This window comes from Mesorhizobium sp. M0802 (assembly GCF_040320115.1).
Lineage (GTDB): Bacteria > Pseudomonadota > Alphaproteobacteria > Rhizobiales > Rhizobiaceae > Mesorhizobium.
Map to the genome: position 1 here is coordinate 56,863 of NZ_JAMYOY010000001.1, position 55,895 is coordinate 112,757.

The following is a 55,895-nucleotide window of genomic DNA, read 5'->3' on the forward strand; positions in this document are numbered from 1 at the left end:
GACTACGATGCCGCGCATCTCTCCTCGCATCCCGACCAGGTGACGCAGTCGATCCGTGTCTTTCGCGGGCCGGTGGAACTGGCCTCCTTTGCCTCAGGCGGCGATGTCGCCAACTGGCCCGACGGCGCCGACATCGGCGTTTCCGTGACCACCAGGGAGAACGGGGCCAAGGTCACGCAGACCTATTCCTGCCAGGGCGAGGCGGACCAGTGGCGTTGTGCGGCGAGTTCCAAGATGAGCAACTTTGCCTGCGACATCAGCCAGAAGGAAATCTACCTCAAGCGCGGCGCCAATGGCACCATGATGCTCGCCAACCCCAATAGCAGCCTGGCCATCGTTGATCTGTGCTCGAAGGAAGCTGGCGGCAAGACGGAGTCCGATGATAAGATCTACAGGCTGGAGCCAATGCCGCAATCGGCTTGTGCGCCTTAGTCACTCTTAGCAGCCATTTGGCAATGAATATGATGCGTCGCAGCTTTCTTGGTTTTCTGACTTCCTTGGCCTTCATCGGTTCCGCCAACGCTGAAGGCGAGGCTGAGGCTCGCAAGGCTGCCTCAATAGCACAGTTGAAGAAGGAGGGCGTGCCGTTCATCGACCATTTGCCGGCGATCGAAACCGCAGCCGAAAGTCGGCGACGAACGAAGGACGAGGTGGTTAAACGCGCCATCGCACTGGTAATCGTGGCCGTCACAGCGGAGACCAATGATCGAAATCTTTTAAGCAACTTGATCAGCCAGTTTGGAGCCGAAGGGTTTTTTACGCCCAAAGAGCAAGCGTTTGTCGGTAACCCCGTTGCAACCGAGCAAGATCGCGCAAATTTTAGCTGGCGCTATGAAGGGGCTTTCGTAATGTTGTGGGCGTTGCAAGTCTTCAAAAACCTTGGGCGTCCAGACAAGCCTTGCGATGTGTCGCGTATGGTTTCGGTGTTGCGTGACCTCGACACGGAAGGGCTGCTCAAGCGGGCCAATTTGCGCCCGCAAAGCGAGCTTCTCGATGCTGCCGATCTGATCTATCGGTACAATTGGGCTGTGATGGATGCGCGGGTGAATGGGAAAGCCGCGCCGGCAGGATTGGAACGAGACGTAGTTGTCGAACGTCATTACGCGCTCAATTGGCTGATTGGGTATATGGGGCAGGAATGGGATGACATCTCGACCGACACATGATGAGCCGATCGCAAGCGGGTGCTACTTGGATCGGACTTCGCTTGCCGAGTTTGGATTGACGAACTTAGACGGTTCGCCTGACTACGCTTTTGCCGAGGCCGAGCTGGCGCGCCCTTGAGCAGCAGGCGCTGCCCGATTTGGAGGCAATCAACGCCTGGATGTAGCCATTGGCGGGCTACCCCACATGGCGGTAATGGCGCAATCGATCCGGCGAGGTCGGCAGATCCTCGCCCGAGGATGATGCCCTGAGTTTTTCCTCAAGCAAACGGCACAGCAGTGGTGCCTTTCGGCAGCTTCGCCTCGTCGTCGGGCTCGACATGGATGGTGACGCGCACCGAGGGGATTTCGGCCTTCAGCGCGTCCTCGATGCGGTCGCAAATGACGTGGCTGGCGCCGACCGTCATGTCGGCGTCGACGACCAGGTGGAACTCGATGAAGGTGGCGCGGCCGGCGATGCGGGTCTTGAGGTCATGAACCTCCAGCGCGCCCTTGCAATTGGCCGAGATGATGTCGCGAATGTGCATGTGTTCGGTAGTGTCCACTGCGCGGTCCATCAGCCCGTTCATCGACGAGCCGATGACGTGCCAGCCCTGCCACAGGATGTTGAGCGCGACGATGACGGCAAGCGCCGGATCGAGGATCTGCCAACCGGTCAGGATAGCGCCGACGAGGCCGCCGAAGACGCCGACCGAGGTCACGACGTCGGTCATGATGTGCCGGCCGTCGGCGACCAGCGCCGGTGATTTTGCGCTGCGCCCGGCGCGGATCAGCGTCCAGGCCCAGAAGGCGTTGATGACGGTGGCGACGCCGTTGATCGCCAAGCCCTCCCAGGGTTGTTCGAGCGGGGTCGGCGTCTGCCAGGAGCGCCAGACCTCGTTGAGGATCAAAAGCGCGGCGAGCACGATCAGCACGCCTTCCAGCACCGCCGAAAAATACTCGGCCTTGTGGTGGCCGAACGGATGGTCCTGGTCGGCCGGCTTGTAGCTGACCAGGACCGCCCAATAGGCGGCGGCCGAGGCTATGACGTTGACGATCGACTCCAGCGCATCCGAATAGAGCGCAACGGAGCCGGTGACGTACCATGCGGCAAGCTTGAGCGCGAGCACCACGCAGGCGATGACAATCGACCAGAAGGCAAGGCTGGCGATCCTTTGCCTGGCCGCTGCCTTCGCTGCGATCGCCGCCGTGTTGTCCGTTGCCGCCATCGTTTCTAAGCGGCCTTTTCCTTGGCCTTGCGCGGCAGATGCGCAACGATGTTTTCGATGATGCGCATGCCGGCATTGTGGCCGAGCGTCATGATCGATTCCGGATGGAACTGGACGGCGGCGATCGGCTCCTTGCGGTGTTCGAAGGCCATGATGATGCCATCCTCGGTCTCGGCGGTGACGATGAAATCGTCGGGCAGCCGCACCGGATCGGCGAAGATCGAGTGGTAGCGGCCGACGGTCACTTCCTTGGGCAGGCCGGAGAAGATGATTCCAGGCTTGGAGACGCGGATGCGCGACGGCTTGCCGTGCATCGGCACGTGCAACTGCCTGAGTTCGCCGCCATAGGCCTCCGCCAGCGCCTGCAGGCCAAGGCAGACACCGAAGATCGGCAGGTCGCGGGCGCGGGCGTTCTTGATGGTCGCGGCGCAGTCGAAATCCTTCGGCGTGCCCGGTCCGGGCGACAGCACGACGAGATCGGGCTTCAGCCGTTCGAAGACTTCTTCCGGCACCGGCGAACGCACGGTCGAGACATTGGCACCGGTCTGGCGGAAATAGTTGGCCAGTGTGTGGACGAAGGAGTCTTCGTGGTCGACGAGCAGGATGTTGACGCCGTCGCCGACGCGCGCGGTGGTGCGTTCGGCGCCTGCGGCATTGCCCAATTTGGCGTCGCGGATGGCGGAGAGCATGGCGGATGCCTTCAGTTCGGTTTCGGCTTCTTCTTCCTCGGGGATGCTGTCGAAGAGCAACGTGGCGCCGGCGCGCACCTCGGCGATGCCGTCCTTGATGCGGATGGTGCGCAAGGTCAGGCCGGTGTTCATGTCGCCGTTGAAATTGACCATGCCGATGGCGCCGCCATACCAGGCACGCGGGCTCTTTTCGTTCTGCTCGATGAAGCGCATCGCCCACAGTTTCGGCGCACCGGTGACGGTGACCGCCCAGGCATGCGACAGGAAGGCGTCGAAGGCGTCCATGCCTTCGCGCAGGCGCCCTTCGATGTGATCGACGGTGTGGATCAGGCGCGAATACATCTCGATCTGGCGGCGGCCGATGACGCGCACCGAGCCCGGATCGCAGACCCTGGACTTGTCGTTGCGGTCGACGTCCGAGCACATTGTCAGCTCGGATTCATCCTTCTTGGAGTTGAGCAGCTTCAGAATCTGCTCGCTATCGGAAATGGCGTCGTCGCCGCGCTTGATGGTGCCGGATATCGGGCAGGTCTCGACGCGGCGGCCATTGACGCGCACGAACATTTCGGGCGAGGCGCCGATCAGATACTCGTTTTCGCCGAGATTGATGAAGAAGGAATAGGGCGACGGGTTGATCGACTTCAGCTTGCGCGAGATTTCGGAAGGCTGCGTCTCGCAGCGTTCGTAGAACATCTGCCCGGGCACGACCTCGAACAGGTCGCCGCGCTTGAAACTGTCCATCGCCTTGCGCACCAGATTGGCATATTCGCCCGGCTCATGGTCGCCGCGCGGCGGGATGCGGTCGGCGGTCTTGAACGGTTCGGCAATTTCGTCGCGCGGCAGCCCCTCGGTTGAAAAACCGTCGCCGGAATAATCGTAGCGGTCGGTCCAGGCCTTGGTCGAATAATGGTCGACGACCAGGATCTCGTCAGGTAGGAACAGCACGAGATCGCGCTGGCTCTGTTTGCGCTCAAGCTTGTAGTCGACTGGATCGAACTGGAAGGCGAGGTCGTAACCGAAGGCGCCGTAAAGGCCGAGATTGGCGTCTTCATCGGTCTTGAACAGAGCGGTGATGGCGCGCAGCACAGTAAACACAGAGGGGACGCGGCTGCGCTCTTCCTCGGTAAAGACGCGGCCGGGCTTGGCGACATCGAGGCGGATCAGCTTTTTCGAGGTTTCAGCAATCGTCACCTCGGTAATGCCCGCCAGCGTCTTGCCGATCACCGGCAGCAGCACTTCGCCACGGCCATTCAGCGCCTCGATGCGCATGGCGCGGCCACGCGCGGAAATCACCAGCGGCGGATCGATGATGGCCGTATCCCAGCGTGTGTAGCGGCCCGGATATTCGTAATTCGAGGAAAACACCGCACCACGGCGCGAGTTCAAGCCATCGACATAGGCATCGATCGCACCGGCGTAAGGCTTGTCGTGGCGTTCGCGGGTGATGGTGACACCACCTGCGGTCACGAAGCTTTCCGCGCCGTTTTCCAGAGCCTTCATCGTCATTGCCGTCTCCATATGGCTTGTTGGGGCAACGGACCCGGGAATGGCTTTGAAAAAACAAATGGCCGCCCGGACATTCCGTTGCGGCCACCCTCTATTTTCACGCGCACGCGTTCGAACAGGCCGCTGTCAGCGAGCCCACCACCAAATGGTCTTGATCGAGCGCATGTTCATGGGCGAAATCCATAGCGGCGAAAAGCCGGATGCGCAACAGGTTTGAAAGGCCTGTTTGTGGCCGCCGCTTCCGCAGCCCATGGCACATCGCCAAGGCTTGGGGTCCTGCCTAGACTGTTCGTCCAACATCGGAAAGACGGGAAGACAGCAATGACCGAGCAGATCGAGCGCGCACGCAGGTTCCATGCGCTCCACGTCAGGGGCAACCCGATCGTTCTCTACAATGCCTGGGATCCGGGCTCGGCCAAGATCGTCGAGAGGGCGGGCGCCAAGGCGATCGCCACCGGCAGCTGGCCGGTCGCGGCTGCTTTTGGTTATGCCGATGGCGAGAAAATCCCGCTGGAGCTGGCGCTGGACAACATCAGGCGCATCGTCGCGGCAGTCGACCTGCCGGTGACCATGGACCTCGAAGGCGGCTACGGCGTCGAGCCGGAGACTGTCGCCCAGACGGTGACACGTGCCCTGCAGGCCGGCGCCATCGGTTTCAATTTCGAGGACCAGATCGTCGGCGGCGCCGGCCTGCACGACATCGCCATACAGGTGAAGCGGATCGAGGCGGCAGCGGCGGCGGTGAAGGCTTCCGGCATTCCCGCCTACATCAACGCCCGTACCGACATTTTCCTCAAGGCCAAGCCGGATGTGCATGACAGCGTGCTGCTCGACCAGGCCATCGAGCGGGCGCACGCTTATGAAAAGGCAGGAGCGAGCGGCTTCTTTGCGCCGGGGCTCGGCGACGAGGCTCTGATCGAGGCGCTGTGCAAGGCCACCGTGCTGCCGGTCAACATCATCGCGCTGGCGCATGTGCCGCCGCGCCAGCGCCTGGCCGAGCTTGGTGTCGCCCGTGTCAGCCACGGCCCGGTGCCGTACCGGCAAATGGCCGAATGGCTGGAGGCCAAGGCGCGGCTGGCGATTTCGGGTTAGCTCAGTCCTCCAGCGTGCCTGACCTCGCGTCGGCGCTCTTCTTGTTGCCGACCAGCTTCAAGAGATCCTCGCCGGCGCGGATGATGCGGCGTGAGCGGCGGGTCAGGATGACGCCGTCCTGCGGCGCCAGCACTTCGGTGCGGCCACCGGCCTCGCCCGGTGTGTGGACGATGGTGGCGAGGCGCGCGCCCTCGGCGACGCGGTCGCCGGGCTTGACGTCGTAGAGGATGGCGCCGGCCCGGGGCGCCGGCATCATGTCGATGTTCTCCAGCGGCGCGACGAGGCCCTTGAACGCGCCGGGTGCGGGAAGGGCGGTATCGGCGATGACGCCGCGCGCCGCCAGCAGCCGGTAAAGGCCTTCGGCATCGGAACTTGCCAGCGCGCCGTCGACATCCAGCATGCCACGGTATTCTACCGTGGTGGCAACGCGGCGGTCGAGCTTTGCCACGTTGGCGGGGACGTTCTGGTAGGGCATGATCGTGGCGCCCTCGAAGGTGCCGTCGGTGTCCTCGCTCCACAACACCACGGCGTCGATACCCATGGCGGCGGCGCAATCGGCCATCGCCGGCCACAGGCTGGCGTGGACGTAGAGATAGGCAAGGCCCTCGTCGTCGCAATGCAGGTCGAGCACGATGTCGTGGCCGAGCGACAGCTGCACCAGGCGGGTCTTCAATCGCTGGTCGGGGGTGCCAAGCGTGGTGTCGGGCAAAAGCTTGGCGTCCGGTGCTGCGAGCAACGGAAAGCCGCGGTTGAAATTGTTGCGGGTGCCGAGATGGAAGCGGCCCTGGTGCTCGCCGAAATGATATTGCGCGCGGCCGATCGGATTGGCCCAGGGCACGACCGTGATGTTGCCCTTGATGCGGCCTTCGGCTTCGGCCTTGTTCAGCGCCGGCATCAAGGCGTCGATGGCGACGACACCAGGCAATTCACCGGCGTGGAGTGCTGCCTGCAGATAGGCCGAAGGTGCGGCCTTATCAGTGCCGGCGAAGCGGAACACCGGGAATTCGTAGGAAACGCCTTCGGTGTCGCCGGCGATGCGTTCGATCGATTTCTGCATGGGATGCCTCCAGGATAAGAGGCAGAACACATGCACGTTTGCCGAAGGGCTGTCGATTGGTCCAGTTCGAGCCGCCATGGGCGCAATGGAATTATTCGGCGGCGGCCGGAACCGTCGCTATCGGCGCCGATCCTTCGAGCGCCTGCGAGACGACGGCGACGCTGACCGCCAGCAGGGCCAGCGCCGCGCCGACCAGCGGCAAATGAGCATAGGAAACGCCGGCCGACAGAGCCACGCCGCCGATCCAGGCGCCGCTGGCATTGCCGACATTGAATGCGCCCTGGTTGAGCGTGGCGGCGAGGTTCGGCCCTTCCGAAGCCGCTTCGACGACGCGGATCTGCAGCGGCGGCACGACGACGAAGATCAGCAGTCCCCACAAGAAGACGATGCCGATGGCGACGCTGGCGATCGCGCCGTACTGCATGAAGCCGACAAACAGAACTGCCATCAAAAGCAGCGTGCCGATGACCGTCGGCATCAATTTCCAGTCGGCCAGCCGGCCGCCGATGATGTTGCCTATGGTCATGCCGGCGCCGAACAGCAGCAGGACCCAGGTGACCGCGGAGGTCGACAGGCCGGAGACATCGGTAAGGTAGGGCTTGATGTAGGTGAAGACGGCAAACAGGCTGGCCGAGGCCAGCGAGGCGATCAGCATGGCGAGCCAGACCTGCAGCTTGCCCAGCACGCGCAGTTCGCTGCGCAGGCCGCCGCCGCTCGGTTCGACGACATTGGATGGCACCAGCCAGGCGATGGCGGCAACAGAGATCAGGCCGATGCCGACGACGGCAAAGAAGGTGGAGCGCCAGCCGAAGGCTTCGCCAAGCGCGGTGCCGGCAGGAACGCCGAGAATGTTGGAGAGCGTCAATCCCGCGAACATCATCGCCATGGCGCTGGCGCGCTTGTTGCGCGGCACCAGGCTGGCGGCAACGACGGAACCAATGCCGAAAAAGGCGCCATGACCGAACGCGGTGAAGACGCGCGCGGCCATCAGAAGCCAGTAATTGGGCGCAATGGCGCAGAGCAGATTGCCGACGACGAACATCGCCGTCAGCGTGACCAGCACTGGCTTGCGCGGCAGATGCGCGGTGGCCATGGCCACGATGGGTGCGCCGAAGACGACGCCCAGCGCATAGCCGGTAACCAGCAGGCCGGCCGAGGGGATCGACACGCCGAGATCGGCCGCAACCTCCGGCAACAGGCCCATGATGACGAATTCGGTGGTGCCGATGCAAAAGGACGCAATGGCAAGCGCAAGGATCGGCAAAGGCATGGAAAATCCAGACTGAATCGGTTCAATTCAGACTGAACGAGAAGCCTTGCCGCGTGCAATGCACATTGCTGCAACGCACCAATGCAGAAAGCGCTGAGCTTGACGCGGCGCTATGTCAGGCGAGCGGCTTCAGCTCCTGGGCGATGGTTGGCAACAGCTCCGAGACGTTGGGGTGGATATGCACGGCGCGCGCCAGCGTATCGACCGACGCCTTGGCGTACATCAGGTCGAGCACGCAGTGCACTGCCTCGTCGCCGCCGGGGCCGAGCACGGAGCAGCCGAGGATTTGCCTGGTGTCGGCATCGACCAGGATCTTCATGAAACCTTGCGTCTCGCCCTTTTCGATGGCGCGGCCGACGCGGGTCATTGGCCGCTGGCCGACCAGCGCCTTGCGGCCGGATTTCTTCACCGCAGCCTCGGTCATGCCGCAGCGGCCGAGCGGCGGATCGATGTAGAGCGCATAGGCCTCGATGCGGTCGCTGACCTTGCGCGGATCGTCGTCGAGCAGATTGGCGGCGACGATCTCGTAATCGTTGTAGGAGGTGTGGGTGAAGGCGCCCTTGCCGTTGCAGTCGCCCATCGCCCAGACGCCGGGCACGCTGGTGCGCAACTGGTCGTCGACGGTGACGAAGCCGCGCAGGTCGACCGCGACACCGGCCTTGTCGAGACCGAGATCGTCGGTGTTGGGGGTGCGGCCGAGCGCCAGGAGCACGTGCGAGCCGACAGCCGGCGGCTTGCCGTACGAGAAGGTCACGGCGATGTCCTCGCCCTGTTGGGCAAAGCCGATGTTGTCGGCGCCGACATGGACCGCTACGCCTTCATTCTCGAGGACCGACAGGATGGCCGCTGAGACGTCCTCGTCCTCGCGGCCGGTCAGGCGCGGGCTCTTCTCGATGACGGTGACTTCCGAACCGAAGCGGCGGAACATCTGCGCGAATTCGAGCGAGATATAGCTGCCGCCGACGATGACGAGGTGGCGCGGCAGAATTTCGAGGTCCATCATTGAGGAGTTGGTGAGGTAGTCGACGTCGTTGACGCCGGGCAGGTCGGGCACCGAGGCGCGGCCGCCGGTGTTGAGGAAGATCTTTTCGGCAGTCAGAAGCTCGTCGCCGACGCGCACCGTGTTGGCGGATTCGAAGCGGGCATGGCCGCGATAGAGCGTGCAGCCCTTCATGCCGGCGATCCAGGTCTCCAGATTGGTGCGGGAGTCATTGGTGACCTTGTCCTTGCGCGCCTTGATCCTCTTGTAGTCCACGCCGACAGGGCCTGAGAACGTCACGCCGTAGTCCGCGGCACGCCGCGCCAGATGCGCGGCATAGGCGCTGGCGACCATGGTCTTGGTCGGCATGCAGCCGGTGTTGACGCAGGTGCCGCCGACCAGCTTGCGCTCGATCAGCGCCACGCTCATGCCGGCTGACGTCAGCCGGCCGGCGAGAGGAGGGCCGGCCTGTCCGGCGCCGATGATGATGGCGTCGTATGTCTTGGCGTCTGAGGCTTGGGCAGTCATACCACCGCCGCCACGATCAGCAGGCCGCCGATGATCGCCACCGCGTCCTCGATGAGGGCGGCAGGCAAATCCTTGCCGAAGGCGGCGGCCAACCGGCCGCGCGCTTCGGCGCCGCCATAGGTGCCGATGACGGCGCCGATGGCGCCGGCAATCAGGCCGGCAATGGTGGAACCGGCGGTGGCGCCGATCACCGCGCCGCTGAAGGCGCCAAGCAGGATGCGGGCGCCGAATTGCTGCGGCACCTTGCGGCTCGGCGTCGAGGGCAGCTGGTCGGTGACCAGTTCGACGATGGCGAGGATGGTGAAGATACCGACGGCGGCCCAATGGCCCATGAAACTTGCCCAGGTGCCGGCCACCGGCAGCCAGCCGAGATACGCGCCCCAGGCGATCGCGGCCGGCGCGGTCATGGCGCGAAGACCGGCAATGACGCCGATCAGAAGTGCAAGCAAATAGAGCATGTAGATCCCCTCGAAAGCAGGCCCGGGACTGGCCCACGAGGGCAAGCTAGCATAGGTCCTACGTTTGACCAGAGTCGGCACTGGTGCTTCTTCCATCAGTGAGCATTGTACTTTGGTAAACAGTCGAACACGACGAAGGGACGGAGTCGCTGTGATGGCCGATAGCGAACGCACAAGGATGATTGCAGGCGAATGGTACACCTGCATCGACGACGAACTAGAGGCGCTGCGGGTGATCGCGCGCGATGCGGTGTTCGAGCATAATACGCTACCGCCCCAGCAACGCGGCAATATCGGTCCGGCGCTGTCGGTGCTGCTCGGCAGCACGGGCGAGGGCGGCCGCATTGAGGCGCCGTTCCACTGCGCCTACCGTTTCAACATCCATCTCGGCGACGGCGCCTTCCTCAATGCCGGCTGCACCATCCTCGACACCGCGCCGGTGCGTATCGGCAGGCGGACGCTTCTCGGCCCCAATGTGCAGATCTACTGCGCCGAGCACCACAAGGAGGCCGCGGGCCGTCAGGCGGGACTGGAGATTGCCCGGCCGGTCACCATTGGCAATGACGCCTGGATCGGCGGCAGCGCCATCATCCTCGGCGGCATCAGCATCGGCGATGGCGCCATAGTCGGCGCCGGCGCGGTGGTGACGCGCGACGTGCCTGACAACACCACAGTGGTCGGCAATCCGGCGCGGGCGGTCAAGCGGGGCTGAACTCGTCGTGGGCGGTCAGTATGAAGCCGTACGTGCCATGCGCTCGTCCGGACCGGCTCGCCGCGAGAATTCACGCCGGTATTGGGCCGGTGACGTCTTGAGCCGTGCGGCGAAATGCTGGCGCAGCGAGGTGGCGCTGCCGAAGCCGGCTTCGAAGGCCACCATGTCCATCGATTTTTCCGTCGCCTCCAGCAGCCGTTGCGCCAGTTCGGTGCGTTGGCCGGCCAACCATTCGCCAAAGCTGGTGCCGATCGATTTCTGGAAACGGCGGGTGAAAGTGCGCCGAGTCAGGCCCGCGGCCTCCGCGACGCGGTCGAGGTTGTGCGTTTGTCCGAGCGTTGCCCGCACCGTGTCCAGCGCCAGGGTGAAGCGGTCGGTGGCCGGGGTTTTCGCCAGCGGGCGCTCGATGAACTGCGCCTGCCCACCCTGCCGGTGCGGCGACAGTACAATGTGCCTTGCCAGCCGCAGCGCTACCTCTGCGCCATAGCGCGCGCGCACAATGTGCAGGCAGCAGTCGAGCCCGGCGGCGACGCCGGCCGAGGTGACGATGTCGCCGTCGTCGACATAGAGCACGTCGGCGTCGACTTCGATGTCCGGGTACAATGCCTGCAACCGGTCGGTGGAGGCCCAATGTGTCGTCGCACGCCGGCCCGCAAGCAGCCCGGCGGCGGCAATGGCGAAGGTGCCGAGACAGAGGCCGACGATCAGCGCACCGCGCCGGTGCGCGTGGGTGAGCGCTGCCAGGAGCGGCGGCGGAAGTGGGGCCTCGAGATCCTTCCAGCTCGGAACGATGACGATGTCGGCATCGTCGAATGCGGAAAGGCCATACGGCACCGCGATGGTCAGCCCGGCATCGGTGTGGATCGCTCCATCGTCGAGCGCGCAGACGCGAAAGTCGAAACGCGGCAGGCCAAGCATGGTGCGGTCGGTGCCGAACACCACGCACGGCACGGAGAGGTGGAACGGGCTGATGCCGTCAAAGGCGAGAACGGCAATGATCGGGTCGGCCATGCGTGTTTCCAGCAAGCGAAAAGCGGATTGTCCCAATTCTTTCGACTGATGTCAATCGGGCCACTTTTGGCAGTCGGGCGATTCGCCTATTTCCTGTCCCATTCGAGCTCGAAGGAGAACACCATGTCCGCCAATATCACGCCACGCCGCGCACTCATCGTTATCGATGTCCAGAATGATTATGATGGCGGCAACCTCGCCATCCAGTGTCCGCCGTTCCGCGACAGCGTCGTCAATGTCGCGCGCGCTATGGATGCCGCCGCTGCGGCCGGCGTGAAGGTGGTGGTCGTCAAGCAGATGGCGCCCGAGACCTCGCCAGTCTTCGCCAAGGGCAGCCATGGCGGCGAACTGCATCCCGAGATCGCCCGGCGAAGCCGCGACCACTATGTCGAGAAGTCACTGCCTAGCGCCTTTGCCGGCACCGACCTCGAGGCGTGGCTGCGCGCCAATACCATCGATACGATAACGGTGATCGGCTACATGACGCATAATTGCGACCTGTCGAGCATCATCCACGCCGCGCATGTCGGCTTTGCGGTCGAGTTCCTGTCCGACGCCACCGGTTCGCTGCCTTACGCCAACAGCGCCGGCTACGCCTCGGCCGAGGAGATCCACCGCGTGGTGTCCATCATCCTGCAGTCGCGCTTTGCGGCCGTGCTCAAGACCGCCGAATGGATCGATTGCCTGAAGACCGGTGCTTTGCCCGAACGCGACACGCCCTATGCGTCCAACCAGCGCGCGCTGGCGCGCAACGCTGCATAGGCAAATTGCCGAGAAGGAACAGGGGCGCCGCAGTCTGCGGCGCCCCTTGGCGTTCCTGATCACGAACACCGGGGCGTGGCCTCGTTTGGAAGTCTTTTCGGCTGGGCCCATTCACTTTCGGGATGATGAGCCGGCTAAACGCAAGAAACTCAGATCGGGCTCTATCTCAGGATGGGGAACTGGAGAACAGAGTGAAGTCTTTCACAGACGAAGGCCTCTCTCCGAGGAACGGTATATCTGGATCAAGGGGTGGGACGGGGTAGACTTCCCCGGGAGAAACAAGTGAAAGCGCGAATTGCACGAACTACAGTCGTTCTCGCCTTGGCTGGTGCCGCGGCACTCTTGCCATGGCCCGCTTTCGCCCAGGTCCCTTCGCACGCGCCGGGGACGATCTGCTTCACTCAATCCTTCTGGTGCTGGGCGCAGCCGCCCGGCCCGCCCGGATATCCGTGCGGGTGCCCGTCGCAATACGGCTATGTGCCGGGCTATCTAGGGTAGTCGTCAGGCGGGGGGATTTCACGATGACGACGACACCGGCCGACCCTCTCGTTTCTGGACTCATCGCGGACGCCAAGCTGGTCGCCAACTACGGCCGCTACGGTGTGTTCAAGGACAGTTCCCTGTTTGCGGCCATCGGCAATGCCGAAAAGCTCGACGATGCGACGGCCAGCCAGCCTGAGGTCGTCAATCTTCAGACGGTTTTCAACGATTGTTCCGGCACCGTGCCATTTGCCACCCTGGCGGCACTGCGATCGGGCTGGTCGCCCGGTGACATGTCGCGCAAGACCGCGCTGGCGACGTACTTTCTCGTGGCTCTTTCCGTGCTTTTCATGGTTGTAACCGGAAGATTGACGTACATTTACAACAAGGGAGTCGCGATAAACTCCGAACTCATAGAAATCGACAACAATGATTTCAGCGCACGGTTCGGACAGGCGATACGCCAGGTTGGGGCGACGAAGAAACAACTGAGCTCGGCATCGTCCGAGCAGGCTTCGACCACGGATCTGACGCTTCTGAAGGACGCCTATTACAATTCGGAAGATAGCCTTCACGCTCTCGACCAGCGCTTTTCCTCCCTGGTGAGAAGAGCGCAAGGGTTCATGACTGAGGACGCGCAATTCCCGATCTGGGGAATGCAATGGATGTACTGCAAATTTTATTCAACCTCCACGGCAGATGGCGTAGCGGCGGGCCAGGCTCAGTATTCCCAGCAAGGTGCCATAGACCAGTTCTGTGACCAGCCGCTGGGGGTGAGTAAATCCACGCCTCCAGACAAGCTCAAGGAGCTTCCCAATCAGCCGGATGCCTATTGCGCGCAGATAAACACCGAAAAGAAAAACCCGAACAATCTTGAAGGTACGTCTTCGGAAAAAGTGACGGACGTGAATGCCGATTTCGACGAGGCAACGCGCAGCCTGCAGTGCGACGGAGTGATCACGATCGCGCCGAACTCGATCTACACGCTGACCGCGCAGATAAAGACGCTGGACGAGGTTCTCAGCCCATATGCCTTGTGGATACTCCCAGCCTTCTACGGCGCGCTCGGAGCCATCATGTTTCACATGCGGATGATCCTCAATCCGCTGCTGCCCAATCCACCGCTGTCGCGGCTGATCCACAGGATCGCACTGGGGGCGCTGGCCGGCATGGTGCTTGCCTGGTTTGTAGCACCGGGCACCAAGCTTGGAGAGGAGGCTTCGGGAATAGGCTTCAGCCTCTTCACCTTCTCCTTCCTGTTTGGGTTCAGTCTGGATATCTTCTTCACCATTCTCGACCAGTTCGTCAGCATGTCGGTCGCCGGGATCAAGAAGTTCGGGTCCTCGACAGTGGCGTGAGAAGCCCGGCAAGCAAAAGGGCGCCGCATGGCTGCGGCGCCCTTGGTTGTCGAGACAAATCTCAGAACAGGCCTTCGATCTGGCCGGCCTCGTTGAGGAAGATTTTTTCCGAGGACGGCGCCTTGGGCAGGCCGGGCATGGTCATGACCTCGCCGCAGATGACGACGACGAAGCCGGCGCCCGCCGAAAGCCTGACCTCGCGCACCGGCACGGTGTGCCCGGTCGGCGCGCCGCGCAGGTTCGGGTCGGTCGAGAAGGAATATTGGGTCTTGGCCATGCAGACCGGCAGGTGCCCGTAGCCGGCCTGCTCCCAGGCATGCAGCTGGTCGCGCACCGACTTGTCGGCGATCGCCTCGTCGCCGCGATAGATGCGCTGGACGATGGTGTTGATCTTCTCGAACAGCGGCATTGCGTCGGGATAGAGCGGCGCGAACTGCGAGGCGCCGGATTCGGCGATCTCGACGACCTTGCGCGCCAACTCCTCAATGCCGGCAGAGCCATTGGCCCAATGCTTGCACAGGATCGCCTCGGCGCCGAGCGAGGCGACGAAATCCTTCATCGCCTGGATTTCCACCTCGGTATCGGTGGTGAAATGATTGATCGCCACGATCGCAGGCACGCCGAACTGTTTCACATTCTCGATGTGGCGGCCCAGATTGAGGCAGCCCTTCTTGACTGCCTCGATGTTTTCCTTGCCGAGGTCTTCCTTCTTGACGCCGCCATTCATCTTCATGGCGCGCACGGTGGCGACGATGACGGCAGCCGCCGGCTTCAAACCCGCCTTGCGGCACTTGATGTCGAAGAATTTTTCGGCTCCGAGGTCGGCGCCGAAGCCGGCTTCGGTGACGACGTAGTCGGCGAGCTTCAGCGCCGTGGTGGTGGCGACCACCGAGTTGCAGCCATGCGCGATGTTGGCGAACGGACCGCCATGGACGAAGGCCGGGTTGTTTTCCAGCGTCTGCACCAGGTTTGGCTGCATGGCGTCCTTCAGCAGCACCGCCATGGCGCCGTCGGCCTTGAGGTCGCGGGCATAGACCGGCGTCTTGTCGCGGCGGTAGGCGACGATGATGTCGCCAAGGCGCTTTTCCAGATCCTTGAGGTCGGTGGAAAGGCACAGGATAGCCATGACTTCCGAGGCGACGGTGATGTCGAAGCCGGCCTCGCGCGGATAGCCGTTGGCGACGCCGCCGAGCGAGCAGATGATTTCGCGCAGCGCCCGGTCGTTCATGTCCATGACGCGGCGCCAGGCGACGCGGCGGGTGTCGATGCCGAGCTCATTGCCCCAGTAGATGTGGTTGTCGATCAGCGCCGACAGAAGGTTGTGCGCCGTGGTGATGGCGTGGAAGTCGCCGGTGAAGTGGAGGTTCATGTCCTCCATCGGCACGACCTGCGCGTAGCCGCCGCCGGCAGCACCGCCCTTGACGCCGAAATTCGGGCCGAGCGAAGCCTCGCGGATGCAGACGATCGCCTTCTTGCCGATGCGGTTCAGACCGTCACCAAGGCCGACGGTGGTGGTCGTCTTGCCTTCGCCGGCCGGCGTCGGGTTGATGGCGGTGACGAGGATCAGCTTGCCGTCCTTGTTGCCCTTCACCGATTTGATGAATTCGGCCGAAATCTTCGCCTTGTCGTGGCCGTAGGGCAAAAGGTGCTCGGTCGGGATGCCGATCTTCTGGCCGATCTCCTGGATCTGCTTTTTCTTGGCGCCGCGCGCGATCTCGATGTCGGACTTCACTTCGGCCATGACGGCTTTCCTTCGGATTGGACGGTGGAGGGGACGGGTTTGATCTCACTCGCAGGCATGTTGAACCCGGGCGCGGGCATGTTCTAACCCTGTCGCTCCCGCGGCGTCAACTTGCATGCAACTATGTTTCCTATGAAGAAAGTGTCTCCGCGGCCGGCCGACCTGTCGCCGGTTCTTCCTGGCTCCGTTGCCGCGCCGTATAGAAGCCAGAGGACGCGACGTTCCGCCGTCTCAAAACAGCCGCCCAATGCACGGAATGCGACAGAGGCGACGGCGCAAATTCGCCATCGCTCGCCGGGAAAGCTGTGGACGCTACTGAGTCAGGACGTTGCTGATCTCGACCATGTTGGAGCGCACGCGAAGCACGTAGAAACCCATCGTCGTCAGGTGCGTCGGCATGATCCAGCCATCCTCGCGGCCATTGGCGATGATGAAGGGCTGGATGCGCAGGGCCGAGACGAATTGCGCATCCATCGTGTCCCACAGATTGCCGAGATGCTTTTCCTTGATGACGTCCTCGAAGTCGGCCTGGGCGCCCTTCATCAGGCCGTAATAGGCATAGAGCTGGCCATAGGCGAACCAGAAGCGGTCGTCGGCGCGGAAGTCGAACCAGCCATTGTTATGGTTTTCGGCGCGCTCCTTGAGGATCGCGGAGGTGGAACCGATGTCGGAGGAGATGCGGTCGATATACTGCTTCAGATTGTCGGCGCGGGCATCGAACGTCGCCTGGCAGCTGCCGAGGCGGGCGTTGAAGGAGCGCAGCTTGGTGACGGCATCGCGATAATAGCTCGGCGTCGGCGTCTTGGGGCCGAACGGGTTGAGGCCGAAATACCAGGTCTCCTCGTCGAACTGCAGATTGCCGCGCGCATCCTGCAGGTCGCCGTCGATCTGCGATGTGGTGCGAACACGCCCGAGATTGTCGGCAAGCTCGGTGGCGGTGCGCCGCACCGCCTGGTTGATGCCGCGCTGGAACGAGGCCTTGTTGTCCATGAACGGCGTGTTGTCCCAGTCGATGCCGAACAGGCCGAGTTTGTAGAGGATCATCGACGAGATCCAGGCATTCTGGTTGACGTTGAAGTCCGTCAGGTCGGCCGCCACCTGGGCGATGCCCGAATTGCCGCAGGTCTTGGCGGTGTCGGTGCCGGCGCCGGCCGCGACCTGTTCGCCGGCGGAAATGTTGCGGTTCTCGAAGGTGTATTTGTCGACGTAGTTGGGATCGAACTTGTTCCACCACTGGGTGGCGTAGAAGAAATTGGCGTAGAGACCGATCAACACCAGAAGCGCGAGGCCGACCACAGCCTTCAGGATCCAGCCGCGCTGCGTATACCAGCGCCCAGCCCAGAGGAACGGCCACAGGATCGCGCCAATGACGAGGCCGATGCCGCGGCCTATCCATTGGAAGATGCGGGTGAAGAAATTCACGATCGGATCAAGCATGGCTCTCGTTCACCCCTCAGTCAGTCAGGCCGTAAAGGCGCGTGCGAAACGCCACTTTGTCTTTCAAATATGTGGTTTTCAGAACGTCCACAACATGCGACCGCCAGGCGTCGCTGTAGCCGTCATAGTCCTTGTAGAAGCCCGGCTTGTTGAAGACGTAACGCGAGACAAAGTCCTGCGGCACGAAATCCGAGATCAGCTGGTTGGTCAGCCAGGCGTCGGGATGGTCGGGCTTGCCACGCACGACCAGGAAGCGCTGTTGCGGAAACACATCCTCGATCTTGAGATGGCCGAGCTGGGCGATCTCACGCTTGGCGGCGTTGAGAAAGGGGAAATTGCCGTCCTTGGTGATCAGATCGGCATGGCCATGGATCCAGGTCTGCAGCCAGACCTTGTCGACCTCGGTCAAATTGCGGTTCGGCTCTGTGTCGCGGATGAGAGAGCGCACCACCATCTCGGCGCGATGCTCGAGATAGCCCGAGCTTTCGACCCATGACGCGCGCGGCAATTCGATGCGGCCGGTGCTGGCCAGGAACTTGAACACCTTGTCGGCATCGTTGATCGAGAGATAGCTGACCTGCCAAGGCCGCGAACGGCGAAAGCCGGGGGCGGCCGGGTCGCCGATGACGGTAGTCATATCAGGATCGACGAAGACGTAGACGCCGCCGAAATGGCTGGTCCAGTAGGCGTTGTGGCGGAAGATCACCTGGTCGGGCACCAGCGCATTCTCACGGATATCGCCGCAGACCTTCGCCAGCTCCACCATACGGCTCAGCATGGTGTTGTCGCGCCAGGCATCGGGCTCCTGCTTCAGCCGGTCGACCAGCTTGCCGAGTTCGGCGGCCTTGCCCAGCACGTCCTCGGCCGAAAGCACCCTGAACTCGACCTGGCTGATCGACAGCAGATCCTCGATGTCGTTGACCAGGGGAACGGAATCCTCGATCTCGCCGTAGATGACATCCTTGATGGTCAGCGCATCGATGGCGCGCTGGTTCTTGGACATGAACTCGAACATCAGCTGCGAGGTGTTGGAAAAGGCGGTGTGCACCACCGGCAGATCGATCTGCGACGGCGTCAGGATGATGAAGCGGCGGTTGACCTCATTGGGGTCGAGATAATCGTAATCGCCGCATTCCTCGGCCACTTCGGGCGAGAAGCCGGTGCGGTCGATCTGGAAGCTCTTCAGCTTGGTGGGCTTGAGGCCGAAGGCAACAAGCGCCTTGTTGTAGCGCTGGATGAGGTGCGACTCGTCGACGGTGAGCAAGCGACCGTAGATCAGCTCATTGTCGCGGAGAAGGTCGGGCTTTTTGGCGTGGCTCATGCAGAACGTTCCGAGTGGCGTTGCCTGTTGTGGCGAAGCGCCAACGCTGACGCCTCCCTCTCCCCGTTCTTCACGGGGAGAGGGTAAGGGTGAGGGGCAGCGCTAGCATTCAAGGACATGTCTCCCCATGGCCTTTGGCGTCAATAAATCGAAGATCATTGGTCCGGATGTGCCGATCGAGGCGCTGTTCGATAGCTGCCAGTATGGTCGTAGCGATCTCTGGTCCACGCATGCGCCGCCCCTCACCCTTACCCTCTCCCCGTGAAGGACGGGGAGAGGGGGGCGTCAGCGTTAGCGCCAAGCCTTTCAGCACCCGCGGGCAGCGAAGGAAGCTCACGCATTCCAGAGCCCCTTCTTCTTCATCTCCTCCATCTCGCGTCCCGCCCGTTCGCGCAGGCGTGCGTCGCGCAGCAGCTTCTCCACCGCGGCGTCGTCGGATTTGTCGGAATAGCGGAACTCCGAGTCGGCGTAGCGGTTGATCTCCTGCATGACCATGTCCATCGAGAACGGCCCACGCAGTTCCTCGATCATGGCTTTCTTTTCGTTGTAACCCTTGTGCATGAAGACTTCCGGCTTCTCGAACCAGTCGTCGGGCAGCTCGATGTCCATGGCGCGCATCTTGATGGCGTCGGTGACGTTCTTGATGGCTCGGCCGGTGAAGCGCGGCTCGGCATCCTTGATCAGGTGCAGATAAGTGCCGATGTCGGCCATCGATTTCGGCGCGCCATTCTCCTTCATGTAGCGCTCATAGACCTTCATCAGCCCGTCTTCCTGAGGCTTCTCGTGCTCCTCATAGGCTTCGGTCACCGCGCGCTGGATCTCCTGCGCGGCGTAGAGCTTGTGGTCGCCGAGTGGGATCTTGTGGTTCTTGCCGGCAAGCAGGACGAAGATGTCGATATAGTCGTCGCGGCTCTGTGGGCCGTCGACCAGCCAGCGGGCGCCGGCGCGCTGGCGCAGCGCATCGTCGACATTTTCGGGATAGTTGGAAAACATGCCGAACGAGCAATTGCCGCGCACCACCGTGCCGGCGCCGGCAAAGGCGTCCATCAAGACGCCGGTGATTTCCTGTTGGCCGGCCGAGGCGCGGTCGTCGGAGCGGCGGGCCGCCACCTGGTCGATGTCGTCGACGGTGCCGAAGCCGATGACGCGTGGGTTCAAGACATTGTTGATGAACTGGCGGCAGTTCTGGCCGGATTTGCCCTGGTAGGACGAGATCTGGTCGACGCCGAAATTCTCATAGGCGAAGGGATAGCCGGCAACCTGGCAATAAGTGTTGACGAGGCCGGCGATCATCTGGATCAGCGTCGTCTTGCCGGTGCCCGGCGCGCCATCGCCGATGAAGGTGAAGAGGAAGCCGCCGAGCTCGACGAACGGGTTCATCTCGCGCTCGAAATCATAGGCCATCAGCATCTTGGCGAGCTTGACCGACTGGTATTTGGCGATGTGGTTGCCGACGACCTCTTCGGGCTTCTTGAAGGTCATCACCAGCGGCTTGGAGCGCTTGCCGGGCGCGACGTCGAAGCCGTCGAGGGTGAAATCGTCGGCGTCGATGCGGATATGGGCGTTCTCGAACGGGCCGATGCCGTCGAAGCGGCCCTTGCGGGCCAGCAGCCCATCAATGGCAACACGGGCGAAAGCACGCGCCCGGGTCGTCAGGTCGCCATCGTCCTTCGACCCGGTGATCGCCCTGTCCAACCCAGCCACGATCGACTTCACCGCGTCCTGCGGCGTGTCGAGCAGGAAGTCGGGTTCGGGGATATCGTTGGGCGCCTCGCCATCGCTGTCGATCAGCTGGAACAGATAGGAGGCAAGGCTGAAGGCCGAAACGTAAGCAGAGGCTGACAGAAGCTTCTTGAAGGTCGCGGCTTCATCGCCTTCGAGCGGTGCGCGGGTGTTCTTGGCCTGCAGGCTTTCAAGGTCGGAGCCTTCGGCGAAGACATCGGAAATGGCGAGCGCAATCGCCAGGCCGCGGCGGGCGCGAAACAAAAGCGTGTGCTGCGGGATGCTCATCAACTGGTCGTCGGGATGGATCGCGGCGACGGTCTTGGTAAGCTCGACCTCGCGTGTGCGGCGCACCGAGCCGACCGAGACGGTGGAGACGAAGCGGCGGTTGGTGCCGGCAAGCGCGGTGCCGGATTCGCGTGAAGGATCCTCCAGCACGACGACGCGAGTGATGAAGCTTTGCGCGGTTGCGCGGTGCTTTTCGATAGCCGCTTCCGGAATGGTGGTCAGGCCGGTGTCCATGAAGGATGCTCCGCGATGTGACGGTCAGACATCTGAAATCACCTGCCCATTTGACAGGATGTGAACCTTGTAGCCGGAAAAGATCTTTTGAGCTTCGCCGGCGGCGTAGAGTGCTTGATAGGCTTCGTGCGGGATCAGGGCGTGGTTCTCGTAGCTCGACACACCCTGGCGCGCGGCTTCGAGATCGTCGGTGTTGATAAAGAATTCCTGCGTGGTCTTCTCGCTCGAAAACAGGCCCTTGCGGCCGGGTTTCTCGCCCTTGGAGTAGACCTCCTGGATGGTCCAGGTGAGCAGCCAGGCATTTTCCGGTTTGCGCACCTTGGCCAGCACCTCGGTCACGGTCGAATTGTTGTCCGTAATGCCTGCGGAATAAAAGGGGCCGAGCACGACGCGGCGCAGCTGCTTAGGGTGCAGCGGCTCGAAATCCTTGTCGAGATTGACCGCAATCGTTGCGGGCGAAAGCGTGTAGGCGGAATTCTTCTCGGTGAAATCGTCGAAGCGATGGGCGAGTTCGGGGTTGAGCAGGCCGTCCACCGGCAGCGGGATGTCGACCCGTTCATTGAGCTTGCCGCTGCTGTCAACGAGCTGCCGGATCATGCTTTCGGAGGAATCCTCCACCGTCACCATGTAGACCAGCGGCAGGTTGGCGCTGCCGTCGAAGCTCGCCCAGTGCACGAGGTAATAGGGGCGCCCGGTCTTTGGATTGACCGAGACCTTGGCCGTCTGCGCCAGCGAGAACGGGCCAAAAGTCTGTTCGCTCTTGACGTCCTCGAGATAGAGCCGCTCGGCCATCGACTTCTGCAGCGCTTCGGGGAATTCCTTGTGGCGCAGGATGAAGTCGGCCATTTCCTCGCGCAATTCGCCGGCCAGCGGAATGTTGGCCAGCCGCGCCTCGGCCTGGCGGCGGTCGTTTTCCAGTTCGAGCAGGTTCTGGAAGACGGGATAGCCGCTGTCGGCGCGCGAAATGCGGAACGTGTCCATGAAGCCGAGCCGGTTGCGCCAGCAGGAAAACGATTTGTCCAGCCGGGCAATGTATTCGGCGACAATCTTGGCGACGATGCCGTGCCGGTAAAGCGGCGAGCGGTCGTCGCGCATGAACACTTCGAGGCCGCTGAGTGCCGCCGTGATGGCGGAAAAATAGCGCGCCGCCGCTTCGTTTTCGGGAGTCATGCCGGTGTGCCCGCGTGCAGCCGCTCCTTACGACTGCACGTAGTTGGCCGAATTGTGCTTCTTCATCACGTCGTCGAAACGGCGGGCGAAGGCGTCGTCGGCGAGCTTCTTGCGGCGCTGGATGTCGGAGCTGGCGACCATGTTCTTCTCGTGCATTTCGAGGAGATCGCCGATGTGCTTTTGCGAGGCGGCGCCAATGCCGGCCATGGTCTCTTCGGCGGTGTTGTCAACCTGGCTGCCCAGCGTGTTGATCTTGTGGGCGACATCCTGCTGGGCGGCGGTCTTCAAGGAATCTTCCAGTGCCTTGTAGAGCACGATGCGCTGCTCGGTATCGATTGTCAGCTTGTTGATCAGCGTCGACTGCGCTGCGATCTGATTGTTGAGCGAATCGACGAAGGTCTGGAACATCGAGGTGTAGCGTTCCAGCGTCTGGCTTTCGGCCAGAAGCTCCTGCTCCTTGGCCTGCTTTTCATTGTATTCGGTCGCCAGTTTCGAGCGCTCGCCCTCAAGCTGCGTGCGCTCCTTCTGACTGGTAGAAGCGGCGATCTTGTTTTCGATGTCGAGCAGCAGCGGATTGACCTCCTCGATGCGCTTCTGCACCGCCTCGAGGTTGGTCATGGTGACCTTGCGGCGCTCGATCACCTGCGACAGGCTGTTTTCCGAGGTCTTGTAGCGCTGGTCGAGGACCTCTTTCTGCGCTTTCAGGATGCCGACGATGGTGTCGGACTTGACCAGAAGCTCCTGCAGATTGCCGGCCAGCGACATGTTGCGGACGCGGTCGGTGCGCATGCGCTGCTTGCGTTGCGCCGAGAAGACGCCGACGAAGCTTTCCCAGCCGGTGTAGTTCTTCATGCTCTCGAATTCGGTGCCGAAGACGTTGGTGGCGTCTTCCAGCCCGATGATCAGGTCGGCAATGTTGCCTTCCATCACCTTCTGCTGCTTCAGCACGTCCTCGATGCGGGCATTCTCGATGTCGAAATTGGCGTCGCCGATCTTCTTGTCGGCGGTGGCCAGCGTATCAAGCACCGTGCCCGACTGCTCGATCTTGGAGCGCATGTCCTGCACGACCTGCCTGGTCTTGGCAATTTCGGCATCGAAATTCTGCAATGTCGCCATAGGGGCCTCCCGCTTCGGCTTCCGGTCGCTGGCTGCGAACAGCGGCGAATATATGTGGGGTATCAGGGGATTGAAAGACGCAAGACAAGACCCGCCCCGAAAACAAAAAAATGCCTGGTCGTCTTGAAAGGCAATGAAGGCGGGGTCATGGCGTGATTAACCAGCCGGCCAAGTATTGTTCAATTGTCATGAACTTTGACGGCTGCGAAGAAGTCGATCTCGGACAGTGTGGGTGTGCTGAATTCGACAGAGGGCTCAATGAGTTGCAAGCGCGAGACAGCTGGCGGAAGCCGTCGCCATCACGCTACGCATCGCGCCGTTCAAGGCTTCGGATCGGCCTTCAGATAGGCGATGACGTTGGCGATGTCCTCGTCGCTGCTCAGGCCGGAGAAGCCCATCCTGTTGCCGGGTACTTTCAGCTTGGGAGCGCCGAGATAGGCTTTGAGGTTGGCTTCGTCCCAAACGAGGCCGGCCGCGCCGGCGTCCTTCATGGCCTGCGAATAGTTGAAGTTCTGGGCGGTGCCGGCGGTGCGGCCGACGATACCGAGGAGATGCGGGCCGACCTTGTCGCGGTCGCTTGCCGCCTCGTGACAGGCCATGCAGCGGTAGAACACTTTCTTGCCAAGTGCTGCATCGCCGTCGGCCAGCGCGGCGAGGATACCGGCCAAGTAAATGACAAGGCCTGATGAAATGGCTCGAAGCATGGCGGTTCCCGGCTGGCTCTGGCTGAGGGCAAAATAGGCTGCAGGCCTTAACAAACGCCGTATGCCGGTGGATAGCAGCCGGGCTCAATCCGTGCGCGGGATCGCCGCGACCGCCTGCTTGACCTGCTTTTCAATCGCCGCCGACGAATGATTGTCGCGCACGAAAGCGCGGCCGATCTCCGCCATCTCGGCGGCCGCTTGCGGGCGTGTCGCGAGATCGATGATTTTCAATGCCAACTTGCCGGCATCGTCGCTGGACAGGAAATGCCTGCCCGCCTGCAGGCCAAGCCCTTCGACGGCCTTTTCGGTGGCGGCGACGACAAGGCCCGCCGCCATCGCCTCCAGCACCTTGATGCGGGTTCCGCCGCCGAAGCGCAGCGGGATCGGCGCATAGCCGGCACGCCCAAGCAATTCCGGCAGATGCGGTGGGTTCTCGATCAACCGCAGACCATGCCTGGTGCATAGACCGCGCACGACATCGCGCGGGTTTCTGCCGGCGACGGTGATCGACCAGGGCCGGCCGGAAGCGGCGAGGCGCGGCGCCATCGCGCGGCCGATCTGCTTGACGGCGTCGATGTTGGGGAAATAGCCGAGATGCCCGATGAAGCACAGGCTGAGCTCACTGAAGCGCTCGGCAGCAATCGGCAGGGAAAGCACGCTCTCGTCTGGAATGGGGTTGGCGACGAACCTGACGTCGTTGACGGGGCCGAGAGCGGACAGAAGCGCTTCGTCGGCCCGCGAACAAACCCAGACCTGGTCGGCCATGGCAACCGCACACCTGTCGGCCTCGCGCGCCTCTGCCTTCCTTCGCCTGTTTTGGCGCCAGTCTCGAATTTGCTGCCACAGCGTCAGGCCGGCGATCCGGTCGGACACCGTCCGGGAATCAATGTTGTGCTGGTCAAGGACGGTGCGCGCGCGATGCTTCGGCGCCAGCGTCAGCAGCTGCGAAAGCACGATCTCCTCGATTACCACGAGATCGGGCGCGAATTCCCTCCAGATGGCGTCGGCCTCGGCCAGCTCGTCGTCCGGCATCATATGCACGGTCGGGTGCGGGCCGCGCCTGCCCCAGGGCGCCCTGCCGCGCGCTGCCTCGATGATCCGGTGACGGATGTTCGGCGGTGTGGAGGGTGCCGGGGCGCCAGTCAGGCTTACCGTCAGGACCTCGCCCATCGATGCCAGGGCGCGTGCATTGGCGGCGTTCCGGATCTCTCCGCCGGAGACCGGCGGAAACGGGCAATCAACTGTGAACTGCAGAATTTTCATGTTGTCCCGGCCGTTCAGCCTCTGGTGAAGCCAATGAAATCGTCGGGCGCGGCGCGGCCCATTTCCTCTTCCCAGTGGCGGCGGCAGAGCGAGATATAGACGTCCTTGCCGATCGCCACCTGTTCGCCTTGTCTGGCCACCTTGCCGTCAGCGCCGAGACGCACGACCATCGTCGCCTTGCGGCCGCAGCGGCAGATGGTGCGCACTTCGCGCAGATCGTCTGCGATGGCCAGAAGCGCTCGCGAACCGGAAAACAGATTGCCCTGGAAATCGGTGCGCAGGCCGTAGCACATCACCGGGATGTTCAGCCGGTCGGCGATACGGGCGAGCTGCCAGACCTGCTCTTCCTCGAGAAATTGCGCCTCGTCGACAAAGATGCAATGCACCGTCGTATGTTCGTGATGCTCGGCGACGCGAGCGTAGAGATCGTCGCCGTCGCGGAACATCTCGGCCTCGGTCTCCAGGCCGATGCGCGACGAGATCAGCCCGGTGTCGCCCTTTCTGTAGTGGCCGGCGACGAACAGCATCGTCGTCATACCGCGTTCGCGATAATTGTAGGACGCCTGCAGCAGCATTGTCGTTTTGCCGGCATTCATCGTCGCATAGTGGAAGTAGAGCTTGGCCATGCCGTCCTTTTAAGCCGAGTTGGCGCGGCGCGGGGAGAGGGCACCGCTGCATTTGATGGGAAAAGCCGTCTGCAATCGAAAAAGCGGCAGGGGTGTCGCTGTTTGGCCAGTCCGCGCCGTTGATCGTGATTGTCTTAGCGCTTGAAACCACACCAGAATGGTGTTTGGCTGACGAAACAAGGCGGGCAGAGAAACCGTAACTACGCTTCGCCAAAGAATCACAATGGGAGACTGCCAATGTCGCGTATGAACACCTTCGTCGCCGGCCTCGGCCTGGCGACTTTTCTGTCCACGAGCGCTGCACTTGCCGGCGATCCGGAGAGCTGCAAGGCGGTGCGCCTTTCCGATGTCGGCTGGACCGACATCCAGGCAACCACCGGCGTCGCTTCGGTGCTGCTCACCGCGCTCGGCTACGAGCCGCAGACGATCCAGCTATCGGTACCGGTGACCATGGCGTCGCTGAAAAACAAGGATCTCGACGTCTTCCTCGGCAACTGGATGCCGTCGATGACCAACGACATCAAGGACTACACCGCCGATGGTTCGGTCGAGACGATCGGCACCAACCTGACCGGCGCCGGCTACGGCATCGTCGTACCGACCTATGTCGCGGAGGCCGGCGTCAAGTCGCTGACCGACATCGGCAAGTTCAAGGACAAGTTCAACGGCAAGATTTACGGCATCGAGGCGGGCAATGACGGCAACCGCATCATCCTCGACATGATCAAGAACCCGAAGGACAATCTCGAAGGCTTCGAGCTGGTCGAGTCCTCGGAAGCCGGCATGCTGACGCAGGCCGAGCAGTCGATCAAGAACAATGAGTGGATCGCGTTCCTCGGCTGGACGCCGCATCCGGTGATGGGCGCCATGAAGCTCACCTATCTCGACGGCATGGGCGACAGCGGCTTCGGCGCCGCCACCGTCTACACCAATGTGCGCAAGGGCTACACCACCGAATGCCCGAATGCCGGCAAGTTCATCGCCAACCTGAAGTTCAACCTCGACATGGAAGGCGAGATGATGGACGCGATCCTGAAGGGCGGCGACGCCAACACGGTCGCAGCCGACTGGCTGAAGAAGCACCCTGACGCGGTTGCGCCGTGGATTGCCGGCGTCACCACCTTCGATGGCGGCGATGCGGCAGCGGCGGTCAAGACCGCGCTCGGAAGCTGAGCCGACTGAATTCGGCAAAGCCGAACCAGGAAGGGCAGCCAATCTAGAAAAGGCTGCCCTTTTTCATATCCTGTGAGAAGATGACCTAACGACAGCGGAGGCCGGAAGCAGGCGGTCTCTCGCATGAGAGGGGCGATATGGATCCGATTTCGAAATTCATGGTTGATCACAAGATACCGATCGGCGCCTGGGGAAAGGCGTTCTTCGGTTTCCTCACCGACAATTTCGACACCGTGTTCAGAGCCTTCTCGAATGGCCTCAATTTCCTGCTCGACGGGCTGGTTGGCATCCTTTTGATGGTGCCGCCGGTGCTGCTGGCGCTGATCATCGCCATCATCGCCTGGCTGCTGCAGCGCTCGCGCCCGCTGGCCATAGGCGTCTTTCTCGGCCTGATCTTCATCATCAACCAGAACCTCTGGAAGCAGACGGTGCAGACGCTGGTGCTGGTCGTGGCCGCCGCCGCCATGGCGATGGCCATCGGCGTGCCGCTCGGCATCTGGGCCGCGCACAAGCCGAAGGTCTACCGCATCATGCTGCCGGTGCTCGACCTGATGCAGACGCTGCCGACCTTCGTCTACCTGATCCCGGTCCTGACCCTGTTCGGTCTCGGCAACGCGCCCGGCCTCATCGTCACCATCATCTTCGTCATCCCGACCGCGGTCCGGCTCACCCATCTCGGCGTCGTCTCGGTGCCGAAGTCGATCATCGAGGCCGGCGAGGCGTTTGGCGCCACCAAGCAGCAGCTGCTGTGGAAGGTCGAATTGCCCTCAGCGCTGCCGACCATCATGGCCGGGCTGACGCAATCGATCATGCTGTCGCTGTCGATGGTGGTGTTTGCAGCACTCATCGGCGCCGGCGGCCTCGGCACTGAAATCAACCGCGCGCTCGGCTCGCGCCGCATCGATCTCGGGCTCGAGGCGGGCCTGGCGATTGTCGTACTCGCCATCGTGCTCGACCGGATGACGCGTATCGGCGTTGGAGGCAAGAAATGACCGTCGCCGTTGACTTCAAGAATGTCGATATCGTCTTCGGGTCCGACCAGGCCGGTTCGCTGGCGCTGATCGACGGCGGCGCCACGCGCGCCGAAATCCTCGAAAAGACCGGCAATGTGCTGGGTTGCGCCGGCGCCAGCCTGACCGTGCATGAGGGCGAAATCTCGGTGCTGATGGGCCTGTCCGGCTCGGGCAAGTCGACGCTGCTGCGGGCGGTCAACCGGCTCAACGTGGTGTCGCGCGGCCAGGTGCTGGTCAAGGACGGCGACAATATCGTCGATGTCGTGACCTGCGATCAGGCGACGCTGCGGCGGCTGCGCCAGAAGCAGGTGGCGATGGTGTTCCAGCAGTTCGGCCTGCTGCCTTGGCGTACGGTGGAGGAGAATGTCGGCCTCGGCCTCGAACTCGCCGGCGTGCCGGAGCAAGAGCGCAAGGAGCGCGTGCAACGCCAGCTGAAACTGGTCAATCTCGACCAGTGGTCGAAGAAATACGCGCATGAGCTGTCCGGCGGCATGCAGCAGCGCGTCGGCCTGGCCCGTGCCTTCGCCACCGAGGCGCCGATCCTGCTGATGGACGAGCCGTTCTCTGCGCTCGATCCGCTGATCCGCACCAAGCTGCAGGACGAATTGCTGCAGCTGCAGGCGGAGCTGAAGAAGACCATCATCTTCGTCAGCCATGATCTGGAAGAGGCGCTGAAGATCGGCACCCACATCACCATCATGGAGGGCGGTCGCATCGTGCAGACCGGGGCGCCGGAAGACATCGTGCTCAAGCCCGCCAATGACTATGTCCGCGACTTCATCGCCAATGTGAATCCGTTGTCGGTGCTGACCGCCTGGAACGTCATGCGCGACAGCCGCGACCTCGAGCACGGCGATAATGGCTGGGTGTGGCTCGACCGGCGCAAGACGACTCGCTTTAAGATCGACGAGCACGGGCTGGTGGCGGCGGCGGAACGCGACGGCAAACCGGCGGTATGGGTTTCATGCGCCGATGTCGAGGCGCAGCCGGAGGAGACGGCGCAGGTGTTCTGGGCCAACCCCGGCACGTCGCTGAAGACGGTGATGCTGGCCATGCACCGCTCGCAGACGGCACCCGTGGCGCTGTTCGACGACCAGTCGCGCTTTGTCGGCGCGATCGGGATACGCGATGTGCTGAGCGCGGTGTTGCGGCGCTAGATCATGATGAGATTTGGTTGAAATCTCATCATGATCTAACCCTTTGTTGGAGCATGATCTTTTCCAAAAACCGGTACCCACTTTTTGGGATCATGCTCTAAGCCAGACCGATGCGCGTGGCGCCGAGCTTGAACAGGGCTGTGGCATCCCGGTCGAAGCGGAAGGTGTCGATGAAGTCGTCGGCTCGGTAATCCGGAAGCGTCTTGCGGATGGCGGCGGCGAAGTTTTTCGCCTCGTCCAGCCGCCCAGCCAACGCCAGGGAGTGGGCGGCGATCGACAGGATGATGACATGTGCGTTGGGGCGGGCGGCCGCCTTCAGCGCCCATTCGGCCGCCTCGTCGAACTGGCCGAGGCGGACATGCGCCATGGCGCGTGCGCCCAGCATGCCGAACAGCATCGGGTCGAACGGCGACAGATGGCGCGAATGATCCGACGATCCGATCGCCGCGTGCGGGTCGCCCGACTGCGAATGCACGAAGGACAGCGCATAGTGGCCAAGCGCGAAGTTCGGGCTGAGGTCGACGGCTCTTTGCAGTTCTAGCACGGACGCATCACCCTCGCCGCGCAGCCACAGCGCCCGGCCCATCGCCCAGTGCGCGGCGGGATTATGATCGCCGACCAAAACGCTCTGGCCGGCCGCCTCAAAGGCAAGCGCGCTGTCCTGGTCGCGGTCGCCCCAGCGCTGGAAGGCGCTCTGCCAATGGGTGAAGGACAGGCCGGCATAGGCGCGGGTAAAGGTCGGATCCTGCTGCAGTGCGATGCCGAAGAAATGCCTGGCCTGCTCGTTTTCGCTGCGGGTGAAGCGATACATATGCCAGAGTCCTCGATGGTAGGCCTCCCAGGCATTGAGCGAATTGGGCGCTTTCAGCATGGCGCGGTTGCGCTCGACCATCTCTATCTCGGATGAGACAGAGGCCACGATGCTGTTGCCGATATCGTCGAGGACAATGAAGATGTCCTCGGCCTTGCGCTCGAAGGTCTCGGCCCAGACGATCCTGGCCGTGCGAACCTCGACAAGCTCGACAGTGACGATCAGGCGACCCGTCGCGCTGCGCACCGTGCCGGTGGCGACATAGTCGACATTCAGCCTTCGGCCGGCATCTTCCGGCGCGATGTTCCTTTCCGCCAGCGCAAAGACCGAGCCCCGGGCGATGACAAAGAAGTCCCTGAGCTTGGCGAGGCGGGTAATGATGTCGTGGGTCAAGCCATCGGCCAGCCCGCCACGAACGCCGCTACCGGCGTCTTCGGCAAATGGCATCACGGCCAGCGAAGCCTTGTGCGGCGTCGCGGCTTCTGAACCGGCAAGCATGACTGACGCCTGGTTCGGCCCGGGCGGAGCTGCCGGTTGTGCCGGCAAAATCGCGCAGGGCCGTTCGCTGCGGATGGACAGCCACGCCTCGCGCACCGGGCCGAAATCCAGCTCTTCCGATTGGAAGAGCGATGCTGCTGCGGCAAGATGGTCCTCGCAGGCACGGAACTGGCCGCGCCGCGCCAGCCTCACCAGGAGTGCGATGTGGGCGCAGCTGTCGAACGGGGTCAGCTCCAGCCATTTTTCGAGATGGGCGGAGACGGCTTCGGAATCGGCCGGCAGCGTCTTGACCAGATGTTCCAGTATAGCCGCGTGGCAGGAACCGAAACGGCGGCGCTGCGCGGTCAGCCAGCTGTTGAAGAGAGGGCTTCGGTCGATCTCCAGCCCTTCGAGGAAGTCGCCGACGAACAGGTCGGAGACCGACTGCAGTCGCGTCGGCTCGAGCGTTTCGATGCCTGCGGCAGCCGCCGCCGCGACATCCAGCACGTCGACTGAGATGCCGTCGAGATCGAGCGCGATCGTATCGCCCGATGTTTCGATTCTGCAGCGGCCCGGTTCGTCGAGCGCGGCCCGCAGCTTGCTCAGGCACCAGCGAAGCTCACCCCGGATCATTTGGAACATCCCACAGCAACTCGCAGAGCTTGCCACGTCCGACCGGATGGGGCGCCAGCGCCAGATAGGCCAGCAGCGCGCGCAGCTTGCGCGATGCCGGCAAGACCACCGGGACGCCGTCGCGCGCAATCGTCGGCGGCCCAAACAGGCGCACGACAACACCTTGATGGCTGCTCGCCAGGCTCGATTCCACGCCAGATACCACGCCTGCTCCCACGCTGACCTGCCGGCCCCTGCTTTACCACCGAGCACGACAAAGTGCACCCGGCTCGCAAAATTTGTGCGCCGAATGTGGTGTTTACCACACTGCCGCACGTCAAGGACCTGTAGTGCGGCAAGGTGTCGAAATCTCGCCGCCCAAACCGCCGGTGTGTAACCGGCCCGTGAGCAAGAACCAGGAGTCTACCATGTTGCATCAGCAGAAAATCAGAACCACGGCCGGCCGCGGCCGCCTGTTCGACAGCATTCTCGACACCATCGGCGACACGCCGGTCATCCGCGTCAATAATCTCGGACCGGCGCACGCCACCATCTACGTCAAGGCCGAGTTCTTCAATCCGGCGGCGTCGGTGAAGGACCGGCTGGCGCTCAACATCATCGAGGAAGGTGAACGCACCGGCGCGCTCAAGCCGGGACAGACCATCGTCGAGGCGACCAGCGGCAACACCGGCATCGGTCTTGCCATGGTCTGTGCGCAGAAGGGCTACAAGCTGGTGGTGACGATGGCCGACAGTTTCTCGGTCGAGCGCCGCAAGCTGATGCGGATGCTGGGCGCCAAGGTGGTGCTGACGCCGCGCGCCGAGAAAGGCTTCGGCATGTACAAGAAGGCGGTGGAACTGGCCGAAGCCAATGGCTGGTTCCTGGCCCGCCAGTTCGAGACCAAGGCCAACGCCGACATCCATGAAGCAACTACGGGACGCGAGATCGTCAACGATTTCGCCGGCTCGCGGCTCGACTATTTCGTCACCGGCTACGGCACCGGCGGCACCGTCGCCGGCGTGGCGCGGGTGCTGCGCCGCGAGCGGCCTGAGACCCGGATCGTGCTCACCGAACCGGCCAACGCGCAGCTTGTCGGCAGCGGCAAGCCGCAGATGCGTGGCGCCGGCGGAGCGCCGGCCGCCAGCCATCCGGCTTTCGAACCGCACCCGATCCAGGGCTGGACGCCGGATTTCATCCCGCACGTCCTGCAGGAGGCCATCGATGGCAACTTCTATGACGAAGTGATGCCGATCGCCGGGCCGGAGGGCATGAAATGGGCCAAGGCGCTGGCGCAGCAGGAAGGCATCTTCACCGGCATTTCCGGCGGTTCGGCTTTTGCCGTGGCGCGCCAGATCGCCGGCACGGCACCGGCCGGATCGGTGATCCTGTGCATGCTTCCCGATACCGGTGAACGCTACATGACCACGCCTTTGTTCGACGGCATCGAGGCCGAGATGAATGCGGAAGAGCTTGCTCTCTCGCTCTCGACGCCCGGTTGCCAGTTCCCGGCATGATGACGCGGGAGCAAATTGCATGGACGCGATGCCTGGACACTCGGCTACCAGTACCGAGGAAACGCTTGACCCCTCGGACTGGGCCGATATGCAAAGCCTGTCGCATCGGATCGTTGACGATGCCGTCGCTTACCTGCGCGATGTCAGGCAACGGCCGGTGTGGCAGGAGATGCCTGGAGATGTGAGGGATTTCTTCACCGCCTCGCTGCCGCAATCGCCGACCCCGCTTGCCGACATCTATGGCGATGTCGTGGACAAGGTGATGCCCTATCCGATGGGCAACATCCATCCGCGCTTCTGGTCCTGGTATATGGGGTCGAGCAATTTTACCGGCGCGATCGGCGATTTCCTGGCGGCAATCCAGGGCTCCAATCTCGGCGGCGGCAACCATGCCGCCGCCCTGATGGACGGCCAGGTGGTCGACTGGTGCAAGCAGATGATGGGCATGCCGGCTTCGGCCAGCGGCACGCTGGTCAGCGGCGGTTCGATGGCCAACATCATCGGGCTGACCGTGGCGCGCAACACCAAGGCCGGCATCAACGTGCGCGAGCACGGCGTTGCCGCCATCGAAAAGCCGTTGCGTTTCTATGGCTCGGACCAGGTCCATTCCTGTCACCGCAAGGGGATGGAAGCGCTCGGTCTCGGCAACAAGGCGCTGCGCCGCATTGCCAGCGACACCGGCCTGCGCATCGACATTGAAGGTTTGAGGACTGCGATATCGGAAGATCGCGCGGCCGGGTTCAAGCCGGCCTGCATCATCGGCAATGCCGGCACTGTCAACACCGGCGCCATCGACGATCTGCAGGCACTGGCCAAGCTGGCGCATGAGGAGGATCTCTGGTTCCATGTCGACGGCTGCATCGGCGCGCTGATCGCGATCGCGCCCGAGAATGCGCGTCGTGTCGCCGGCATCGAATGGGCCGATTCCATCGCGCTCGACCCCACAAATGGCTGCACGCTCCGTTCGAGGCAGGCTGCGCGCTGGTCAGGGATGCCTCGGCGCATCGCAAGACCTTCGCGGTGACGCCGGAATATCTGGGGTCGACACCGCGCGGCCTCGCCTCCGGCCAATGGCTGCACGATTATGGCCTGCAGACGTCACGCGGCTTCAAGGCACTCAAAGTGTGGATGGCGTTGCGAGAACACGGCGTCGAAAAATTCGGCCGCCTGATCGACCAGAACATTGCGCAGGGGCAGTATCTCTCCGGGCTGATCGCGGCCGAACCAGCGCTCGAACTGACGGCGCCGACCAGCATCAACATCGTCTGCTTCCGCTATCGCGCGGATGGTCTCGATGGCGAGCGCGCGAAAGCGCTCAACACCGAGATCATGCTGAGGCTGCAGGAAGACGGAACCGCCGCCATTTCCGATACCACGGTGCAAGGCCGGCATTGCCTCAGGGTGGCGATCAACAACCACCGGACCCGGCGCGAGGATCTCGACCTTCTCGTCGCCGAAACGGTCCGCCTGGGCAACGAGATCGCTTCTGCCTGACCGGCCATGGGGTAGTTCTCAGCCGCTGGCGGCCTCCTTTAAATCGCCCTCCGTAGCGGGAAACGTCACGCCGGGAAGGTAAAATGTGATCGGCCGGATTTCGTAGACTGCCGAGGGATTCACGCGGCGCAAGTCGCGCGCAGCCGCAATCGCCGCCTCCTGCGTGGCGCAGTCGAGGACATAAAGACCCAGCAATTGTTCCTTGGTCTCGGCAAACGGCCCGTCGATGACGAAACCTTCGCCCGGACCGCGCAGCGTGACGGCCTCGGCGGTCGCGCCCAGTCTTGCCGCCGGCCCAAGCTTGCCTTCGCGGGTCAGCCTGGCGTTGACTTCGAGCAGGTCGTGCATCAGCGCCGCATCCTGCTGCGGCGTCAGGGACTGGATGGTCTGTTCGACGTGATAGGCCAGGATGGCGTAAAACATGCGGCGATCTCCTCCTGCTCGAGCGGCCGCACTATTGCAAGGTTGGGTTGGTTGATCCACCCCCGGTGCCCATCGAGACGCTAGTCTGCTGCCTTATGCCGCCAGCGGCAGGCTGAGCTCCGTCAGCAGGCCGCCGCGAGGATGGTTGGACAGGTTGACATCGCCGCCGGCGGCACGCGCAATGTTGCGGGCAATGGTCAGGCCTAGCCCGAGACCGCCGGTCTGTCGGTTGCGCGATTGCTCCAGCCGCACGAAGGAACCGAACACCTGGTCGAGCTGCGCCTGCGGTATGCCCGGCCCCTCGTCGCGGATAACCAGCGTGACCGTGCCGTCCGACTGCCGCAGGCTGACATGGGCTTTCTTGCCGTAGGTCACGGCATTCTGGACCAGATTGTTGACGCAGCGCTTGAGCGCCACCGGCCGCGCCATGCAGATCATGCCACGCGGCCTGGCGCCGTCATGGTCGAACGTGACGTCCTCGAAACTGTCGGCGATCGATTCCACCAGCGACCAGAAATCGATCCGCTCGCTCTTCTCCTCGGTGACTTCGAAGGTGGCGAAGTCGATGACGGAGCTGGCGATGCTCTCGATGTCGGCGAGGTCGTGGGCCAGCGCCTCGCGCGCGGTCGATCTGCGCAACAGTTCGAGGCGCAGCCGCATGCGGGTCAGCGGCGTGCGCAGATCGTGGGCGAGCGCGGCGGCCAGATGTTCGCGGTCCTCGACATAGTCGCGCAGCCGGACCTGCATGGCGTTGACGGCTTTGGCCGCGGCGCGGATTTCGCGGCTGCCGGTCTCGGCGATCGGCGGGCTCTTCAGATCCGTGCCGATCCGGTTGACCGCCGTTTCCATCATCCGATAGGGCGCCGTCAGCCGGCGCAGCGACCAGATCGACATGATCACCACCAGGGCCGCTATCAGCGAATAGAGCGGCAGGCTGTCGAAGCTCAATATCGGTCCGACCGGCGTGTTGGGCTCGGTGAAATTCAGCCATTGGCCGTCGGCGAAGCGGACAGATGCCGTCAGCTTGTCGCTCTGGGCGAAGCTGGCCGCCAGCGATAACAGGTCACGCTCCACCGCGCCGACATCCTTGGTCACGGCCACACCGCCAGGCGCGTTGGCTGCCTGGGTTGCCGGATCGCGCCGGACGCGGGCGTCGGTGATGCCGAATTTCGACAGCCGCCCGACCAGGATGTCCTCGAGTTCGGCCAGTTCGTCGTCGCCGGCGATCGACGAGGTGACCGCGGGCGTGTCCGACACGGTCAGCGCATAGGTGGCGTTGAACAGACCGGAGGCCGTCAGCTTGCGCTGCTCCGGCGTGTCGTCATGCATCAGCTGCACCAGCGAATAGGCGCGGTCGTTAAGCCGGTAGAGATCGACCTCGTCATTGGCGACGGCGCGATCGCGCGAGACGATATAGAGCGTAGCGACCTGGCTGATCAGCAGGCCGGCAATGACGATGAGCAAGACCCAGACCGGCAGGGTTTGCGGCAGGAAACGTCTCATTCAGAGGTGGTCTCGGGCAGGAACTGGTAGCCGCCGCTGCGCACGGTCAGGATCAGTTTCGGCGTCTTGGGGTCGTCTTCCATCTTGCGCCTGAGGCGGCTGACCAGGATGTCGATGCTGCGATCGAAGGAATAGTCGCTGTCACCGCCGGAAAGCTCGATGAGCTGGTCGCGGGTGAGCACGCGCTGCGCGCTTTTGACGAAGGTCTGCAACAGGTTGAACTCCGCCATCGTCAGCTCGACCCTGACATCGCCCGGCGCCATCAGCCGCCGGCGCGAGCAGTCCATCGTCCAGCCGGCGAAATGGTAGATTTGCTTGGTGGTGGCGCGCTTCGGCTCAGCAGCACCATTGCGCCTCAAAACGGCGCGGATGCGGGCCAGCAGCTCGCGCGGATCGAAGGGTTTGGGCACATAGTCGTCGGCGCCCATCTCCAGGCCGACGACGCGGTCGGTGGTCTCGGTCACCGCCGTCAGCATGATGATCGGCGTCGAGTAGCCGGCGCGCAGGTCGCGGCAGAGCTCCAGCCCGCTCTTTCCCGGCAGCATCACATCAAGCACGATCAGGTCTACCTGCGTGCGGCGCAGTATGTCTTCCATCTCGACGCCGTCGGCGGCAACCGTGGTGCGCAGGCCGCGCTTCTGGAAGAATTCCTGAAGCAGGTCGCGAATGCCCTTGTCGTCGTCGACGATCAGTATGTGCGCATCGGATTTCACGGCGATCCTGTCATTGCTGGCGGCCGGTCGGCGGCTGCCTTCTGAGTCTGCTTCTGTGGCGTCACCCACACGATAGAATTCTGGCCACATGTTGGCCAGCGGCGATGATCGCCCGCAAAGCCGATTTGCCAGAAACAATCCAGAAACAAAATTCTATAGTCCGGAAAAACTCCCGAAAAAAATCAAGGGCATAAGGGTGCCGTGGCGGTCAGGACATCGGCTGCGACGCGAAGTCTCCGGAGTAACGGACATCACCAATGCACAGGTTCACGATCAGCTTGATGGGTGCGCTGCTCAGCATTCCGCTCGTCACAGCCGCGGTCGGAGCCACAACCGCAAAGGTGACGCCGATCACAAGGAGCGAGCGCTGCATCGATCTTAATCGCCAGGTAGACGAAGCCCTCGAAACCCGTGCCGCGGCAACGCAGGTCACCGCGGCGAAAGCACTGCAAAGAAAGGGAAACCGGTTCTGCGCCAACAAGAAACAGGCACAGGGTATCCGGATGCTCGCGAACGCTTTGAAGCTGCTTGGAGTGACACCGATCGACCCGGCTCAGTGACACTCGAAACTCGACCCGCACAAAGAAGGAAATGAAGCCATGAAAAAGTCCATCCTCTCCGCCACCGGTCTCGCCGTCGTTCTCGCTTTCGCAATGCCGGCTCTGGGCAATGCCGCTGCCACCACGACCGCTGCTCCGGCTGCTTCCACGACCACCGCTCCGGCGACCACGACCGCCAAGCCCCCGGTGAAGAAGGTCGTCGCCAAGAAGCCCGTCAAGAAGCACAAGAAGGCGAAGAAGGTCGTCAAGACGGACGCCCCGAAGGCCTGATCCAGACAGCCAACAGGCTTGTCTGTAACAAGGCCGCTCCAGCACCCCCGGCTGGAGCGGCCTTGTCGTGTGAGAGCATGATTACCCGTTGATGGGTGCCGGCCACCCAGGACTTTAACCCGTTTGCAATGCCGGTCCGGTAGGATAGCCCGCATGAAGAAGCGGCTTTCATCCATTCTGCGCTCGATGGCCATCGGCGGCCTTGTGGCCTCGGCAATGGTCAGGGTGCTGATCCAGTTCACCGCCAGCCCGGTGCCCGATCCGGTGAGCGGGCGCACGGAGCCGTCGCTGTTTGCACCGGCAATCTCCAGCAGCTGGCAATACATCACACCATGGCAAAGCCTGCTGCTTACCGTGATCACCGGCGCGGCGCTGGCCTGCTTCTTCGGCTGGCTCGCGGTCGCCTGGGTCGAATACAAGGCGGCCGGATCAAGGCCGGATGCGGCATCCAGCGCACGGCAATTCCAGGCTCGTCGCGTCGCCGATCGCCAGAGCCGTTGAACCGCAGCGTACAGTTCCTAAATTTGTGAACGGCAGCACTTCCGGGAAGCCGGTTTGGCGCGCCGATCAAAATGGACGACGGCTTTCCCCCATGACAAAGTGAGAGCGACCCCTCGCGCGATACCGGTTCCCGATGCCTGAAATCAGTTCCAAACCCCGCACCAAGACCAAGCCGCGGACCGAGCGGCCGAAGCTCTACAAGGTCATCCTCATCAATGACGATTTTACGCCGCGCGAATTCGTGGTGACGGTGCTGAAGGGCGAGTTCAAGCTCAGCGAAGACCAGGCTAACCGGGTGATGATCACCGCGCACCGGCTCGGCGTTTGCGTCGTTGCCGTCTTCACCAGGGATGTCGCCGAGACCAAGGCGACACGGGCCGTCGACGCGGCCAAGGCCAAGGGGTACCCGCTGCTGTTTACGACGGAGCCGGAGGAGTAGGTTGAGCGTCTTTCTCCCCGTATAGTGACGGAGAAGGGATCCTTACCTTCCCTCTCTGTACCACATCGCGCCCATGGCCAGCAGCAGCAGGCAAAGGCCGAGGAAGCCGCCGAACAGGGGTACGCGCGAGACGGCTTTGAGCACGCTGTCGTCGGTGCTGCGCAGGCCGATCCAGTCTGCGCCCGAGGCCGCACCGGAGGCGCGGACCGGGACGATGGAGGGCAGGGCGACGCTGCCGGTGAGCTGGCCAAGGGTGGAGGAGGCCGCCAGCCGGCGCACGCTGCCGCCGGTGGCCTCAGTCGGAGCCTTCAAGCGGTCCTCGGTAGAGACGACGTCGGAGAATTCCGGCGCGTTGACCGGGCCGACATGGGCGAGTGCGGTCAGGTCACCATTGCCGATCTGGTAGAGGCCGATCTCCTTGGTCTCGATGCTGCCCAGGAAAACGCCGGGTTCGGACTTCTCCAGCTTGACGATCAGCGCCTTGCCCGAAGGGGTGATCACCTGCGCCGGGCCGGGATCGTCGCTCATCGTCTGGCGGCGGATTTCCAGCATCATGCCGCGGCCGTCGGCGGTCAGCCGCTCTTCCTCGAGTTCAGGTTCCTTCATCAGCCAGTGGGCGATGCGGCGGTAAAGCTGGACATGCGGCCCGCCACCCTCGAAGCCGCGCGCCCATAGCCAGCCCTGATCGGACAGAAGCATGCCGACGCGGCCTTCGCCCTTATGATCGAGCAGAAGCAGCGGGCGGTTGTCGGCGCCCTTCATCACCACTTCGCCTTCGGGGTTCTGCACGCCGATGGTGCGGAACCAGCGGCTCCAGCGCGGCGGCTCGGTCGCCGAGCCGTCGAGGCCGCGCGTCACCGGATGGCGCTGGCCGAGATCGGTGAGGCGCGGATAGAAGGCCTTGTCGATGACTTCGCCGGTCGGCATTGCCGGCAGCGACGACATTAGCGGGGTGCGGGCAATCGAGGAGTCGCCGGCATATTCCGGCCCGGCGGCGATCAGCAGCGCGCCGCCCTTTTCGACGTATTCGGAGATGTAGTCGTAATAGAGGATCGGCAGCACGTCGCGGTGCTGGTAGCGGTCGAATATGATGAGATCGAAATCCTTGATCTTCTCGACGAACAACTCGCGGGTCGGGAAGGCGATCAGCGACAGTTCGTTGATCGGCGTGCCGTCCTGCTTTTCCGGCGGCCGCAAAATGGTGAAATGGACGAGATCGACCGAGGCGTCGGATTTCAGCAGATTGCGCCACGTGCGCTCGCCGGCATGCGGTTCGCCGGAAACCAAAAGCACGCGCAAGTTCTCGCGGATGCCGTCGATCAGCGCGATGGCGCGGTTGTTGGCGTCGGTCAGTTCGCCCGGCTCGCGGTCGATGGAGAGTTCAACGATGTTCCGGCCGGCGCCGGGGATGGTCACCTGCAGCGGCATCGCCTGGCCGATGGTCGCCTCTTCGACCGCGACCTGCTCGCCATTGACCGAGACGCGGACATCGACCGGGCCGGTTTCGCCGTCGGTGGCGATGACGCGGTAGGTCATGTCGAGCGGCTTGCCGACGAGGCCGAAGCGCGGCGCGTTCTCGAAGCGGATGCGGCGGTCCTTCTCGTGCTCGTTGCCGGTGATCAGCGCGTGCAGCGGCGCATTGAAGTCGGGGGCGGCCGGCGCGTCATGCACCTCGCCATCGGTGATCATGATGGCGCCACCGATGCGCGAGGGCGGCACGTCGCGGAAGGCGCCTTCAAGCGCTGCAAAAAGCTTGGTCTCGGTGCGCTCGTCGGCGGCTTCCGACTTGCCGGCCTCGACGACGCGGACGTCGAACTGCTTGAAGCGGCCAAGGCGCTGCTGCAAACCGGCAAGCGCTTCGTCGGTCTGTTTGGTCCGGTCGCCGATATCCTGGCTCTGGCTGCGGTCGACGATGACGGCAACGACGCTCTTCAGCGCCTCGCGCTCCTCATCCAGGAAAACCGGATTGAGGAGTGCTGCGCCCAGCGCAATCAGCGCCGCGATGCGGAAGATCGCGCCGCGCTGGCGAAACCACAAGCCGACAGCCGCCAGCACCAGCAGCGGTGCGAGCACCAAAGCCAGCAAGGGCCAGGACAGCAGCGGTTCGAAGGAAATCGACCAGTTCATCGTTTACCCTCCCCCTTGTGGGGAGGGTCGATCCGCGTAGCGGAGCGGGGTGGGGGTAGGCGACAGAGCGCTAGCGCTGCACCCCCACCCCGGCTCACTGTCTTCGCTTCGCTGCGGCAGCGAGCCGACCCTCCCCACAAGGAGGAGGGTGAGGCTGCGCCGCCGGCGCCAGACAGGATCGAGACGAAATTAGCCAATACCGCCATTCTACTGCCCCAGCCGTTCGAGCAGGATCGGCACGTGCACCTGGTCGGATTTGTAGTTGCCGGTCAGCATGTACATCATGATGTTGACGCCGGCGCGCAGCGCATAGATGCGCTGCATCGGATCCGATGGCACGGTCGGCAAAAGCGGGTCACCATTCTCGTCGACGGCCCAGGCGCCGGCAAAATCATTGGCGGTGATCAGGATCGGCGAGACGCCGTCGCCGACGCGTACCGGCCGATTCTCGGCATTGCTGGCCTCGAGCGAGGCTTCCACCCAGAGCGGGCTGCCGGAGAAGCGGCCGGGAAATTCGGGCAGGATGAAGAAGGATTTGGTCAGCACATGGTCGGCGGGCACCGGCTCCAGCGGCGGCACGTTGAGATTGCCGAGAATGTCGCGCAACCGTTCCGTCGCCGGGCTCGCCGAATCCGCACCGATGCCGTTGGCGAACTGGTCGCGCGTGTCGAACAGCACCGTGCCGCCCTGCTGCATATAGGCGTCGATGCGGGCGATCGCGGCTTGGCTCGGCATCGGCGCGGAGGGATCGATCGGCCAGTAGATCAGCGGATAGAAGGAAAGCTCGTCCTTCGAGATATCGACGCCCGCCGGCGCGCCCGGCTCGAGCGCGGTCTTCTCGATCAGGAAGCGGGTCAAGCCTTCGAGCCCTGCGCGGCTGATCGAATCGTCACCGGGCACACCGGTCAGCACATAGGCGATGCGGGTCTTGGCAATGTCCTCGATAGCGGCGGCATCGCCGGGCTTGGCGTCGTCAGCGCGGGCGAGGTCGGCATGGCCAAACAGCATGCCGAGGCCAAGCAGCAGCGCAGCCGTCGTTGCTGCGGCCGATCGGGCGCGGCGCGGTCGGCGCGACATCAGCCCGCCCATCCAGAACACCGCCAGCGTGTCGAGCAGCATAAGCACAAGTGCCGCTGTGACCAGCGATCCCTTGAGGTCGCGCGATTCATCGAAAGCGTACTGGATATTGGTCACCGGCACTGTGAATTGCGGGCGCACCAGCGGCGCGAAGGCGGTGGCCGGGTCGAGCAGATTGTGGGCGAAAACGCCGGTTTCCGAGCCATAGAGGCCGGGCGGGTTCTCGAACGTCACCGGCAGCGAGCCGGCGCCGGGGACCAGCGGTCGTGCGTCCGGCGTCGGCGGCACCAAAGTGCCGTCGGCGGCTATCATGCGATAAGGCGCCAGCGACGTAGCAGCGGCTTCGGCGTTGGCGACCGCCGCACCCTGGTTGCGCGACAGCTGCACGATGCGCCGCAGCATCTCGACGAAGCTGCCGGAGATCGGCAGCGTCGACCATGTCGCTTCCGGGGTGATGTGGAACAGAACCAGCGTGCCCTTGCCCTTCTTCAACCCGGTCACCAGCGGGGTGCCATCGGCAAGGGTTGCCCAGGTGCGCTCGACGATGTCCGGGGTCGGTTCGGCCAACACCTGCCGGCTCACCGTGACCTCGGCCGGCGGTGCGAGGTCGGCGAACGGGCCGTTCTTCGGGAATTCGGTCACCGCTTGCGGCGTTGTCCATGACAGCGCGCCGCCAAGCGAGCGCTCGCCGGTGCGCAGCCTGACCGGCAACAGATCATCGTCATTGCCGGCGGCGGCCAGCCGCGAACCGGCAAAGCGCACCAGCGTGCCGCCATTGTCGACCCAGTCGACCAGCCGCTGATGGACCTGCGGCGGAATGGTACCGATATCGGCCATGACGATCATCGCCGGTTTCTGGTCGAGAAGCTGCGGGATGGCGTCGGCGAGATCGACGCTCGACGGTTCGACCAGATCGGCGAAAGGCTGCAGCGCGCGCCTGATGTAATAGAGCGGCGACAGAAGCGGCTGCGCCTGGTCGGCCTCGGCCTGCGATAAAAGTCCGACGCGGCGGCGCTTGGAGCTTTCGTCGAGCACGCGCACCGCACCTGCCTGGCGTTCGCCGTCGAGCGCGATCGAGGCGAAGTCGTTGCGCAGTTCGAACGGCACCGCCATCGTGCCGGTGGCGGTGGTCTCACCCGGCGCGAAGGTCAGCGTCGCGTCGGCGATGCGGCGGCCCTTGTCGTCGAAGGCGCCGGCTGTGACTTGTGCCGGCGCCGGATCGCCGGGCGCGCGAATGGCGGTCAGGGCGAAGCCGTCGACCTCGTTCTCGGCGCCGGTGAGCCCAGTCAGCGCCAGCCGGTCGGAATTGGCCCAGACGACACGGGCGGCATTTTTCGACAGCAGTGTGTTGAAGGCGGCCTCGTCGCCCTTTGCCGCAAGGCCGTCGGCGAGAACGGCAACGCTGGCGCCGGGCAAGGCTTCCAGCACGCCGGCGACGCGGGCATAGACAGCGGGTCGGTCGGTCGGGATCGGCCTCGGCTTGGCGGCGCGCAGCCGGTCGAGGGCAGCCGCCGCATCGAAGGGGCCGATCTCGGCGTTCGGCTTTTCGGCCGTGAAGGCGATGACGACCGGTACGCCGTTCGAACCGGCATCGGCGATCAGCCGCTGGGCGGTGGCGACGCGCTTGCCCCAGTCGGCGGCACTCGCCCAGTCATTGTCGATGACGAGCGCCAGGGCGGCGCCCTCGGCCGGCAATTTTTCGCGCGGATTGAAAACGGGTTCGGCCAAAGCGGCGACGACAAGGGCTGCCATCAACAGCCGCAGCAGCGTCAGCCACCACGGGCTCTGCTGCGGCGTTTCCTCGCGCTTCAGCACGCGAGCGAGGATCTTCAGCGGCGGAAACATTTCGGACTGCGGCTTGGGTGGTGTGAGCCTGAGCAGCCACCAGATCACCGGCAGCGCCAGCAGGCCCCACAACACCATGGGAGCGCCAAAGGAGAGCGGCAGCCAGCTCATGCGCCGGCCCTTCCCACGAATGCGCCATCGGCGGTCATCGCCATGTGGATGCGCACCAGCGCCTCGGAAGCGAGGCGGTCGGTGTGGTTGACGGTATAGCTCCAGCCGAGGCGCTTGCACCAGCTGGCCAGCTCCTGGCGGCGGGCGGTGTAGAGCAGGCGATATTCGTCGCCGAGCATTTCGGCGCGGCCGGCGGTCAGCTTGTCGCCGGTCTCGGGATCGGTGAATTCGGTGCGGCCGGCATAGGGAAAGGTCTCCTCCGCCGGATCGGCAACCTCGATCAGATGCGCACGCACGCCATGCCGCGCCAGCACATCGAGCCATTCCATGGTCTCCTCGACCGGGTCGAGGAAATCGCTGACGACGACGATGTCGCAGAAGCGGCGGATGGCGGACAGGTCAGGCTTTGCCGGCGGGTCGGCGGCGTGCATCAATTGCGCCGCGATGCGCTCGGCGCCGTTGCGGGCGGTGAACGGATCGGTCAGGCCGGGCCAGGCGATGCGCTCGCCGCTGCGAGATAGCAATTCGGCCATGGCCAGTGCCAGCACCAGCGCGCGCGATTCCTTGGAAACGCTGGCGCCAGTCGATTTGTAGAGCATGGAGGGCGATGGGTCGGCCCAAAGCCACACCGTGTGGGCTGCTTCCCATTCGCGGTCGCGCACATAGGTGTGGTCGTCCCGGGCCGAACGGCGCCAGTCGATGCGCGAGGAATCGCCTTCGACATAGGGGCGGAACTGCCAGAAATTCTCGCCGATGCCGCGCTTGCGGCGGCCATGCCAGCCGGCAATTACCGTATTGACGATACGGCGTGCCTCGACCAGCAGGTCCGGCACCAGCGAAGCCCGCAACCGGCCCCTGGCGAGCGCGTCGCGCGTCGCTGCCGGTGCCTGGACTTCGCCGATACGCGCCATCAGATTCCTTTGGCCAGTTTCGCTACCACGTCGCGCACGGTCGTGCCCTCGGCGCGGGCGGCAAAGGTCAGCGCCATGCGGTGCTGCAGCACCGGTTCGGCCAGCGCGCGGATGTCGTCCACCGACGGCGCCAGCCGCCCGTCATAAAGCGCGCGCGCACGGGCGCACAGCGTCAGCGCCTGGCTGGCGCGCGGGCCGGGACCCCAGGCGACATGCTTGTCGGTCTCGGCATTGCCCTGGCCGGGACGCGCCGAACGCACCAGTTTGAGGATGGCGTCGACGACGCTTTCGGGCACCGGCATACGGCGGATCAGCGTCTGGATTTCCCTCAGCCGCGCCGGCTGCAGGACGTTTTGCGCCTTGGCGTCCTCGATGCCGGTGGTTTCGAGCAGAATGCGCCGCTCGGCCTCGATTTCGGGATAAAGGATGTCGACCTGCATCAGGAAGCGGTCGAGCTGCGCTTCGGGCAGGGGATAGGTGCCTTCCTGCTCCAGCGGGTTTTGCGTCGCCAGTACATGGAAGGGTGCGGGCAGGTCGTGGCGAATGCCGGCGATGGTGACGTGATATTCCTGCATCGCCTGCAGCAGCGCCGACTGGGTGCGCGGCGAGGCGCGGTTGATCTCGTCGGCCATCAGCAATTGCGCGAAGATCGGGCCGGAGATGAAGCGGAAGGAGCGCTTGCCGGCCTCGTCCTGTTCCATCACCTCTGAGCCGAGAATGTCCGACGGCATCAGGTCGGGTGTGAACTGGATGCGGCGCGAATCGAGGCCGAGCACGACACCGAGCGTTTCGACCAGCTTGGTCTTGGCAAGGCCGGGCACGCCGACCAGCAGCGCATGGCCGCCGGCAAGCAGCGCCACCAGCGTGCGCTCGACCACCACTTCCTGGCCGAAAATGACGCGGCCGACGCCGTCGCGCACCCTGGAAATATCGGCCAGCGCCGTCTCGGCCTGGGCGATCATGTCCTTTTCGCTGATTGGGCTTTCCTTGACCATTACGCTCATGCCGCATCGATCCTTGTGCTGGAAGTACCGGCTTGCACTGTAGTGCCTTAGAATGCCGCGATTCGGCTTCGCCTGGCGCCTACGAATGAATTTAAATCACAGACTTAGGCTGACAAGCGGAACAACAGTGACTATTTCGTGACCATGACGGAACGCTCCGAACATCGCGAACACAGCCTTGCTGCCGCAACCGAGGCGCGCGGTCTCGAAGCGTTGATCTCGCGTGCGGCTCGCGCCGGCAAGGGCGCGGCGCCGGTGGAGCGCTGGAATCCCGACTTTTGCGGCGATCTCGACATGGAGATCAAACAAGACGGAACGTGGTTCTATCTCGGCACGCCGATCGGCCGCATGCCGCTGGTGCAGCTGTTTTCCAGCGTGCTGCGCAAGGACGAGGATGGCAGGACCTATCTGGTGACGCCGGTCGAACGGGTCGGCATCCGCGTCGTGGACGCGCCTTTCATCGCGGTTGAAATGGATGTTTCCGGCGCCGGCGCCGAGCAGACCATCACTTTCCGCACCAATGTCGGCGATGTCGTCGAGGCCGGACCTGGCCATCCGCTGCGCTTCGTCGACGAGAACGAGACCGGCGGCCTGAAGCCCTATGTGCTGGTGCGCGGGAGGCTGGAAGCGCTGGTGGCGCGGCCGGTGATGTACGAACTGGTCGAGCATGGCGAGGAGATCGATATCGGCGGCAAGACGATGTTTGCCGTGCGCTCGAAAGGCGAAATCTATCCGATCATGCCGGCGGAAAAACTGAAGCGGCTGAGCGCATGATGGATCAGGTGAGGCCGCCGCCGTTTTCCACAGCGGATTTTCGCGCGCGGGTCGCGGCGCAAGCTGAAGCCCATGCCGGCGACGATTATGGCGATCATCGCTTCAACCCCGGCCATCCACGGTTGACGCAGCTCAAAGCGCTGCGCGACGCCGCAGTGCTGATCCCGGTCGTCGATCATGGACGCGATGCGACCGTGCTTTTGACCAAGCGGGCGGAAAAACTGCGCAGCCATTCGGGGCAGGTGGCTTTTCCCGGCGGCACCATTGATCCCACCGATGCGACCCCGGAAGCAGCGGCCTTGCGCGAAACCTTCGAGGAGATCGGGCTCGGCCAGGACCGCATCGAGATCATCGGCCGCATGCCCGATTATGTCGCCGGCAGCGGCTATCGCATCGCGCCGGTGCTGGCGATCGTCGAGCCCGGTTTTACGCTGTCGCTCAATTCCGACGAGGTCGACGCCGCCTTCGAAGTGCCGCTTTCGTTCCTGATGGATCCGGCCAACCACACCAGGGACAGCCGCATGTGGAACGACCTGGAATGGTTCTTCTACGATATGCCCTATGGCGGCCAGCGCATCTGGGGCGTCACCGCCGGCATCATCCGCACGCTCTATGAAAGGCTCTATGCTTGAGTGATCCGATATCGCTGGCGGGCAGAGCCGACTGGCTGGGTGAAAAGCATCTCCAGCGGCTGCTTGCCGTGCTGGCGCAGGGCGGCGAGGAAGCCCGCATCGCGGGCGGCGCGGTGCGCAATGCGCTGATTGGGCAGCCGGTCGCCGATATCGACGTTGCTACCACTTGCCTGCCCGAGGAAACCGTTCGCCGCGCCGAGGCGGCGGGCTTCAAGGCAGTGCCGACCGGCATCGAGCACGGCACGATCACGGTGATTGCCGGCGGCGCGCCCTATGAGGTCACCACGCTGCGCGCCGACATCGAGACCGATGGCCGCCGCGCCAAAGTGTCGTTCGGCCGCGACTGGAAGGCCGACGCCGAACGGCGCGATTTCACCATCAACGCGCTCTATGCGGAGGCTGACGGGACGGTGGTCGACCTGGTCGGCGGCGTCGGCGATATCGAGGCACGAAGGCTGCGCTTCATTGGCGATGCCGAGCAGCGGATCCGCGAAGACTATCTGCGCATCCTGCGTTTCTTCCGCTTTTTCGCCTGGTATGGCGAGGGTCGGCCCGATGCCGAGGGATTGAAGGCCTGCGCCCGGCTCAAGGACGGTCTCGCCCATCTCTCGGCCGAACGCATCTGGTCCGAGCTGAAGAAGTTGTTATCGGCCCCAGATCCGTCGCGCGCCTTGCTGTGGATGCGCCAGGCCGGCGTGCTCACCAGCGCCCTGCCGGAAAGCGAGAAATGGGGCATCGATGCCATTCATGGGCTGACCAAGACAGAAAAGGATCTGGGCTGGGCGCCGGACCCGCTGCTCAGGCTGGAGGCGATCGTGCCGCCCGATGCGGCGAGGATGAAGACACTGGCCGAGCGGCTGAAACTTTCGACCACTGAGGCGGAGCGCCTGCGCCACTGGGCGCTGACGGCTGCCGTCGAGCCCAAGACAAGCGAAGCGGAACTGGCCAAGAAACTCTATTCCGGCGAGCGCCAGGGTTTTCTCGATCGCCTGCGGCTGTCGCTGGCGTCGGCGCGAGCGCGGGCTCTCGAGGACAATGACGCGCTGGTTCAGGCCGGCGGGTTTTCGCGCCTGCTCGCTTTTGCGCTGAAATGGGAAAAACCGGTGTTCCCAGTCAAGGGCGGCGATCTGACGGCGCTTGGCGCGTCGCCGGGGCCAATACTCGGTGCGATCCTGAAAAACCTGGAAAAGGAATGGATCGGGTCCGGCTTTGCGCTCGATCGCGACGCGCTGCTGGAGCGCGCCGCGGAAGCCCTGAAGGCCAGATAGGACTGCTCAGGCCGCGTCGCGAACTTTCTCGATGCGCGAGCGGATCGCCTCGATCATCGTCTCGCGAATGACCGTTTCGCCATGTGTCTCGCGCATATGGTCGACGGCGCGGCGCATGACCTCGGCTTCCTCACCGGCACGGGTGTGCCACTCACAGCCGGGAACCAGCGAGCCGCAATGGAATTCCTTCATGGGGTTTTCTCCTTTTCCTCCTTGGAGCCTGTGCCTCTCATGGGCACACGAAGCTCCGCCATCTCTGTTCCGCGCCCTGTCACAGCAGTCGGTTTCGGGGGCACGCACGGGGGAGCTAGCATAACACGGTTCGACGGTTTTGGTTGCCGTGGGTGCGAAAAGGCGGAGCAGCGCTGCTCCGCCCCTCTTGTCAGGCTAAGCCAAGGCAAGACCGTTCGGTCTTGTCCCCATCACTTCACGATCTTGACGGACTCGGCAACCTTGTTCTTGCCGCTCATGTCCCAGGAAACGCGGACCTTTTCGCCGGCCTTCAAGCCTGGATCCTTGAAGGTCTGGGGCAGCGTGAAGGTGGATCCATCGTCCAGAACAAGGCTCATGGCCGTGCCATCATAGGTCTTGACCGTGCCCGTGGTGTGCTTGACCGCGGCAAAGGCAATCGAGCCGGAAGCGAGAAGTGCAGCGGCGGTTGCCGATACAATGAGCTTTCGCATGGTAAGTACTCCTGGAAAATGCGGGCATTCGTTTGGGAAAATGCTCCGCCTTGTTCAGGGCCGTCCGGTAGCGTCGTGTCGCGACACCCTTCATTGCTCTCAAGGGAACCGCCGGCGCTTCCCGGCCCGGAAACGACAAATAGTCGCTTTATTCCAACTGCCTATTAGACGAAAAAGATAGTCGCTGCGCCACATTCCACCCCAAGATTCGGCGAATGGGACGCCATTGTGGCTCACGTTGCGCTCACCGATAGTTTACGGCCACCTGACCTCCGGCGGCAGGCTGGACAGGATCGAGGCGACATTGCCCCCGGTCTTCAGGCCGAAAATGGTGCCGCGATCGTGAAGCAAGTTGAATTCTGCGTAACGGCCGCGGCGAATGAGCTGCTCGTCGCGGTCGTCGTCGGTCCAGTTCTCGTTGAAATGGGCGCGAACCAGGTGTCCGTAGACGACAAGGAAAGAACGCCCGACATCCTGGACGAAGTTCAAATCGGCATTCCAGCCGCCTTTCTCCTCCCCCGAATGCAGCCAGTCGAAAAAGATGCCGCCGACGCCGCGCGGCTCGTGGCGGTGCGGCAGATAGAAATACTCGTCGCACCAGGCCTTGAATTTGGGGTGGTCGGCGATCGCAGCGTTCTTCTCGCAGGCGAACTGCATGGCTCGATGGAAGGCGACCGTGTCGGGGTGATCTTCCGTGCGGTTGCGGTCGAGCACCGGCGTCAGATCGGCGCCGCCGCCAAACCAGTGGCGCGACGTCACGACCATGCGGGTGTTCATGTGCACGGCCGGCACGTTGGGGTTCCAGGGATGCGCGATCAACGAAATGCCTGATGCCCAGAAGCTCGGGTCTTCCTCGGCGCCGGGCATCTGCTTCCTGAATTCGGGCGAGAATTCGCCATAGACGGTCGAAGTATGGACGCCGACCTTCTCGAAGACGCGGCCGCGCATCATGGACATGGCGCCGCCGCCGCCCTTGCCATGGTCTCGTTCCCACGGCGTCTTTTCGAAGCGGCCGGGCGACCATTCGGCCAGCGGACCGGTCAAGTCCTGCTCGATCTGCTCGAAGGTGGTGCAGATGCGCTCCCGCAGCGTCTCGAACCAGAGCCTGGCCTTCATTTTCTTCTGTTCGATGTCGGCTGGCAGGCCTGCCGGTATTTCTGGTCGTTCCAAAATGCTGTCTCCGGTCGCAGCCGACAAAGGACCTAGTGGAGTGAATTTGAGATTTGCACACAGCGTGGCGCAGGGCACGGCGCAAATGTCAAATTCGAGAACTCCACCAGAAACATAAACTTGCTAGTGGTCCTTGTGATTCCAACGTTCGCAACGGCGACTGGGGATTAGGAAGGCGAATGTTGGAATCGGAGCACTAGCCTTTTCCGGGCGCGATCCCTAATCTCTTAGGGGCAAGGGTCAAGTGTCATCTGGTTCGGCCCAGGAGTTCTTTCATGCGCACGCCGGCAAGACCGCCGCTGCATGGCCTGAAGAAAAGGCTCGATCGTTCACGCGCCGAGCGCGAGCGCATGCCGCGTGACGGGTTTTTGCGGGAGACCTTTGTCTTGCCGCGCCCCGATGCGCGGCTCAAAGCCAAGGAATGGTTCGAACGCTTTCCCAAGCAGGCCTACTGGACCGAGATCGAAAGCTGGTTCGAACGGCCGGGCGACGTCATAGAATTCACGATACGGCGGCTGCCGGCGGCGGATTAGGATCCCACCAGCAGTCGCCTTGCGCCCGGCCCTTGCGCACTCAAGCGATCTTCCCTGTTTCGCAGCGGGCATTTGTCGATCGACATGCAGCCGCAGCCGATGCAGTCGGTCAGGCCGTCGCGCAGCTTCTTTAGCTGAGTGATCTTGCGATCGAGGTCGTCGCGCCAGCCGGTCGACAACAGGTTCCAGTCCTCGCGCGTCGGGGTGCGGCCTTCTGGGAGCGATTCAAGTGCGGCGCCGATCTCGGCCAGCGAAATGCCGACCTCCTGGGCGATCCGGATGATCGCCACCCGCCGCAGCACGTCGCGGCCATAGCGCCGCTGGTTGCCCGACGTGCGGTGGCTGCGGATCAGCCCGCGCGCCTCGTAGAAATGCAGCGCCGACACCGCCACGCCGCTGCGCATGGCCAACTGGCCGACCGTCAATTCCTTTACCGGAGCCATCTCGATTTTCCGCTTGACCTCAACTTAAGTTGAGCTTGTAGCCAGGAAATGTCGATAGGGTAATTGAGGAGAAGGCGATGTGCGCCTGGGTGAGAATGATGCAAGACGCAACGGCCGTTGGCGATGACGACAACGCGTTGAAGGGTCTAGCCGAGCTGCCGGATGGCTTCACCGGCGACCATGGCGACCGACAGCGCGACGTTGATGCTGCGCGTGCCCGGCTGCATCGGGATCGTCAGCCGCGCATCCGCCGCCTGATGGACAGGATCCGGCACCCCAGCGGATTCGCGGCCGAACAGCAGGATGTCGCCTTGGGCGAAGCTGAAGCCCGCATAGGGGGTCGCGGCTTTGGTGGTGAGCAGCACCAGCCGGCAGGCTTCGCCCTTGCGCCAATCCTCGAAGGCGTTCCAGTCGACATGGCGGGTCAGGGCAGCCATTTCGAGGTAGTCCATCCCGGCACGCTTGAGCGCTTTGTCGGAGAGCGGAAACCCGGCTGGTTCGATGATGTCGACGCCAAGGCCGAGGCAGGCGGCGAAGCGCAGGATAGTTCCGGTGTTGCCGGCGATGTCAGGCTGGTAGAGGGCGATGCGGAGACGGTGGTTCATTTCCGCGTCTTTCTAATAAGTGGCAGATCGGCCACAGCGGGTGGCTGGTTTTGGAAATTGCTGGACCTGCGGGTGGCCATTTTCTGCGAAGTCGATTATACCGCACGCATTGTCAACCCGAACCGATGGAGGGGTATTTCATGATGACCATGCACATCCAGCGCCCCTCCCGTGGGCTTACCTGCCTTCCGGCGGTTTCGGTACGACGATTTACCTGATTTCTTAGATCTGATCGCACCGATTCCCGCCGAACCCAATTTTCGGCTCTCGAAGGAATCCTGCGATGTTTTTCAACCGGTTAAAGGGGCCAAGCGCCCCAGCTGAGCATGTCGCGACCGAGGCCTATCCTCGTGTCCCGACGGATGCAATCCGTGCCTCCGGCCGAATGCCGGCGCACGACATTGCTTCGCCTTTTTATGTCTATTTTCACACGGAGGACGGACCGATGTTCGATCCCTATAAGATACCTGGTTCAAGAAGCCTGCACGAACGCAAGACGGCGACCTGGGCGTTGCTGGTCGGCGAGACCTATTCGTCGGCGGTTCACGCGCAGACGCGCCGGCGTCCGCATCGCGGCATGTTGCCGGATGTCGATTTCTCGCGTGCGGTTCCCGACCACAGCCGGCCGTCGCTGGTGCGCCGGATCATCCGGCTGATACGGCCGGGCGCGAAAAACCGGACTGGCGGCGGCGTGCCGTCAGTTCAGTCGAACGCTTCTGTCGGTGAAAAGCCCGCAAGTCCCTATATTGCGCGAAGCAGGACCGATGGCCCGGGTGATTCCGGGCCGTCAGTCCCCGCCGACGTACGGTCTGGGGACGCGGAGCGCCCCGGGGATTTTTCCCGCGCCGCATGAGCGGACAACAGTTTTGTGAGCATCACTATGTTTAGCTGGTTTGAAAGAAGGCTCGATCCGTTCCCCGCAGCGGAACCGGTCGAGCCGCCGAAGACGCTGGTTGCCTTCTGCGTGCATTATACGCGCGGCGCCTGGCCATACATCATCGTCGACGCGGTGCTGGTGACGGCGATTGCCATCGCGGAAGTGTGGATGTTCGGCTTCATGGGCCACATCGTCGACTGGCTGTCCGGGCAGAACCGCGAAACCTTCCTGCAGACCGAGAGCTGGAAGCTCGCCGGCATGGCCTTCGTCGTGCTGTTCGCGCTGCCGGGTACGGTATGGCTGCATTCTTTGCTCAACCAGCAGACGCTGATGGGCAACTACCCCATGCGCATCCGATGGCAGGTGCATCGTTATCTCTTGAAGCAGTCGATGAGCTTCTACCAGGACGAATTTGCCGGCCGCATCGCCACCAAGCTGATGCAGACGGCACTCGCCGTGCGCGAATGCGTCATCAAGGTGATCGAGGTGCTCAATTACGTCATCGTCTATTTCCTCGGCATGCTGTTCATCGTCGGCTCGGCCGACTTGCGGCTGGCGGCACCTCTCGGCGTCTGGCTGCTCGGCTATATCGGGTTGTTGCGCTATATCATCCCGAAGCTGGGCAAGGTCGGGGAGGCGCAGGCCAATGCGCGCTCGACTATGACCGGCCGCGTCGTCGACAGCTACACCAACATCCAGACGGTCAAGTTGTTTTCCCATGCACGGCGCGAAGCAACGTTCGCGAGAGAAGGCATGGCAGGCTTCCTTGACACGGTCTACCGGTCGATGCGGCTGGTGACGGTGCTTTACGGCATGCTCTATATCCTCAACGCGCTGCTCCTGTTTTCGGTAACGGCGACGGCGCTGTGGCTGTGGCTCGGCCAGGCGGTGACGATCGGCGCCGTCGCCGTGGTCATCGGCCTCGTGCTCCGTATGTGGGGCATGTCGCAGTGGATCATGTGGGAAATGTCGAGCCTGTTCGAAAACATCGGCACGGTGCAAGACGGCATCGCCTCGATCTCGCTGCCGCGCCTGGTCGAAGACCGGCCGGGGGCGAAGGACATTGCCGTCACCAAGGGCGAGATCCGCTTCGACGACATTCGTTTCCACTATGGCAAGCAGAAGGGCGTCATCGAGAACCTGTCGCTGACGGTGAAGCCCGGCGAGAAAGTCGGCATTGTCGGGCGCTCGGGTGCGGGCAAGTCGACGCTGGTCAATCTCCTGTTGCGGTTCTACGACCTCGAGAACGGCCGGATCCTGATCGACGGCCAGGAGATCGCTTCGGTGACGCAGGATTCGCTGCGCGCGCAGATCGGCATGGTGACGCAGGACACTTCGCTGCTGCATCGTTCGGTGCGCGACAACATTCTTTACGGGCGGCCCGATGCGACGGAGGAAATGCTTGTCGAGGCAGCCGGGCGGGCCGAGGCGCTGGAGTTTATCGGCAGGCTTTCGGATCACACCGGACGTAAAGGGCTCGACGCTCATGTCGGCGACCGCGGCGTCAAATTGTCCGGCGGCCAGCGGCAACGCATCGCCATTGCTCGCGTTATGTTGAAGGACGCACCGATACTTATCCTTGACGAAGCGACGTCGGCGCTGGATTCCGAAGCCGAGGCCGCCATCCAGGAGAATCTCTACAAGCTCATGCAAGGCAAGACCGTCATCGCCATTGCGCACCGGCTGTCGACCATCGCGGCGATGGACAGGCTCGTCGTCCTCGACAAGGGCCGTGTCATCGAGGAGGGGTCGCACGAGGAACTCGTCGCCAGCGGCGGGCTCTACGCGCAGCTCTGGCAGCGCCAGTCGGGCGGGTTCCTGCTCGATGACGGTCCGGTCGATGCCGCCAATGACGCTGTTGCCAACGACATCGGCGTGAAGGGTGAAGCCGCAGAGTGATGACGTCAGCATGATGACAGCCGTCTATCGCTGGTTCGAGGACTGGGTCTATCCGTTCAGGGAGCCGGCGGACCTTCGGCCACCGCCAAGCGTCGGCGGCTTCCTCTGGCACTATGTCGGCCAGGCGAAGTTCGCCTTCTTCGCCATGCTGGTCATCGGCGGCATCGCGCCGCTGATCGAGGCCGGGCTTTTCTACTTCGTCGGGCGGCTGGTCGATATTCTCGATCAGCTTCCCGGTGAACGCAGCTGGGACGCGCTGTGGACCGCCGCCGGGCCTGAGCTTGTTTTCATGATCGCAGTGGTGCTGGTCATCCGCACCGTCGTCGTCGGCCTGTCGGCGCTGGTCAACGAACAGACGATCACGCCGGGCTTCTACAATCTGGTGCGCTGGCAGGCGCACCGGCATGTGTCGCGGCAGTCCTACACCTTCTTCCAGAACGATTTCGCCGGCCGTATCGCGACAAAAGTCTGGCAGGCCGGGCAGGCGACCGGCGACCTGATGGAGAGCTTCATCGAGGTCATCTGGTTCATGCTCATCTATACGGTGACGACCTTGGCGCTGGTCGCCGGGCTGGATCTGCGCCTGGCCGTGCTGGTGGTGATCTGGATCCTCGCGTTCGCCTGGCTGGCCAAGCTCTATCTGCCCTCGATCCGCAGGCATGCCGAGGCCACGGCTGAAGCTGGCTCGATGATCAATGGGCGCATCATCGATTCCTATTCCAACGTGCAGACGCTGAAGCTATTCTCGGCCGACGGCGACGACCGCTACATCAAGAACGGCTTCGACATCTATCTCGATGCACTACGGCCCTTCACCCGCCGGCTGACCGGCGTGCGCATGGCGCTGACGACGCTGTCGGGCATCATGATCACCGCGATTGGCTGCTTTGCCGTCTATCTCTGGGTCGAAGGGTCGATCACCGTCGGCGCCGTCGCGTTCACGCTGTCGCTGGTCTTGCGGCTCAACATGCTGCTCGGGCGCGTGATGATGCAGCTCAACGGCATATTGCGAAATCTCGGCGTCCTGGAAAACTCCAAGGCGCTGATCTCGCAGCCGCTTGGCCTTGTCGATGCGCCGGATGCGAAAGAGCTTGTCGTCGCCGGCGGCCGCATCGAGGTGAAGAATGTCGAGTTCCACTACGGCAAGGGTTTTGGCGTGCTGAATGGCATCGACCTTGTGGTCAAGCCTGGCGAGAAGGTCGGGCTGGTCGGGCCGTCGGGCGCGGGCAAGACGACGCTCGCCAACCTCATCTTGCGCCTCTACGACCTCGAGAGCGGCAAAATCCTGATCGACGGGCAAGACGTCGCCGAGGTGACGCAGAACTCGCTGCGCGCCAATATCGGCGTGGTCAGCCAGGACACGGCGCTGTTCCACCGCTCG

At 63.3% G+C, this 55,895-nt stretch carries 50 protein-coding genes and 2 pseudogenes (2 of these 52 only partly in view); 23 read left to right on the forward strand and 29 right to left on the reverse strand.

Annotated elements, in window-relative coordinates:
* Window positions 1-432 carry the end of a hypothetical protein gene (locus NKI10_RS00270; protein ID WP_352857934.1) on the forward strand. 666 nt of this gene lie to the left of the window's left edge, so 432 of the gene's 1,098 nt are visible here — the last part of the coding sequence; its start codon lies beyond the left edge, outside the window; the stop codon is at window positions 430-432.
* 23 nt (window positions 433-455) lie between these two features.
* Window positions 456-1,166, forward strand: coding sequence for a DUF4272 domain-containing protein (locus NKI10_RS00275; RefSeq protein WP_245262498.1), 711 nt, complete (start codon window positions 456-458; stop codon window positions 1,164-1,166).
* A gap of 257 nt (window positions 1,167-1,423) precedes the next feature.
* Here NKI10_RS00275 and NKI10_RS00280 read toward each other — a convergent pair whose 3' ends face one another.
* Both NKI10_RS00280 and NKI10_RS00285 read right to left on the reverse strand, forming a co-directional pair.
* Window positions 1,424-2,371, reverse strand: a complete 948-nt coding sequence (locus NKI10_RS00280) for a cation diffusion facilitator family transporter (protein WP_352521374.1) — start codon at window positions 2,369-2,371, stop codon at window positions 1,424-1,426.
* Between the two features lie 5 nt (window positions 2,372-2,376).
* On the reverse strand, window positions 2,377-4,566 hold the full coding sequence (locus NKI10_RS00285) for an anthranilate synthase (protein ID WP_023686176.1): 2,190 nt from the start codon (window positions 4,564-4,566) through the stop codon (window positions 2,377-2,379).
* Between the two features lie 321 nt (window positions 4,567-4,887).
* Here NKI10_RS00285 and NKI10_RS00290 point away from each other — a divergent pair, with 321 nt between their 5' ends.
* On the forward strand, window positions 4,888-5,658 hold the full coding sequence (locus NKI10_RS00290) for an isocitrate lyase/PEP mutase family protein (RefSeq protein WP_023669978.1): 771 nt from the start codon (window positions 4,888-4,890) through the stop codon (window positions 5,656-5,658).
* 1 nt (window position 5,659) lies between these two features.
* On the opposite strand, the gene NKI10_RS00295 is transcribed toward NKI10_RS00290, so the two are convergent.
* The 4 genes from NKI10_RS00295 to NKI10_RS00310 form a co-directional block, all read right to left on the reverse strand.
* On the reverse strand, window positions 5,660-6,715 hold the full coding sequence (locus NKI10_RS00295; RefSeq protein ID WP_352857939.1) for a succinylglutamate desuccinylase/aspartoacylase family protein: 1,056 nt from the start codon (window positions 6,713-6,715) through the stop codon (window positions 5,660-5,662).
* 91 nt (window positions 6,716-6,806) lie between these two features.
* The gene (locus NKI10_RS00300) at window positions 6,807-7,985 is read right to left on the reverse strand and encodes an MFS transporter (protein WP_352857942.1); all 1,179 of its coding nucleotides are present in this window, start codon (window positions 7,983-7,985) and stop codon (window positions 6,807-6,809) included.
* Window positions 7,986-8,100: 115 nt separating this feature from the next.
* A complete protein-coding gene (locus NKI10_RS00305) occupies window positions 8,101-9,492 on the reverse strand; it encodes an FAD-containing oxidoreductase (protein WP_352857945.1) in 1,392 nt (463 codons plus the stop codon).
* Window positions 9,489-9,950, reverse strand: coding sequence for a DUF4126 domain-containing protein (locus NKI10_RS00310; RefSeq protein ID WP_352857948.1), 462 nt, complete (start codon window positions 9,948-9,950; stop codon window positions 9,489-9,491). Before NKI10_RS00310 ends, NKI10_RS00305 begins: the two co-directional genes overlap by 4 nt.
* Before the next feature lie 154 nt (window positions 9,951-10,104).
* Between NKI10_RS00310 and NKI10_RS00315 the strand changes: the two genes are divergently transcribed.
* Window positions 10,105-10,662 carry a sugar O-acetyltransferase gene (locus NKI10_RS00315; RefSeq protein ID WP_352857951.1) on the forward strand — a complete coding sequence of 186 codons (558 nt, stop codon included), beginning with the start codon at window positions 10,105-10,107 and terminating at the stop codon, window positions 10,660-10,662.
* Window positions 10,663-10,677: 15 nt separating this feature from the next.
* Here NKI10_RS00315 and NKI10_RS00320 read toward each other — a convergent pair whose 3' ends face one another.
* Window positions 10,678-11,673 carry a GlxA family transcriptional regulator gene (locus tag NKI10_RS00320; RefSeq protein ID WP_023699691.1) on the reverse strand — a complete coding sequence of 332 codons (996 nt, stop codon included), beginning with the start codon at window positions 11,671-11,673 and terminating at the stop codon, window positions 10,678-10,680.
* A 123-nt stretch (window positions 11,674-11,796) separates the two neighbouring features.
* Here NKI10_RS00320 and NKI10_RS00325 point away from each other — a divergent pair, with 123 nt between their 5' ends.
* Window positions 11,797-12,435, forward strand: coding sequence for an isochorismatase family protein (locus NKI10_RS00325; RefSeq protein WP_023686167.1), 639 nt, complete (start codon window positions 11,797-11,799; stop codon window positions 12,433-12,435).
* Between the two features lie 521 nt (window positions 12,436-12,956).
* Window positions 12,957-14,273: a hypothetical protein gene (locus NKI10_RS00330; protein ID WP_352857954.1), complete on the forward strand. Its 1,317-nt coding sequence runs from the start codon at window positions 12,957-12,959 to the stop codon at window positions 14,271-14,273.
* 61 nt (window positions 14,274-14,334) lie between these two features.
* Here NKI10_RS00330 and NKI10_RS00335 read toward each other — a convergent pair whose 3' ends face one another.
* The 3 genes from NKI10_RS00335 to NKI10_RS00345 form a co-directional block, all read right to left on the reverse strand.
* Complete coding sequence (locus NKI10_RS00335) at window positions 14,335-16,014, reverse strand: formate--tetrahydrofolate ligase (protein WP_352536613.1); 1,680 nt, start codon at window positions 16,012-16,014, stop codon at window positions 14,335-14,337.
* A gap of 312 nt (window positions 16,015-16,326) precedes the next feature.
* The gene (locus NKI10_RS00340) at window positions 16,327-17,451 is read right to left on the reverse strand and encodes a DUF2333 family protein (protein ID WP_023686165.1); all 1,125 of its coding nucleotides are present in this window, start codon (window positions 17,449-17,451) and stop codon (window positions 16,327-16,329) included.
* A 16-nt stretch (window positions 17,452-17,467) separates the two neighbouring features.
* Window positions 17,468-18,772, reverse strand: coding sequence for a DUF6638 family protein (locus NKI10_RS00345; RefSeq protein WP_023683664.1), 1,305 nt, complete (start codon window positions 18,770-18,772; stop codon window positions 17,468-17,470).
* A gap of 127 nt (window positions 18,773-18,899) precedes the next feature.
* On the opposite strand from NKI10_RS00345, the gene NKI10_RS00350 reads away from it, so the two are divergent.
* The gene (locus tag NKI10_RS00350) at window positions 18,900-19,037 is read left to right on the forward strand and encodes a hypothetical protein (RefSeq protein ID WP_023749803.1); all 138 of its coding nucleotides are present in this window, start codon (window positions 18,900-18,902) and stop codon (window positions 19,035-19,037) included.
* Between the two features lie 68 nt (window positions 19,038-19,105).
* On the opposite strand, the gene NKI10_RS00355 is transcribed toward NKI10_RS00350, so the two are convergent.
* The 6 genes from NKI10_RS00355 to NKI10_RS00380 form a co-directional block, all read right to left on the reverse strand.
* Window positions 19,106-21,016, reverse strand: a complete 1,911-nt coding sequence (locus NKI10_RS00355; RefSeq protein ID WP_352857959.1) for an AAA family ATPase — start codon at window positions 21,014-21,016, stop codon at window positions 19,106-19,108.
* 24 nt (window positions 21,017-21,040) lie between these two features.
* Window positions 21,041-22,186: a hypothetical protein gene (locus NKI10_RS00360; RefSeq protein ID WP_023669989.1), complete on the reverse strand. Its 1,146-nt coding sequence runs from the start codon at window positions 22,184-22,186 to the stop codon at window positions 21,041-21,043.
* A 27-nt stretch (window positions 22,187-22,213) separates the two neighbouring features.
* Window positions 22,214-23,302 carry a hypothetical protein gene (locus NKI10_RS00365; protein ID WP_023669990.1) on the reverse strand — a complete coding sequence of 363 codons (1,089 nt, stop codon included), beginning with the start codon at window positions 23,300-23,302 and terminating at the stop codon, window positions 22,214-22,216.
* Between the two features lie 320 nt (window positions 23,303-23,622).
* The gene (locus tag NKI10_RS00370; RefSeq protein WP_023669991.1) at window positions 23,623-24,006 is read right to left on the reverse strand and encodes a c-type cytochrome; all 384 of its coding nucleotides are present in this window, start codon (window positions 24,004-24,006) and stop codon (window positions 23,623-23,625) included.
* Between the two features lie 84 nt (window positions 24,007-24,090).
* On the reverse strand, window positions 24,091-25,269 hold the full coding sequence (locus NKI10_RS00375) for a glycosyltransferase (RefSeq protein ID WP_023825372.1): 1,179 nt from the start codon (window positions 25,267-25,269) through the stop codon (window positions 24,091-24,093).
* A gap of 14 nt (window positions 25,270-25,283) precedes the next feature.
* Complete coding sequence (locus NKI10_RS00380) at window positions 25,284-25,895, reverse strand: thymidine kinase (protein ID WP_023683669.1); 612 nt, start codon at window positions 25,893-25,895, stop codon at window positions 25,284-25,286.
* Window positions 25,896-26,132: 237 nt separating this feature from the next.
* Between NKI10_RS00380 and NKI10_RS00385 the strand changes: the two genes are divergently transcribed.
* The 3 genes from NKI10_RS00385 (at window position 26,133) to choV (ending at window position 29,238) form a co-directional block, all read left to right on the forward strand.
* Window positions 26,133-27,068 carry a choline ABC transporter substrate-binding protein gene (locus tag NKI10_RS00385; RefSeq protein WP_023686157.1) on the forward strand — a complete coding sequence of 312 codons (936 nt, stop codon included), beginning with the start codon at window positions 26,133-26,135 and terminating at the stop codon, window positions 27,066-27,068.
* Window positions 27,069-27,205: 137 nt separating this feature from the next.
* Window positions 27,206-28,060 carry a choline ABC transporter permease subunit gene (choW, locus tag NKI10_RS00390; protein WP_023669995.1) on the forward strand — a complete coding sequence of 285 codons (855 nt, stop codon included), beginning with the start codon at window positions 27,206-27,208 and terminating at the stop codon, window positions 28,058-28,060.
* Complete coding sequence (gene choV, locus NKI10_RS00395) at window positions 28,057-29,238, forward strand: choline ABC transporter ATP-binding protein (protein ID WP_023669996.1); 1,182 nt, start codon at window positions 28,057-28,059, stop codon at window positions 29,236-29,238. The genes choW and choV overlap by 4 nt, the downstream gene beginning before the upstream one ends.
* 97 nt (window positions 29,239-29,335) lie before the next feature.
* On the opposite strand, the pseudogene NKI10_RS00400 reads toward choV, so the two are convergent.
* Window positions 29,336-31,364 (reverse strand): annotated as a pseudogene (locus NKI10_RS00400) (transcriptional regulator).
* A gap of 202 nt (window positions 31,365-31,566) precedes the next feature.
* Here NKI10_RS00400 and NKI10_RS00405 point away from each other — a divergent pair.
* Window positions 31,567-32,652: a PLP-dependent cysteine synthase family protein gene (locus NKI10_RS00405; RefSeq protein ID WP_023724977.1), complete on the forward strand. Its 1,086-nt coding sequence runs from the start codon at window positions 31,567-31,569 to the stop codon at window positions 32,650-32,652.
* 19 nt (window positions 32,653-32,671) lie between these two features.
* Window positions 32,672-34,146: pseudogene (locus NKI10_RS00410) on the forward strand (pyridoxal phosphate-dependent decarboxylase family protein).
* A gap of 18 nt (window positions 34,147-34,164) precedes the next feature.
* On the opposite strand, the gene NKI10_RS00415 reads toward NKI10_RS00410, so the two are convergent.
* From NKI10_RS00415 to NKI10_RS00425, 3 genes are all read right to left on the reverse strand, one after another.
* Window positions 34,165-34,569: a YciI family protein gene (locus NKI10_RS00415; RefSeq protein WP_352857963.1), complete on the reverse strand. Its 405-nt coding sequence runs from the start codon at window positions 34,567-34,569 to the stop codon at window positions 34,165-34,167.
* Window positions 34,570-34,662: 93 nt separating this feature from the next.
* Window positions 34,663-36,072, reverse strand: a complete 1,410-nt coding sequence (locus tag NKI10_RS00420) for an ATP-binding protein (RefSeq protein ID WP_023670001.1) — start codon at window positions 36,070-36,072, stop codon at window positions 34,663-34,665.
* The gene (locus tag NKI10_RS00425) at window positions 36,069-36,785 is read right to left on the reverse strand and encodes a response regulator (protein WP_352857966.1); all 717 of its coding nucleotides are present in this window, start codon (window positions 36,783-36,785) and stop codon (window positions 36,069-36,071) included. The genes NKI10_RS00420 and NKI10_RS00425 overlap by 4 nt, the downstream gene beginning before the upstream one ends.
* 257 nt (window positions 36,786-37,042) lie before the next feature.
* Here NKI10_RS00425 and NKI10_RS00430 point away from each other — a divergent pair, with 257 nt between their 5' ends.
* From NKI10_RS00430 to clpS, 4 genes are all read left to right on the forward strand, one after another.
* Window positions 37,043-37,345 carry a hypothetical protein gene (locus NKI10_RS00430; protein ID WP_352857969.1) on the forward strand — a complete coding sequence of 101 codons (303 nt, stop codon included), beginning with the start codon at window positions 37,043-37,045 and terminating at the stop codon, window positions 37,343-37,345.
* Between the two features lie 39 nt (window positions 37,346-37,384).
* On the forward strand, window positions 37,385-37,615 hold the full coding sequence (locus tag NKI10_RS00435) for a hypothetical protein (protein WP_352518301.1): 231 nt from the start codon (window positions 37,385-37,387) through the stop codon (window positions 37,613-37,615).
* Window positions 37,616-37,768: 153 nt separating this feature from the next.
* Window positions 37,769-38,116, forward strand: coding sequence for a hypothetical protein (locus tag NKI10_RS00440; protein WP_023670005.1), 348 nt, complete (start codon window positions 37,769-37,771; stop codon window positions 38,114-38,116).
* A gap of 133 nt (window positions 38,117-38,249) precedes the next feature.
* Window positions 38,250-38,555, forward strand: coding sequence for an ATP-dependent Clp protease adapter ClpS (gene clpS / locus NKI10_RS00445; protein WP_023670006.1), 306 nt, complete (start codon window positions 38,250-38,252; stop codon window positions 38,553-38,555).
* 42 nt (window positions 38,556-38,597) lie between these two features.
* On the opposite strand, the gene NKI10_RS00450 is transcribed toward clpS, so the two are convergent.
* The 4 genes from NKI10_RS00450 to NKI10_RS00465 form a co-directional block, all read right to left on the reverse strand.
* Complete coding sequence (locus NKI10_RS00450) at window positions 38,598-40,682, reverse strand: hypothetical protein (RefSeq protein WP_352857973.1); 2,085 nt, start codon at window positions 40,680-40,682, stop codon at window positions 38,598-38,600.
* A 207-nt stretch (window positions 40,683-40,889) separates the two neighbouring features.
* Window positions 40,890-43,715: a DUF4159 domain-containing protein gene (locus NKI10_RS00455; protein WP_352857975.1), complete on the reverse strand. Its 2,826-nt coding sequence runs from the start codon at window positions 43,713-43,715 to the stop codon at window positions 40,890-40,892.
* Complete coding sequence (locus NKI10_RS00460; protein ID WP_023701554.1) at window positions 43,712-44,626, reverse strand: DUF58 domain-containing protein; 915 nt, start codon at window positions 44,624-44,626, stop codon at window positions 43,712-43,714. The genes NKI10_RS00455 and NKI10_RS00460 overlap by 4 nt, the downstream gene beginning before the upstream one ends.
* Window positions 44,626-45,630: an AAA family ATPase gene (locus NKI10_RS00465; RefSeq protein WP_023670009.1), complete on the reverse strand. Its 1,005-nt coding sequence runs from the start codon at window positions 45,628-45,630 to the stop codon at window positions 44,626-44,628. The genes NKI10_RS00460 and NKI10_RS00465 overlap by 1 nt, the downstream gene beginning before the upstream one ends.
* 144 nt (window positions 45,631-45,774) lie before the next feature.
* Here NKI10_RS00465 and NKI10_RS00470 point away from each other — a divergent pair, with 144 nt between their 5' ends.
* From NKI10_RS00470 to NKI10_RS00480, 3 genes are read left to right on the forward strand one after another with little or no spacing between them, the layout of a single operon-like run.
* A complete protein-coding gene (locus NKI10_RS00470) occupies window positions 45,775-46,404 on the forward strand; it encodes a DUF1285 domain-containing protein (RefSeq protein ID WP_023670010.1) in 630 nt (209 codons plus the stop codon).
* Window positions 46,404-47,036 carry a CoA pyrophosphatase gene (locus tag NKI10_RS00475; protein ID WP_023724971.1) on the forward strand — a complete coding sequence of 211 codons (633 nt, stop codon included), beginning with the start codon at window positions 46,404-46,406 and terminating at the stop codon, window positions 47,034-47,036. Before NKI10_RS00470 ends, NKI10_RS00475 begins: the two co-directional genes overlap by 1 nt.
* The gene (locus NKI10_RS00480) at window positions 47,033-48,304 is read left to right on the forward strand and encodes a CCA tRNA nucleotidyltransferase (RefSeq protein ID WP_031203840.1); all 1,272 of its coding nucleotides are present in this window, start codon (window positions 47,033-47,035) and stop codon (window positions 48,302-48,304) included. The genes NKI10_RS00475 and NKI10_RS00480 overlap by 4 nt, the downstream gene beginning before the upstream one ends.
* Before the next feature lie 6 nt (window positions 48,305-48,310).
* Here the strand turns inward: NKI10_RS00480 and NKI10_RS00485 are convergent, their stop codons facing one another.
* The 3 genes from NKI10_RS00485 to hemF form a co-directional block, all read right to left on the reverse strand.
* Window positions 48,311-48,496, reverse strand: coding sequence for a DUF1059 domain-containing protein (locus tag NKI10_RS00485; RefSeq protein ID WP_023670013.1), 186 nt, complete (start codon window positions 48,494-48,496; stop codon window positions 48,311-48,313).
* 230 nt (window positions 48,497-48,726) lie between these two features.
* Window positions 48,727-48,987 (reverse strand): DUF1344 domain-containing protein, encoded by a 261-nt coding sequence (locus NKI10_RS00490; RefSeq protein ID WP_023683686.1) that lies wholly within the window; start codon window positions 48,985-48,987, stop codon window positions 48,727-48,729.
* Between the two features lie 255 nt (window positions 48,988-49,242).
* Complete coding sequence (hemF, locus tag NKI10_RS00495) at window positions 49,243-50,157, reverse strand: oxygen-dependent coproporphyrinogen oxidase (RefSeq protein ID WP_023683687.1); 915 nt, start codon at window positions 50,155-50,157, stop codon at window positions 49,243-49,245.
* 275 nt (window positions 50,158-50,432) lie between these two features.
* Between hemF and NKI10_RS00500 the strand changes: the two genes are divergently transcribed.
* Complete coding sequence (locus NKI10_RS00500; RefSeq protein ID WP_023683688.1) at window positions 50,433-50,690, forward strand: hypothetical protein; 258 nt, start codon at window positions 50,433-50,435, stop codon at window positions 50,688-50,690.
* Here the strand turns inward: NKI10_RS00500 and soxR are convergent.
* Complete coding sequence (gene soxR, locus NKI10_RS00505) at window positions 50,687-51,133, reverse strand: redox-sensitive transcriptional activator SoxR (protein WP_023728261.1); 447 nt, start codon at window positions 51,131-51,133, stop codon at window positions 50,687-50,689. The two genes, NKI10_RS00500 and soxR, sit on opposite strands and share 4 nt — an antisense overlap.
* Window positions 51,134-51,279: 146 nt before the next feature.
* Window positions 51,280-51,738: a tRNA (cytidine(34)-2'-O)-methyltransferase gene (locus NKI10_RS00510; protein ID WP_023814986.1), complete on the reverse strand. Its 459-nt coding sequence runs from the start codon at window positions 51,736-51,738 to the stop codon at window positions 51,280-51,282.
* Between the two features lie 445 nt (window positions 51,739-52,183).
* Here NKI10_RS00510 and NKI10_RS00515 point away from each other — a divergent pair, with 445 nt between their 5' ends.
* The 3 genes in view from NKI10_RS00515 to NKI10_RS00525 are tightly spaced (at most 27 nt apart) and all read left to right on the forward strand, a layout consistent with a single transcriptional unit that may run on beyond the window.
* Window positions 52,184-52,591 (forward strand): hypothetical protein, encoded by a 408-nt coding sequence (locus NKI10_RS00515; protein ID WP_023683691.1) that lies wholly within the window; start codon window positions 52,184-52,186, stop codon window positions 52,589-52,591.
* Window positions 52,592-52,618: 27 nt separating this feature from the next.
* Window positions 52,619-54,514: an ABC transporter ATP-binding protein gene (locus tag NKI10_RS00520; RefSeq protein WP_352857980.1), complete on the forward strand. Its 1,896-nt coding sequence runs from the start codon at window positions 52,619-52,621 to the stop codon at window positions 54,512-54,514.
* 10 nt (window positions 54,515-54,524) lie between these two features.
* A protein-coding gene (locus tag NKI10_RS00525) for an ABC transporter ATP-binding protein (RefSeq protein WP_023705914.1) crosses the window boundary here: on the forward strand, window positions 54,525-55,895 show its 5' portion. The gene runs 513 nt beyond the window's last position; only the first 1,371 of its 1,884 coding nucleotides appear in the window; the start codon lies at window positions 54,525-54,527; the stop codon falls past the right edge of the window.

What these genes read in the sequence shown, in the direction of transcription:
- clpS (WP_023670006.1), top strand. Translation starts at nt 38,250, where the DNA reads ATGCCTGAAATCAGTTCCAAACCCCGCACCAAGACCAAGCCGCGGACC.
- NKI10_RS00335 (WP_352536613.1), bottom strand. Translation starts at nt 16,014, where the DNA reads ATGGCCGAAGTGAAGTCCGACATCGAGATCGCGCGCGGCGCCAAGAAA.
- NKI10_RS00370 (WP_023669991.1), bottom strand. Translation starts at nt 24,006, where the DNA reads ATGCTTCGAGCCATTTCATCAGGCCTTGTCATTTACTTGGCCGGTATC.
- NKI10_RS00365 (WP_023669990.1), bottom strand. Translation starts at nt 23,302, where the DNA reads ATGGCGACATTGCAGAATTTCGATGCCGAAATTGCCAAGACCAGGCAG.
- NKI10_RS00285 (WP_023686176.1), bottom strand. Translation starts at nt 4,566, where the DNA reads ATGACGATGAAGGCTCTGGAAAACGGCGCGGAAAGCTTCGTGACCGCA.
- NKI10_RS00360 (WP_023669989.1), bottom strand. Translation starts at nt 22,186, where the DNA reads ATGACTCCCGAAAACGAAGCGGCGGCGCGCTATTTTTCCGCCATCACG.
- NKI10_RS00295 (WP_352857939.1), bottom strand. Translation starts at nt 6,715, where the DNA reads ATGCAGAAATCGATCGAACGCATCGCCGGCGACACCGAAGGCGTTTCC.
- NKI10_RS00325 (WP_023686167.1), top strand. Translation starts at nt 11,797, where the DNA reads ATGTCCGCCAATATCACGCCACGCCGCGCACTCATCGTTATCGATGTC.
- NKI10_RS00435 (WP_352518301.1), top strand. Translation starts at nt 37,385, where the DNA reads ATGAAAAAGTCCATCCTCTCCGCCACCGGTCTCGCCGTCGTTCTCGCT.
- NKI10_RS00455 (WP_352857975.1), bottom strand. Translation starts at nt 43,715, where the DNA reads ATGAGCTGGCTGCCGCTCTCCTTTGGCGCTCCCATGGTGTTGTGGGGC.
- NKI10_RS00290 (WP_023669978.1), top strand. Translation starts at nt 4,888, where the DNA reads ATGACCGAGCAGATCGAGCGCGCACGCAGGTTCCATGCGCTCCACGTC.
- NKI10_RS00470 (WP_023670010.1), top strand. Translation starts at nt 45,775, where the DNA reads ATGACGGAACGCTCCGAACATCGCGAACACAGCCTTGCTGCCGCAACC.
- NKI10_RS00380 (WP_023683669.1), bottom strand. Translation starts at nt 25,895, where the DNA reads ATGGCCAAGCTCTACTTCCACTATGCGACGATGAATGCCGGCAAAACG.
- NKI10_RS00520 (WP_352857980.1), top strand. Translation starts at nt 52,619, where the DNA reads ATGTTTAGCTGGTTTGAAAGAAGGCTCGATCCGTTCCCCGCAGCGGAA.
- choV (WP_023669996.1), top strand. Translation starts at nt 28,057, where the DNA reads ATGACCGTCGCCGTTGACTTCAAGAATGTCGATATCGTCTTCGGGTCC.
- NKI10_RS00500 (WP_023683688.1), top strand. Translation starts at nt 50,433, where the DNA reads ATGCGCACGCCGGCAAGACCGCCGCTGCATGGCCTGAAGAAAAGGCTC.
- NKI10_RS00375 (WP_023825372.1), bottom strand. Translation starts at nt 25,269, where the DNA reads ATGAAAATTCTGCAGTTCACAGTTGATTGCCCGTTTCCGCCGGTCTCC.
- NKI10_RS00440 (WP_023670005.1), top strand. Translation starts at nt 37,769, where the DNA reads ATGAAGAAGCGGCTTTCATCCATTCTGCGCTCGATGGCCATCGGCGGC.
- NKI10_RS00385 (WP_023686157.1), top strand. Translation starts at nt 26,133, where the DNA reads ATGTCGCGTATGAACACCTTCGTCGCCGGCCTCGGCCTGGCGACTTTT.
- NKI10_RS00515 (WP_023683691.1), top strand. Translation starts at nt 52,184, where the DNA reads ATGTTCGATCCCTATAAGATACCTGGTTCAAGAAGCCTGCACGAACGC.
- NKI10_RS00415 (WP_352857963.1), bottom strand. Translation starts at nt 34,569, where the DNA reads ATGTTTTACGCCATCCTGGCCTATCACGTCGAACAGACCATCCAGTCC.
- NKI10_RS00465 (WP_023670009.1), bottom strand. Translation starts at nt 45,630, where the DNA reads ATGAGCGTAATGGTCAAGGAAAGCCCAATCAGCGAAAAGGACATGATC.
- NKI10_RS00485 (WP_023670013.1), bottom strand. Translation starts at nt 48,496, where the DNA reads ATGAAGGAATTCCATTGCGGCTCGCTGGTTCCCGGCTGTGAGTGGCAC.
- NKI10_RS00340 (WP_023686165.1), bottom strand. Translation starts at nt 17,451, where the DNA reads ATGCTTGATCCGATCGTGAATTTCTTCACCCGCATCTTCCAATGGATA.
- choW (WP_023669995.1), top strand. Translation starts at nt 27,206, where the DNA reads ATGGATCCGATTTCGAAATTCATGGTTGATCACAAGATACCGATCGGC.
- NKI10_RS00275 (WP_245262498.1), top strand. Translation starts at nt 456, where the DNA reads ATGAATATGATGCGTCGCAGCTTTCTTGGTTTTCTGACTTCCTTGGCC.
- NKI10_RS00350 (WP_023749803.1), top strand. Translation starts at nt 18,900, where the DNA reads ATGGCCTTTGGCGTCAATAAATCGAAGATCATTGGTCCGGATGTGCCG.
- NKI10_RS00310 (WP_352857948.1), bottom strand. Translation starts at nt 9,950, where the DNA reads ATGCTCTATTTGCTTGCACTTCTGATCGGCGTCATTGCCGGTCTTCGC.
- soxR (WP_023728261.1), bottom strand. Translation starts at nt 51,133, where the DNA reads ATGGCTCCGGTAAAGGAATTGACGGTCGGCCAGTTGGCCATGCGCAGC.
- NKI10_RS00345 (WP_023683664.1), bottom strand. Translation starts at nt 18,772, where the DNA reads ATGAGCCACGCCAAAAAGCCCGACCTTCTCCGCGACAATGAGCTGATC.
- NKI10_RS00510 (WP_023814986.1), bottom strand. Translation starts at nt 51,738, where the DNA reads ATGAACCACCGTCTCCGCATCGCCCTCTACCAGCCTGACATCGCCGGC.
- NKI10_RS00430 (WP_352857969.1), top strand. Translation starts at nt 37,043, where the DNA reads ATGCACAGGTTCACGATCAGCTTGATGGGTGCGCTGCTCAGCATTCCG.
- NKI10_RS00355 (WP_352857959.1), bottom strand. Translation starts at nt 21,016, where the DNA reads ATGGACACCGGCCTGACCACCATTCCGGAAGCGGCTATCGAAAAGCAC.
- NKI10_RS00490 (WP_023683686.1), bottom strand. Translation starts at nt 48,987, where the DNA reads ATGCGAAAGCTCATTGTATCGGCAACCGCCGCTGCACTTCTCGCTTCC.
- NKI10_RS00405 (WP_023724977.1), top strand. Translation starts at nt 31,567, where the DNA reads ATGTTGCATCAGCAGAAAATCAGAACCACGGCCGGCCGCGGCCGCCTG.
- NKI10_RS00300 (WP_352857942.1), bottom strand. Translation starts at nt 7,985, where the DNA reads ATGCCTTTGCCGATCCTTGCGCTTGCCATTGCGTCCTTTTGCATCGGC.
- NKI10_RS00315 (WP_352857951.1), top strand. Translation starts at nt 10,105, where the DNA reads ATGGCCGATAGCGAACGCACAAGGATGATTGCAGGCGAATGGTACACC.
- NKI10_RS00330 (WP_352857954.1), top strand. Translation starts at nt 12,957, where the DNA reads ATGACGACGACACCGGCCGACCCTCTCGTTTCTGGACTCATCGCGGAC.
- NKI10_RS00280 (WP_352521374.1), bottom strand. Translation starts at nt 2,371, where the DNA reads ATGGCGGCAACGGACAACACGGCGGCGATCGCAGCGAAGGCAGCGGCC.
- NKI10_RS00450 (WP_352857973.1), bottom strand. Translation starts at nt 40,682, where the DNA reads ATGAACTGGTCGATTTCCTTCGAACCGCTGCTGTCCTGGCCCTTGCTG.
- NKI10_RS00420 (WP_023670001.1), bottom strand. Translation starts at nt 36,072, where the DNA reads ATGAGACGTTTCCTGCCGCAAACCCTGCCGGTCTGGGTCTTGCTCATC.
- NKI10_RS00305 (WP_352857945.1), bottom strand. Translation starts at nt 9,492, where the DNA reads ATGACTGCCCAAGCCTCAGACGCCAAGACATACGACGCCATCATCATC.
- NKI10_RS00475 (WP_023724971.1), top strand. Translation starts at nt 46,404, where the DNA reads ATGGATCAGGTGAGGCCGCCGCCGTTTTCCACAGCGGATTTTCGCGCG.
- NKI10_RS00320 (WP_023699691.1), bottom strand. Translation starts at nt 11,673, where the DNA reads ATGGCCGACCCGATCATTGCCGTTCTCGCCTTTGACGGCATCAGCCCG.
- NKI10_RS00460 (WP_023701554.1), bottom strand. Translation starts at nt 44,626, where the DNA reads ATGGCGCGTATCGGCGAAGTCCAGGCACCGGCAGCGACGCGCGACGCG.